Source organism: Cellulomonas sp. P5_E12, from assembly GCF_054049315.1.
This window is the reverse complement of the sequence record NZ_JBFUMP010000004.1, coordinates 172,451-229,328: the sequence shown is the minus strand read 5'-3', so window position 1 is coordinate 229,328 and position 56,878 is coordinate 172,451. Positions and strand designations below refer to the sequence as shown.

The following is a 56,878-nucleotide window of genomic DNA, read 5'->3' as shown; positions in this document are numbered from 1 at the left end:
GGCGTAGGCGGCGTGCTCGTCGGTCCGCTCCTGCAGCTCGACCCGCGGGTCGGCGGGGAGCCCGAGATCCGCCGGTCCCGCCATCCACCACGGCGACCAGCCCCGCTCGAACCCCGCGGCTGCGAGCGGGCTCGCATCGACGTCGAGACCCAGCCAGGCGCCGACGATGCGCGTGCCCGTTGCGCGTGCCCGCTCCACACCCCGTGCGAGCGCCGCCGGGTCGATGACCCGCGGGAACATGAGGTCACCGTTGGCCCAGGTCAGCCCGGTGTCCTCCCAGGACGGCACGCCGAGCACCTCCGAGCGCAGCTGGAACCAGCTGGTCTGGACGCGCTCGCAGTCGGCGACCGTGACCGGCGCGCGGGTCACGTGGGGAGAGGACCGCGTCGGATCCGCTCCAGCAGGCCGTCGGGGGTGACCGTGTCGAAGTCCCAGTTCGAGTCGATCCACCACGTGACCCCGGCGGCCTCGAGGGCCTCGATCTTCTCGCGCGCGGCCGTCGGCTCCGTCGGCAGCACGCCCTCGGCGACGAGCTCGAACGGTTCCCCGTCGCGCTGCTCGGTCACCCAGTCGCTCACCTTGCGCAGCTCGTCCGGCTTCAGAGGGGTGAACCCGTCCTCGCGACGGATCGCGATGACCCCGTCGCGGCCGGCCGCCCGGCGCATCGAGCGCGGCGCGAACCACGACCCGATCACCCAGACCGGGATGGTCCCGCGCAGCGGCCGCGGCTGGAACACCAGGTCGGTGACCTGGTGGAACGTGCCCGCATAGCTGAACGGCTCCCCGGTCCAGGCGAGGTCGAGGATGGCGAGGGAGTCGTCGAGCAGCGCCGCCCGATCCTTTGCGTCGACGTGCTCTCCGGACACCCGGCTGTAGGCGCCGTCGTCGATCGCCCCGAGCCCGACCGGGAGCACGAGCCGCCCGCCCGACAGGTGGTCGACGGTCAGCGCCTGGCGGGCTACCTCCCACGGCTTGCGCCGGGGGAGCGAGAACACCATGGCGCCGAGCGTGAGGCGGGTGGTCTGCACAGCGGCCGCGCCGAGGATCGTCCACGGGTCGAACGTGTCCATGGGCCCGACGCTGATGCCGTCCCAGGCGAAGAACCCGTCCCAGCCCGCCTCCTCGGCGGCGACGGCCATCTCGATCGACTGCGCAGCGGACCCGCAGGACGCCGTGACTCCGAACTTCATGGCACCCGACGCTACGCCCGACCTCCGACAGGCACGGGCGCTCGCGCGGCGAGCATCTCCTCGACGACCTGGTCCCAGGGCGTCGCGACGAAGCCGAGCACCCGCGACGACGCGGCGGAGTCCATGACGTACGGCTGAGAGAAGTGGTCGGCGACGGCAGCCACCTCGCGCAGCAGCGGGACGACCAGCCCGAGGGCGCGCACCACAGGAGCCGGGACCGGCGCGATCCGAGGGTTCGGGGCGAACCGCGCGCCCAGCTCGCGGAACGTCAGCGGCTCGGCGGTGGGCACGTGCCACGCGCGGCCCCACGCGGCGGGGGTGCTGCCGGCGGCGACGAGGGCCCGCGCGAAGTCGGGCAGGTACGTCCAGCTGTGCGGCTGGTCGACGCCGACGATCGGGCGCGCGACCTTTCCGGCCAGCAGCGGGTCGAGGAAGCGCGGCCCGGCGTGCGCCTGGGAGTCCGCGAGCGGGCCGAGGTAGTCGGCGGCGCGCACCTCCGTCGCCCGCAGCTCGCCGGCGCGGTGCCGGCGCTCGGCCTCCCTCCACATCTGCGCGCGGACGGCCCCCTTCGTGTCGGTGGCGTCGAGCGGGGAGTCCTCCGTCATCACGGCGCCGTGCGACGCGTACCCGTAGAGGTTGCCGGCGGTGACGAGCACCGCGCCCGTCGTCGCCGCGGCGTCGAGCATCGCGGTCATCAGCGGCGGCCAGTCCGTGGCCCAGCGGTCGTAGGCGGGGTTCACGCAGTTGTAGAGGACATCGGCGCCGGCGGCGGCGCGTACCAGCGCGGGGACATCGAGGGCGTCGACCGCGGTGTGCGTGATCCGGCCCGACGACACCCCGCCCGACCGGCTGAGCACCAGGACCTCCGAGCCCTGCTCCGCGAGCAGCTGGGCCAGGGTGGAGCCGACGGCTCCCTTTCCGACGACGACGTGGCGCGGCATGATCGATCCCCTCGACAAGTGAGAGCGGTGCTCTCGTCTGCGAGCAATGCTCGCACTATTCGAGACGACGCGCAAGAGCAGTGCTCTCACTTGTGATCGGTGCTCTGGCACACTGTGCTCATGGCCGAGATCAAGACAGCGCGCGAACGTGCCCGCGCCGAGGTGATGTCCGAGCTGCTCGCGGCTGCCCGCGCGCGGCTGGTCAGCGACGGTGCGGCGGACCTGTCGCTGCGGGCCGTCGCCCGGGACCTCGGCGTCGCGTCGTCGGCGGTCTACCGCTACGTGCCGTCGCGCGACGCGCTGCTCACGCTGCTCATCATCGAGTCGTACGACGCCGTCGGCTCCGTGGCCGAGACGGCCGCCGCTGCTGCGCGGGGCCGCGGAGACGACCCCGCCCAGGTGTGGCTCGAGGTGGCGCGGGCCGTCCGGGGCTGGGCGCTCGACCAGCGCTACTCGTTCGAGCTGATCTACGGCACCCCGGTGCGCGGCTACCGCGCGCCGGACGACACGGTCGCGTCAGCCCTGCGGCTGTGGGGCGTCATCGTCGGCCTCCTCATGCAGGCCGCCGGCGACGGGTCCCTACGCCCCACCGGCCCCGACTTCGACCCGCACGGCCTGCTCAGCCCCGAGGTGTTCGCGTTCGCCGGCTGGACCGACCCCGCCGCGGTTCCCGTGGAGATGGTCCGGGCGGCCGCCCGGTCGGCCACGCTGTTCACCTCGCTCGTCGGCGCGATCTCTGTCGAGCTCTTCGGCCACCTGCACCGCGTCGCCGCCGATCCAGGCCTGCTGTTCGACGTCACGATCGCCACCGCCGCGGCGGGGGTCGGGCTGCACGTGGCACTCGACTGACCTGACGGCTGAGCCGGGCGGGTGACGCCTGACGGTGCGGCCACGTCGGGGCTCAATGAGCGCCGGCCACCTGTCGATGCGATCCGCAGGGCGCGGCCGTCGGGGCTGCCCGACCCGAGGAGCGCCGTGAGCAACCAGGACCCGTACCAGACGCCGAGCGGGGCCACGTGGCAGCCCGGTGCCTACGTCGCACCCGCTCCGCAGCCGACCGTCCCCGAGCCGGCATACCCGCCACCGTACGGTGGCGAGACTTACGGCACGCCCGCGCAGAGCTACCCGGCGTACGCGGCATACGGCACGCCCGCCCCCCAGTACGGTGTCCCGGCGCCGCAGGGTGCCGGGTACGGGTACGGGTACGGCTATCCGCCCATGACTCTCGGCGTCGCGCCGACGTATGCCCACTGGGGCCTGCGCGTCGGTGCGATGTTGCTGGACCTGCTCGCGCTGATCCCTTACTGGGTCGGGGCATTCGTCTCCGCCTTCTCGGCGACCCCCGGGTACGACGCGTACGGACAGCCGACGTCGGTGCCCACGACGACCGGAACGGCGCTGTTCGTCGTCGGCGGTCTCGTCTCGTTCGGTCTCTGGGTGTGGAACCGTGGCTTCCGGCAGGCCCGCACCGGTCAGTCGTGGGGCAAGCAGGTGGTGGGTCTCCGGCTCGTGCGCGAGGAGACCGGGGAGAACGTCGGCGTGGGGCGGGCGTTGTTGCGTGACATCACGCACTGGTTCGACTGCTGGATCCTCGGGCTGGGCTTCTGGTTCCCGCTCTGGGACGCGAAGCGGCAGACGTTCGCGGACAAGATCGTGAAGACGGTCTCCGTCAAATGACGATCCCTCCTGGCTGGTACGACGACCGCGCGACCCCCGGCGTGCTGCGCTGGTTCGACGGCGCCGGGTGGACCTCTCACACGGCGCCGCTGCCGCCCGCCCCGGGCATGGTGCTGACAGCCGCCTGGCCGCCGGCGCCTGTGGGTGACACCGCGGGAGCTGGACCCGACAACACCCTGCACTGGCTGTTGCCGGTGGGTCGCTCCTGGCAGTCGGTCGTGGCGGGCTACCTGGGGCTCCTGGCGCTGCTGATCTGGCCCCTCGGGCCGGTGGCGATCGCCCTCGGCGTGATCGCGCTGCGCCGCGCCCGCACAGGCGGGCACGGGTCCGGGCGCGCGTGGTTCGCGATCGTCGGTGGGCTGCTCGGCTCCGTGTTCGGCGTCCTCTACCTACTCAACGCCTTCGCGTAGGCGCACCGCACGACGCCCTCGGCGGCCTTGCCGAACACGCAGTAGTCGTCGTTCGTCGCCGCGGCGCTCTCGTCGTAGAGCCGGGCCGGCCAGTCCCAGAGCAGGAATCCGCCCACCCAGTCGCGCCGCGCGCACGCGGTGAACGCGGCCTCGTACCACTCGACCTGCGCCTGCTCGCTCGGTGCCCCCGCGAGCGCCCAGTCGTTGGGGAGGGCGGGGGAGCCGACGCGGCTCGGGCAGCCGGCCTCCAGGAACACGAACGGCTTGCCGTGCGCCGCGACGACGGGCGCGATGCGGTCGAGCTGGTTCTCCCAGTCGTCGACCGGGTAGTAGCCCGACGACGAGATGACGTCGACCGCGTCCCACCAGGTCACGTGGTCCTCCTGGTACTTGTCGCAGTTGTAGGTGACCAGCCCGTCGTAGACGGCGCGGACCTCCGCGATGAGCGCGCGCCACTCGTCCTCGCGGCGGTCGGACTGGACCATCTCGCAGCCGATGCAGAACATCTCGACGCCCTCCTCCGCCGCGATCCGGGCGTGGTGCACGATGAACTCCGTGTAGGCGGCGAACCATTGCGCCCACGTGGGCTCGGGCGGCACGTCGACGTCGAAGAAGCTGATGTGCGCACGCCAGGTCCCGTTGCGGACGTTGACCACGGGCTTGAGGCACACCTTCAGACCCCGCTGCTTGGCGGCGCGGATCGCCCACCGGACCTCGTCGTCGGTGACCGTCGGCTCGTCGCGGAAGTGGATCTCGGTGGACTGCGCGGTGTCCTGGAGGGCACCGAACGTGATGGCCGTCCAGGTCACGCCGAGCCGCTCGACCATGAGGTCCATCGACCGCTCGGCCTCCGGGTCGCCCCACGTGCCGCGCACGCCGGTCCAGCCCCACGTCATCCCCGCCACGTAGTCCGCCATCCCGGCAGCGTAGGGCTTTTTTCGATGCTTTAACAAAGGGTCTAGTGCATCCACGGGGTGTAGGTGATGCCGACCAGGAGGCCCTCGGGACTCTGCAGCCGGGCGGTCGTCTGCCCCCAGGGCTCCTCGGTCGTGTCCTTGAGCAGCCGGTGGCCCTTGGCGCGCAGCTCGGCGACCCCCGCCGCGACGGCGTCGACGGTCGGGACGTCGAACTCGAGCCACGCCTGCGGCGTCGGCACCTCCGCCGGCCAGTCGGGGGACCCGAACGTCGACTCGGCCGCCTGCGACAGCGGCCAGAGGGCGAAGGCCTTCACGCCCTCGAGGTCGTCCTTGGTGAGGTACCCCGGCACCGGCTCCTCGAGCGTGAGGCCGAGGCCGTCGCCCCAGAACGCCCGAGCCGCGTCGCCGTCCCGGGTGATCGGGCCGAAGCCCGCGACGAACGAGATGTCCATGGCTCAGGCCTGGTAGACGACCGTGGTGTCGACCGTCATCTGGCTGATCGTGCCGCCCAGCCGAGCCTCGAGGCCGAGCTGGTCGCCGGGGAGCAGCCGGTACGCGGTGCGGTCGTCGCGCTCGCGGACGTCCACCACCAGCGCCACCTCGACCGTCACGGCGAAGGCGTACCTCTTCCCGCCCTCGACGAGGAAGCGCGTGCCGAACGTCGAGTCCGAGAGGGTGAGCGGGTGGTACAGGTTCGCCGAGAGGAGCTCACCGTGGTACGGGTCGCTGTAGACGTTCTGGCGCGTGAACTGCGGGAGCTTGTCCCACGCTCCGTTCACCGGGTTGATCTCCCAGCCCTGCAGGAAGATGTCCGCGAACGCGCCGACGTGGGAGTAGCCGATCGTCCGCCCCTTCGACAGGACGGTCACGGTGTCGATCCCCAGCGCCACGATCGAGCCGCCGAACCGCACCTCGGACAGGCGTGCGGTGGGCCGGTAGTCGATGCCGACACCCGCCCACGCCTGGAACGTGCCCTTGGTCGAGGTCGGGCTGATGACCGCGGCGAGGCTGCCGGTCGCCGCGCTGGCGAACGAGCCCGGCGCCGGTCCCGTGGCGCCGGTCCACGCGTAGCGGTAGCGGTTGGCGTCGGGCGGCCCGGTGACCCAGTAGGTGAGGCCGTTGGCCGCGCCCGGGATGTAGAGCCGGGAGGGCCAGGCCAGGGTGTAGATCGGCCGATCGGTGATGCGGTCGGTGTACCGCAGCGTGAAGTCACGGAGCGTCTGGAGGCTCACCTCGTCCGGCTGCAGAGTCTCGGCGTCGAAGACGCGGTCGCTCTGGATCCGGTCGAGGAGTGCCCGGTCGACCACCTCCTGGCGTCCCGTGGGTCCTGCTGATTCCTCGTCCGAGTACGTCGTCGCGCTCATCGTCGAGCCTTCCCCTGGGTTGCTCGCAGCCTAGTGAGCCGGACATATCAGACACCAGGGCGGCGGCCACTCGTCACGCGGCGAGGGCCCGGGCGCGCAGCAGCACCTCGTCCAGCATCTGCGGGGTCAGCCGACCGGTGAAGGTGTTCTGCTGGCTGACGTGGAAGCAGCCGAGGAGCACCACCTGGGCACCGCCCGGTCCACTCAGCACCAGCTCCACGCCGTGGCCGAACCGAGGCCGCGGGCGCGGGACGTGCCAGCCCTGCTCGGCGAGCGTGGTGAGCAGCGCCTGCCAGCCGAACCCGCCCAGCACGACGATCACCGCCGGGCGCACCAACGACAGCTCTCGACCGAGGAACGGGCCGCACGTCCGACGCTCGAGAGGGGTCGGGTCGTTGGCCGGTGGGGCGCAGCGCACGGGCGCGGTGACGCGGATGTCCGTCAGGGTGAGGCCATCGTCGCGGGACACCGACGTCGGCTGGTTGGCGAAGCCCGTGCGGTGCATCGCCGCGAAGAGGAAGTCGCCCGAGCGGTCGCCGGTGAACATGCGGCCCGTGCGGTTGGCGCCGTGGGCCGCCGGGGCGAGGCCGACGACGAGCACCCCGGCGTGCTCGTCGCCGAGGCCCGGGACAGGTCGCGCCCAGTACGTCTCGTCGCGGAAGGCGGCCCGTTTCTCGACGCCGACGAGCTCCCGCCACGCGACCAGCCGAGGGCACGCGCGGCACGTGGGGACGACGGCGTCGAGCGCGGCGAGGTCGGTCGCGGCCGCAGCGGCGCGGGCCACGTCGTCCGCGCTCGTCGGCACGTTCGTCATCGGCACCCCTGCACTTGCCCGCATCGTCGACCTCGTGCCGGAGCCTCGATCTCAGTCATCGCGGGCGCCCAGCGTGTCGACCAGCCGGAGGGCCTCGTCGACGGTGCCCACCGGATGCAGCCCCGGGTCGCCCGGGAGCGACCATCCGCGCAGCGCCACCACAGGCACGCCCGTGCGGACCGCGAGCGCGACCTCGCTCAGCGTGCCCCAGGACCCGCCGACGCTCACGACCACGTCGCTCGCCCGGACGAGCAAGGCGTTGCGCAGCTCGCCGAGCCCGGTCGGGATCGCGACGGTGACGAACGGGTTCGCGGCCGACCGGTCGGTGCCGGGGAGCAGCGCGACGACGACACCGCCGGCCGCGGCGGCCCCCCGCGCGACCGCCTCCATGACCCCGCCGTGACCGCCGCAGAGCACGACGTGCCCGCGCTCGGCGAGTCCGCGCCCGACGGCCTCCGCATCGGCCAAGTCAGCCTCGTCGGCCGCGGACGGCCCGACGACTGCGACGTAGCTGCCCACCGACTCACCCTCCCGCCGACGCCGGTCGTGCGCCAGCGAGCTCGAGATCGTGACGTCGCGTCGAGCTCGCCGGTTGCGACCGGCGAGCTCGACCGGGAGTCACGAGTTCGGCGCCGGCGGAGGTCAGAAGCGGTCCGGGTCGCCGGCGCCCACGCGGACCACCTCCGGGGTGCCGTCGGTCCAGTCGACCACCGTCGTCGGCTCCGTGCCGCAGTCGCCGGCGTCCACCACGGCGTCGAGCACCAGGTCGAGCTCCTCCTTGATCTGCCAGCCCTCGACCATGGGCCACTCGTGGCCGGGCATCAGCAGGGTGCTGGACAGGAGGGGCTCCCCGAGCTCGCGCAGGATGGCCTGGGCCACGGGGTGGTCGGGGATGCGTACGCCGACCGACCGCTTCTTCGCGTGCGCCAGCCGCTTGGGCACCTCCGGCGTGGCCAGCAGGATGAACGTGTACGGGCCGGGCGTGGCCGCCTTGATGGCGCGGAACGCGCTGTTGTCCAGGTGCACCAGCTGGCCCAGCTGCGCGAAGTCGGAGCAGACCAGCGTGAAGTGGTGCCGGTCGTCGAGGTGCCGGATCTTGCGGATGCGGTCGGCGCCGTCGTGGTTGTCGATCCGGGAGCCCAGTGCGTAGCAGGAGTCCGTGGGGTAGGCGATGACCGCGTCCTTGCGGAGCAGCTCGACCACCTGCGCGATCGAGCGCGGCTGGGGGTTCTCGGGGTGGACGTCGAAGTACCGGGCCATGGTGACGAGGCTAGGGCTTGTGCGGCGCGACGCCGCGGACCTCGTCGGCGGCGAACCTGCGGTGGGAGTCGGCCAGCTTCGACCGGGCGGCCTCGCCCAGGTCGACGCCGAGCACGTCGGCCAGGCACACCAGGTAGACGAGGATGTCGGCCATCTCCTCCGACACTCGCGCGTGGCGGTCCGGCGACGAGAAGCGCTCCACGGCCTCGTGCGCGGGCACCCACTGGAACAGCTCCGCGAGCTCCCCGACCTCGCCGACGAGCGCGAGGATCACCGACTTCGGGTCGTGGAACTGCTGCCAGTCGCGCTCGGTGCTGAACTCCCGGACCAGGCGCGTGAGCTCGGCGAGCTCCCGCTCGTCGGTCACGCGGGGACCAGGTGGTCGGGACACACCTCGAACCGGTCGGCCTCGATCGACAGCTCGGCGCGGCCGCCGGTCAGCGAGCGCAGGTCGAGCACGTACCGGGCCAGCTCGGCCTCGGGAACGGACGCCTCGATGAGCACGAGCCCGTCGTCGAGGGACGTCGTCGCGTTGATGTGGCCGCGGCGGGCGGACAGGTCGCTCATCACGTCGCCCTGCGCCGTCGTCGGTACCGTCACGGAGACGTGGCTGACGGGCTCGAGCACGATCGTGCCGGCCGCGTGCAGGGCGTCGCGGACGCCGTTGCCCGCGGCGGTCCGGAACGCCATGTCGGAGGAGTCGACCGAGTGCGACTTCCCGTCGTAGACCTCGACGCGCAGGTCGACCACGGGGTACCCGTGCGGGCCGCCGGAGGCCATCGCCTCGACGACGCCCTTGTGCACGGCCTGCACGTAGGTGCGGGGGATGGCCCCGCCGACGATGGCGTCGACGAACTCGAACCCCGACCCGTGCGGCAGGGGCGAGACCCGCAGCTGGACCACCGCGAACTGCCCGTGGCCGCCGGACTGCTTCTTCACCTTGCCCTCGGCCTCGACGGGCCTGCGGATGGTCTCCCGGTAGCCGACGGGCACCGGCGAGGTGCTCGCGTGCACCCCGAACACGCGGGCCAGGCGCTCCAGCGCGACGGCCAGGTGCGTGTCGCCGAGACCGCGCAGCACGGTGCTGTCGCCGGAGCGGTCGACGCGCAGGGTCGGGTCCTCGGCGACCAGCCGGCCGAGGGCGGCCGAGAGGCGGTCGTCGTCGGACTGCGTGAGGGGTTCCAGCGCCAGCCCGTAGACGGTGTCCCGCTCGCGCGGCGGCCGGGCGGTCATCGACGCGGCCGGCCCTGTCCGCTCGGCCAGCAGGGTCCCGGACGGGGTGCCGGTGAGCTTGGCGACGGCGCCGACCTGCCCCGCCGGGACGGCGTCGACGGGCAGGTGCTCCTTGCCGCGCAGCCGGAACAGCCCGGGGATGCGCTCCTCGGTGCGGGTGGCCGTGTTGAGCAGGCGGTCGCCGTTGCGGACGGTGCCCGACAGGACCCTGAACATGGTGACCTGGCCGACGAACGGGTCCGCGAGCGTCCGGAACGCGTACAGCAGCGTGGGGCCTTTCGGGTCGGCGGCGACCTCGACCTCCGTCTTCCCGGCCTGGACCCGGGCCGTCCGGTCCGCCGGCGACGGCCCGAGCTCGCAGAGCAGGTCCGCCAGCCGGTCGACGCCCACGCCGGTGACGCCCGACGCCAGGAGCACGGGGAAGGCCTCGCCGTCGCGGACCTCGTGCGCGAGCGTCGTCTCCAGCTCCGCCGCGGTCGGCTGCTCCCCCGACAGGTATCGCTCGAGCTGGTCGTCGTCGTGGGCGACGATCTCCTCGGTGACCTCGTCGTGCAGCCGATGCTCCTCGTCGGCGAGCCCGGTCGGCAACGCCTCGGTGTGGTGGCGGCCCTCGCGGTCGTAGGTGAGGCCCTCCTCGGAGAGCACGTCGGCGACGCCCGTGAACGCCGTCTCCTCGCCGAGCGGCAGCTCGAGCGGGACCAGCCCGTCTCCGAACGCCTCCCGCAGGTCCGCCAGCACGTGCCGGAAGTCGGCCCGCGCCTTGTCCTCCTTGGTGACGACGACCATCCGCGGCACCCCGGCCTCCGCCGCGAGTCGCCACGCCGCGTGCGTGCCCGCCTGGACGCCGTCGACCGCGCTCACCACGATCAGCGCCAGGTCCGCGGCCGCCAGCGCCGCGTCGACCGCACCCGCGAAGTCCGCCGAGCCCGGTGCGTCGAGCAGGGTCACGTCGTAGGCGTTGCCGTCCGGTGCGGTCCACGGAAAGGGGGCGACCCCGAGGCCCAGGGAGATGCCGCGCGCGATCTCCTCGGGCTCGTGGTCGGTCACGGTGGTGCCGTCCTCGACCCGACCCGCGCGGGTCAGCACACCGGCGCGGTGCAGGAGCGCCTCGGTGAGCGTGGTCTTGCCCGATCCCGCGGCGCCCACGAGCGCCACCGTACGGATCCTCGGCGTCGCTGCCTGGTCCATCGTCCACTCCCGGGCTCCGGAGTCGTCTGGCTCTCCCCGCCACCCTAGGACGCGACGAGCCCGGGACGCGAGGCGTCCCGGGCTCGTCGTGAAGCGATGCGCGCTAGGACGCGGCCAGGATGTCGACGACGAAGATCAGCGTCGAGTTGGCGGGGATCCCGTTCTGCTCCTTGTCCGCGTACCCGAGCTCCGGCGGGATGATCAGCAGCACCTGGCTGCCGACGGTCTGGCCGGTGAGGCCCTGGGTCCAGCCCGGGATGACGCCGGTCAGCGGGAACGTCGCGGGCTCGCCGCGGTCCCACGAGGAGTCGAACTGCGTGCCGTCCCAGAGCCAGCCCGTGTAGTGCACGGTGAGCGTCTGGTCGGCGGTCACGGGTGCGCCGGCGCCCTTGATCAGGGGCTGGACGACGAGCGTGGTGGGCGCCGCGTCGCTGATCGGCGTGATCGACGGCTTGCCGTCGGCGTCGAGCGTGACGGTCGGCAGGCCGGCGGGCGGCGTGACGGCCTCACCCTCCGCGCGTGCCGGGACCGGCGGGGTGTCCTTCGCGTCGATGACGTCGGCGGCGACGACGTTGGTCCCGCTGTCGGTCGGCACGGCGAAGAGGATCCGCACGCCGACCTTCTGGCCGACCAGCGCGTCGTGCAGCGCCGGCGGCAGCTTGTCGTCGGCGACGACGGACTCCGGACCGCTCTCGTAGTTGTCGCCGAGGACGCTGCCGTCCGTGCCGGACACGGCGACCTCGTTGATCGAGAGGGTCTGCCCCTCGGTGATCTCGGCGCCCGTGCCCTCGTCGACGACGCGCACCGTCACCCCGGTCACCGTGAACGGCTTCGAGGGGAGGGTGATCGTCGGCTTGGTGCCGGGATCACCCTCGACCGTCACCTGGGCGAGCGCGGCGGTGTCTGCGGCGTTCTCGGCCGACGTGGCCGACGCGGACGGCGAGGCCGACGGGTCGGAGCCGCCGTCACCGGAGCAGGCGGCCAGCGACAGGCCGAGGGTCAGGGCGAGTGCTGCGGCGGCGAGGCCGCGGCGGGCGGTGGTCGTGCGGCGCACGAAGGTCCTCCGTCGTCTTGGGTCCCGCCCGGGGAGGCGGCGGACCTCGGCACGGTACGCGAGTTTTCTGGGAGGCCGCTGAGCGGGCCGGTGGATGGGCCGGCCGAAACGGTTCAGATCAGCCGGCGGTCGCCCTCGCGGACGACGCGCAGCCACCGGTAGCCGTAGCCCTCCAGGTCGACCTCCGTCCGACCTCGCGCGTCGATCGTGCACGTGCCGTCCTGGAGGAGGTCGACCAGCTGCACGGTGTCGTCGCAGTCGGCGAACCGCAGGGGCACGGTGACCGCGTCGGGAGACAGGTTGTGCACCGCGATCGTCGACCCGTCGCCCCAGGTGCTGCGGTGCGCGAGGACGGCGGGGTGCGGCTGCGCGAGGATCTCGGCCCGCGGGGTCCAGCCGAGCTCGGGGCTCTCGCGGTACCGGCGGATCAGCAGCTGGACGAAGTTGAGCATCGAGCCCGGGTCCCGACGCTGGTCGGCGACGTTGACGTGCTCGGGGGAGAAGCCGCCCTCGGTGACCGGGCCGGACAGCTTGCCCTTCGACGCCTGCGAGAAGCCGCCGTTCGTCCCGGACGTCCACTGCATCGGCGTGCGGACCGCCATGCGCCCCTCGGCGGCCAGGTTCTCGCCCATGCCGATCTCCTCGCCGTAGAAGAGCACCGGGGTGCCGGGCAGCGAGAACAGCAGGGAGTAGACCATCCGGATGCGGCGGGGGTCACCGTCCAGCATCGTCGGCACACGCCGGCGCAGGCCACGGCCGTACAGCTGCATGTCCGGGTCGGGCCCGAAGGCGTCGAACACCTCCTGCCGCTCCGTGTCGGAGAGCTTGTCGAGCGTGAGCTCGTCGTGGTTGCGCACGAAGGTGGACCACTGGGCGTCGTGCGGGATGTCGGGCCGCTGCGAGAGGGCCTCGGCGATCGGGCGGGCGTCGCGCCGGGCGAGCGCCAGGTACAGGCTCTGCATCCCGATGAAGTCGAACTGCAGCGTGAGCTCGTCGCTGTCGGCCGCCCCGCCGCCGAAGTACAGCCGCTGCTCCGCGTACGGCAGGTTGACCTCGCCCATGAGGATGGCGTCGCCGACCCGGCGGGTCAGGAACGACCTGAGCTCCTTGAGGAAGTCGTGCTTGTCGACGATGTCGTCGCCCGGGGTGTTCGCCGCGTCGGCCAGGAAGAACGGGACGGCGTCGACCCGGAACCCGCTCAGCCCCACCTCCGCCCAGTAGCCGATCACCTTCGCGATGGCGTCCCTGACCTGCGGGTTCGCCGTGTTCAGGTCGGGCTGCTGGTGGTAGAACGTGTGCCGGTACCACTCGCCGGTCGCGTCGTCCTTGGTCCAGATGCCCGTCTCCTTGTCGGGGAAGACGACCTTGTCCTTTGTGGACGGCGGCTTGTCCTTCCGCCAGACGTAGAAGTCGCGGTACGGGTTGTCGACGCTCTTGCGCGCCTCCTGGAACCACCGGTGCTTCCACGACGTGTGGTTGACGACGAGGTCGGCGATCACCCGGATCCCGCGGTCGCGGGCGGTCCGGATCACCTCGACCAGGTCGCCCACGTCGCCCAGGCGCGGATCGACCCCGAGGAAGTCGGAGATGTCGTACCCGTCGTCGTAGTCCTGCGTCGGGTAGAACGGCATGAGCCACAGGCACGTCACACCCAGGTCCGCCAGGTGGTCGATCCGCTGCACGAGTCCCGGCAGGTCGCCGACGCCGTCGTCGTTCCAGTCCATGAACGTCTCGACGTCCAGGCAGTAGATGACGGCGTTCTTCCACCACAGGTCACCGGTGTCGTGAATCCTCATGGGGATCGTTCCTACCCGTTGTGGTGCCGCGCCGCCCGTCGAGAGCCGGACTGCAGCTGGGGGAGGAGGTGCTCGGCGGCCATGTCGACGAACGCCTCGAGAGTCGCGCTGCGCGGGGTGCGGGTCGGTGCTGCGTCGCCGTGCTTCTCGTCGTCCGGGGCGGCGTCCGTGGCGACCTGGTGGAGGTACAGCGCGTCGAAGCCGATCGCGGCCAGCTCGCTCAGGCGGTCCGCCAGTCGTGAGGGGTCGTGGTCGACGAGGACGCTGCGGCGGACGCTCTCGTCGCCGACGTGCTCGCCGATGGTGTCGAAGGCCTCGGGAGTGTCGAGGTCCCACGCGACCGGCGGTCCGAACACCTGGCCGCGCCACTGCTCGCGAGCGGTCGCCAGGGCGGTCTCCTCGTCGGGCGCCCACGACACGTGCACCTGCAGCGCGATCTCGCCCCGGCCACCGGCGTCCCGGTACTCCTGCACCACCTGCCGGAGGATCTCGGGGGTCTGGTTCACCGTGACCAGTCCGTCGGCCCAGGCCGCGTGCGCTCGTGCCGTCGCGGGGGTCACCGCCGGGCCGATGAGGAGCGGCGTCTCGTCGGGAAGCGTCCAGAGCTTGGCGCGGTCCACCGTGACCAGGCCGTCGTGGGTGACCTCCTCGCCGTCGAGCAGGGCGCGGATGACCTCGACACACTCCCGGAGCCGGGCGTCACGCGTGGCCTTCGGCGGCCATCCCGCGCCGGTGATGTGCTCGTTGACGTTCTCTCCGGACCCGAGCGCCACCCAGAACCGGCCCGGGAACATGGCACCCAGCGACGCCACGGCCTGGGCGATGATCGCCGGGTGGTAGCGCTGGCCCGGCGCGTTGACGACGCCGAACGGCAGCTGCGTCGTCGCCATGGCCGCGCCCAGCCACGTCCAGGCGAACCCCGAGTGGCCCTGCCGGACCGACCACGGGGCCCAGTGGTCCGAGCACATCGCGGCGTCGAAGCCGGCCTGCTCGGCGCGCTGGGTGACCGCGAGGAGCGCCGCGGGGTGGACCTGCTCGTGCGAGTTGTGGAAGCCGACGATGGTCATGTCCATCGTTCCTACCGGGTTCGCCCGGCACGTGCGCGCTGAGCGGGCTGGGGGTGAATGCCGACGGGGTGGTGCCTGTGAGGTTCGTGCTCGCATTGTCTGCACGTGACGGTCGTGACAACCTGCTGATGAGCCGCGAATCGGGTGCGGTGCGGGAGGTATGCAGGACGTAGGGCCAGAAGCGGTGTCGGTGCGGGTTCCTACAGTGGAACGATTGCCCCGTCGAACCCGATGCGGCTGACGACTTCGACGGGAGAGCGCGTGGTCGACACCATGGTCCGGCGCGATGCCGTACGCGCCCCGGCCTGGCCGGCGATCGCTGCTCTGGCCGTCGCGGTGGTGTCCGTGGCGGCCGCCCTCGTCTCCGTCCTCGTGCTGGACGCGCCGTCGGTGCCGCTCCTCGTCGCCGGGTACGTGCTCGGTGCGGTCGTCACCACGATCGTGGCCAGCGTGTACCGCGCGATGCGGAGCCGTCGTCGGCCGGACCCGCGGTTCCGGCCGCAGCCGTGGCTGGACCGGCTGGCGACGTCGGCGCTCGTGATCGGTGTCGCCGCGGGACTCGTGAACGCCTTCCTGCTCGCCACGGAGCTGGCCAAGTGAACCGGGTCCGTCGCGCCCTGGCGTCGCTCGCCGCGATCGGTGTCGCGGCGTCCGCGTCCCTGGTCCTCGCACCCTCCGCGACCGCCGCCTCCGACCTCAGCGACGCCGGGGCCTCCGCGTTCGCCGACGTCGCCAGCTGTGCGGCGGACGCGGATCACCTGCTCGCGGCGATCGTGGTGGACGCGTCCGGGTCGTTGCGCCAGACCGACCCCGACGACCAGCGCGTCGGGGCCATCTCCACCGCCCTCGACTCGCTCGCCTCGCTGCGCGCCAGCAGCGAGGGGTCGCTCGACGTCCAGGCCAGCCTGGCGACGTTCGGCGCGGAGTACGAGGAGCTCGTGGCCTGGGGGACGGTCGACGGGAACCAGCTCGCCGCCCTCGAGGACTCGGCGACGAACGACCTGCCCGGGCGCGACCAGGAGAACCTCACGGACTACCGCGCGGCCCTGCGCGGCGCGCAGTCCTCCCTCGACGCACAGGCGGCCTCGCTCGACGGCACCAGCTGCAAGGTCCTCCTGTGGTTCACCGACGGCCGGCTCGACGTCGACGGCACCGGCGGGAGCGAGCCCGCCACCGACGCGGCGCGGACCGAGCTGTGCACGCCGCAGGGTCAGATCGACGGCGTGCGAGGCGACCGGATCGCGATCATCGCGCTCGCGCTCTTCACCGAGGGCTCGGTGACCCAGCAGGACCAGGACCGGCTGCGGGCGATCGCCGAGGGCACCGGGGGCGGGGAGTCCTGCGGGACCGTGCCCATCCCGGCGACGTCGGCTGGCGGGGCGTTCCTGCGCGCCGACGACGCCGGGGCGATGCGCCGCCTGTTCGCGCAGGCCGCGGCGCTCATCGCGGGCGGCACGTCGTGGAAGTCGGTCGACTGCCCGTCGGTGGAGTGCGCGAACGGCACCCTCCCCATCCCGGCGGACCGCGGCATCGGGCGCTTCCGCGTGGTGCTCGAGCGCGACCCGGGCGCGGCTCTGCCGACGTTGCTGGCGCCGGACGGCGAGACCGTCCCGCTCGACGGTTCGGTCGCCGACGTCGGCGGCGCCCAGCTGGTGGTCAGCGATCGCGACGGTCTCATGACGATCGACGTCACCTTCCCGCCCGCCGGCTCCGACGGCGGGGAGTGGACGCTGCAGCTCGGCGACACGGCGACCCTCGTCGACCTCTACTACTTCTGGGGCGTCGAGCTCGCGATCACCGGCCCGGATCGCGGCCTGACCATCGGCGAGACCAGCACCGTCACGGTGACCCCGCAGCACAAGGACGGCAGCGCCGTGCGGCCCGCCGAGCTCTCCGGCCCGCTGGACCTGGCGGTGACGGTGGCGGGCACCGACCAGAGCGCCGACGTCGAGGACAACGGCGACGGCACCTACTCGCTCGACGTGACGATCCCCGCCGACGGGGCTGCGCCGTCGATGGCGATCGAGGCGACCGCGCGCGGGGTGAGCCGGCCCAGCCAGATCCCCCTCGGCCCGGTCACGTCCCACGCCGACCTGCCGACCGCCCTACCGACCTCCTACCCGACCGTGGCGCCGACCCGGTTGCTCCTGCCCAACCTGGTCGGCGACGGCACGGCCGCCGGGAGGCTCACGTTCACCGGGTCGAAGGACGGCGCCACGCGTGCGTGCCTCGGGGACGCCACGTTCACGGCGCCGGAGCCGGCGGGAGAGATCACCCTCACGCCCGACGCCGGCTGCGTGGACATCCCGGCGAACGGCACCGCGCAGATCGCCGTCGAGGTGTCGGCCGAGAACCCCGCTGACGGGCGCGTCGACGGCTCGTTGCCGATCACGCTGACCGCGGCCAACGGCGGGGACGACGTCACGCTGACCGTGCCGGTCGGGACGTCCATGACGCGGCCCGTCGACGAGGCGAAGCGGTGGGGCCTCGTGGCCCTGTTCTCGGTGCTCGCCCTGCTCCTCGCGTGGCTGACTGCGGAGGCGTCTCGGCGGGTCGCTGACCGCTACCGCCTCACCACCGACGCGCGCGTGGCGTCGGTCCCCGTGCTCGTCACCGCCGGTGGGGTGCGACGCGCGACGGCCGACAGTCCCGAGCTGCTCGACCCGGCCTTCGACTTCGAGCCGCTGCGGGTGGGCAAGTCCGGCCGGCTCGGGCGGTTCGACGCTGCCGGGCTCGAGTTCCGGCGCACCTTCCCGTGGTTCCCCCTGCGGCAGGGCACCGGCGTGGTGCGAGCGGCCGGGGACTCGATCGTCGTCACGACGGCCGGGAACGAGCTGACGCGTGCCGACGGTCGGGCGGCCACCGTGGACCTGCCGGGCACCATGGGGTTCGTCCTCGCCGCCGAGCCGCCGCTGCCGGGCGCGACCGAGATCCGTGGTCGGCTGGTCATGGTCGTCGACTCGCGCGAGGGCGTCGCCGCGGTGCTGCCGGAGCGGCTCGACGAGGTCCGCGACGCGCCGTGGGACCGGATCGTCGACGCGGTCGTGGGCGCCGCTGCGGCTCGCACCGCGGGCCCGACGCCGACSGCGCCGCCGGCAGGGACGGGAGCGACGGACGTCCCGCAGCCCCGGGCGGCGTCCTGGGCGGACGACGAGGCCACCCCGGCTGCGCCCGGGCCGGCCACCTCCTCGAGCTGGGCCGACGACCTCGGCCCCAGCACGACCCCGACGCCTGCGCCGACCGGCAAGGGCGGCCGCGGCCGGCGGGGGCGTCCCGCGAAGTCCGCCCCGCCCGCCACACCGCCCMCCGCCGCCGACGACGCACCGCCGAGCTCGGTCAACTTCTGGGACTAGCAGTTCCGCACCTACTCACCCCAAGGACATCTCATGCTTCGTCCGTTCCTCCTCGTCGGTGTCGGCGGTTCCGGCGGCAAGACCCTGCGCGTCGTCCGCGAGGACCTCGAGCGGCGGCTCCAGCAGGCCGGGTGGGTCGGCGACCTGCCGCGCGCGTGGCAGTTCCTGCACATCGACGTGCCCACGGTCGCGGACGGCAACGACCCGGACCTGCCCCCGCAGCTGCCCGACCGGGACTACCAGGGGCTGGTCGCCAGCGGTGTCGACTACCGGACCATCGACGCCGCGATGACCAGCACCGCCAGCGCGCACCTGGCGGACGCGCTGGGCGGGTGGCGGCCGGACCCCAACCGCGTGAACATCCCGGCCAGCAAGGGCGCCGGCCAGTACCGGGCGCTCGGGCGGGTCATCACGGTCGCCGGCCTCGACCGGGTGCGCGAGGCGCTGCAGAGCGCTCGCCGCCAGCTCACGGGCGCCGAGGTGATCGGTGAGCTCCAGCAGGTCACGACCGCACTCGGCGGCGTTCCGTCGTCGGTCGTCCACGAGCCGACCGTCGTCGTCGTCTCCTCGATCGCCGGCGGCAGCGGATCCGGTGCCGTGATCGACGTCTGCGACGCCGTGCGCGCCCTCGGGGACAAGTGGGCGAGCGAGATCGTGGGTGTGCTCTACGCCCCGGACGTCTTCGACTACCTGCCCGAGGAGGCCCGCCGCGGTGTGCGGCCGAACTCGCTGGCGGCGCTCGCCGAGCTGCTGAGCGGCTTCTGGAACGAGGACGGCGCGACCGAAGGGACCACCGACCTCTTCGCCCGGTACGGCGTCCAGCTGGGGACGGCGAAGCGCCTGGGCCCGCGGTACCCGTTCCTCGTCGGCGCCCGCAACGAGCACGTGACGTACCGGACGCAGAACGACATCTACCGCGCCCTCGGGCGCTCGCTCGGCGCCTGGGTGGTCAGCGAGCGGCTGCAGGACTCGCTCTCGACGTACACCCAGGGCAACTGGGCGCCGACCGCCCAGTCGGTGCCCGACAAGCTCGGCCTGCACACGCAGGGCACCGAGACGCCGTTCGCGGCGCTGGGGTCGTCCCGCGTCGGTCTCGGGCGCGACCGGTTCCGCGACTACGCGAGCGAGCACCTGGCCCGCACGGTGGTCGAACGGTTCACGCGCCGGCACGAGGAGCTGCGGCAGCGGGGCGACGACCGGACCGAGAAGCAGCTGGTCCGGGACACGGCCGACGACGTCTTCGGCGGGTTCCTGGCGGCCTCGGGCCTGGACGAGCGCGGCAAGGACCGCAACCAGATCGTCGACGCGCTGCGCCCGCAGAGCCTGCGCGACGACCTCAAGACCGTCTTCGTCGAGATCCAGACCAAGGCCAAGGAGGCGATCCCGGACAAGGGTGCCCGTGCGGAGGACGTGCGCCGGAACATCAGGAACCTGGTCAAGGACCGGCAGTCGCACTTCCAGACCGCGCAGCTGGCGGCCCGGACGGACGCGGCGCGCAGCTGGGTCGACACCATCCAGCGCGATCTGACGGCACTCACCGCCCGATACATCGCCTCCAGCGGCGCCCCCGTCACCGTGGAGCTGCTGCGCCGCCTGTCGACCGAGGTCGGACAGGTCCGCGACGAGCTCCGCAGCGAGGCGAGCGCGAGCCGTCGGTGGGCCGCGGACGTGGACCAGCAGATCCGCGGAGCGCTCGACGACGCCGACACGGCGGTCATCCTGCGCACCACCGACCGGCTCGCCGAAGCGGTCAAGCGGGCCGTCCAGACGTTCGCCGAGGAGCAGGAGGCCGAGATCCGCGACCTCGCGGTCGAGCTGATCCAGGACCTCGTCGACAACGTCCTCGAGCCGCTGGTCCAGTCGGTCGAGCACGGTCTCGAGGCGCTGGCCGAGGCCGGCAGCATCCGCGGTGACGGGCGCCCGTCGGTCATCGCGCTGTGGCCCGAGGGCGACGTCATCCCGATCCGCCTGCGGCCCGCGCCGAACGAGTTCCTGCTGGAGAAGCCGGACGACTACCCCTCCATCCTCTCGTCGCTCGTGTCGCGCACGATCGGGACCGAGCAGCCGCGCGAGGCCCGCAAGGCGGCCGACATCCAGGTGCTCCTCGGGACCGACGAGGTCGAGGGCCGGGTGCAGCACCTCGTCGTCCGGACCGCCGACTGGGTCCCGCGGAACCACCTCCTGCACCGCACGGTGACGGCGGCGCCGAGCCGCGCGTCGTTCGTCGTGCACGCCACCGCCGGCGACCTGCTCGACCGGGCGCGCGGGTGGCTCCACCGCGACGGGACCGCGGTGGGCCGGTACATGGACGAGGGCCTGCGGGACTACCTCGACCCGGCGTCGGTCGGCCCGGCCGATCTCGCCGCGCGCCTGCAGCGCTTCGAGGGACAGCTGATCGCCGCCCTCAACGCGGGCTCGCCGCTGGTGAGCGTCAACCCGTCGGTGCTGGTGCAGGTGCACGGCAAGAACGAGGTCACCTACACGACCCTCTTCAGCGAGGTGCCGTTGCCGGAGAAGTCGCCGGCCCGTGAGCGGTTCCGGACGCTGCTGGAGTCCCGCAGCCAGTGGAACGAGGTCGTGGAGAAGTCGTTCAGCGACGGCAACGGCGCGTTCATCGACATCTTCACCGTCAACCGGGAGCCCTACGAGCCGGTCGTCTTCGACAGCCTCATGCGCCCGATCGCGAGCGAGTGGGGTGCGCGCAGCGCGTCGACGGACCAGCGCGCGGAGTTCTGGCGGTGGCGTCGGTCCCGTCCGCTCTCCGAGGCGCTGCCCTTCTCGCCGGCCGTCCTGCGGTCGCTGGTGCGCGGGTGGTTCGTCGCCGGGTGCCTGGGCCACCTCGACGTCGGCGACACCGGCGCCCGCGTGTTCGTCCCGGCCGATTTGGGCAAGGGCGGTCGGATGGCGGCGTTCCCCTGGCCGACGTTGACCAGCGTGAAGCCGACCGGCCCGGACCTGCTGCCGGCGCTGCTGGAGTCGGTCACCCTCGCGATGCTCGACGTCAACACCACCGAGTCCCTCGAGCCGATGAAGCCGTACGAGCGCCTGCGCGCCCTGGGCAGCAGCGGGGACGACGTGCCCGACGAGCTCTCCGCATGGATCCTCGACGGTCGCAACCCGAACGGCGACACCGGTCCGGCGGCCGACTGGGAGCTGCGGCGCAAGAAGGTCGAGCAGCGGATCGACGCGCTGAGCGCCAAGTTCGACGAGCACTTCTCGCGGGTCGAGGAGGGCAACGACCTGCTCGGGTTCCCGGGTTCCTACGAGCTGCGCGGCGAGATCCGCGCCTCGCTCGGGGATCTGCGGCGCAGCGTCGGCGCCCTGCAGCCCGTGGCCGAGGGCGGGGGCTTCTACTGACATGCGCACCCTGACCGTCTTCGTCGTCGGCAGCGGGGCGCGCGACACTGCGATCCGCGGGCTCGCCGAGTCGTGGACCGGCGCGGGCATCCTGGAGCCGTCGCTGTGGGTCACGTCCGACGACGTGACCGTCCACCCGGCGGGTCCGCCGTCGGTGCGGGCCCGGCTGGTCGACGCGGTCGGCGTCCACACGGTCGACCTGTTCGAGCACATCGGTCGGTTCCGGCTCGATCTCGTGCGCGTCGTCGTCGGGCACGTGCTGCTCCACGACGCCGGGACCGACCTGACGCTCTCCGCGACGGGCTGCGCGGTCGCCGATGCGATCGAGTCGACCCTCCCGCGTCGCGCGGACCTGCACGAGGTCGGCTGCCGGCTGCACCGGTCGGTCGTCGTGCTCCCGGTCAGCGGGGCGTTCGGGGCGAACCCGGCCATCTTCCAGCCGCAGTGGGACGTCAACGTCGTCATCTCCCCCGAGGACCGTCCCGACGTCGACCGCGCGAGCGTCTTCGTGCGCTTCCCGGGCAACCTCGACGGCCACGCCGCGGCCGCGCTGGCCGCCGTGGGCGGGATCCTGCGGGGCGTGCCGGACGGCGTGCTCGACGCCCTGACCACCGACTCGAGCACGCGCGAGGCCGATGCCGTCGTGGCGCGCGTCTCGATCCGTTCGGTCGTCGGCGAGGACATGCTCGACCGGCTCGTCGCCGAGGCCCTGGACACGAGCCGACTCGACCAGACCGGGCCGGCGCCGGTGCTGGCGTGGGCGCGACCGGCCGCTCGCCCGGACATGATCGCCGCCCAGGCGGCGACCGCGATCCTCGAGTCGCCGGAGTGGGCGCCGGCGGAGGAGCGGATCCCGAGCGGTCCGCCGGACCGGTACCGGGGGTTCTGGTCCGCCCTGCGCGCGGCCGCCGGGTTCAATGTGCGCACCGTCGGCGCGGTCGGCAGCTGGGTGGTCGCCCGGGTGCGCGGCCGGGCCGAGGCGCGGGCGACCGACGCGATCATCGGCACCGAGAACGGCATCCTGGTCACGCTCGGCCCCAAGCCGGTCGACGACCTCGCGAACGCGTCGACCCGGCTGCTCGAGCGCGAGCGCGCCCGCATCGACGCCACCACCCGGTTCGAGGCCACCCGCACCATCGCCCCCGTGCCCGCGACCTGGGCGCGGCCGCGGTCGCTGCTCCTCGCGCTGGTGGACGGTGGTGACCTGGACGACTTCCCGGAGCCCCGGCAGGCCGGTCGGCGCGAGCTCCTTCCCCCCAGTGCGGCCGTCGTGCCACCCGGCGCGGAGTGGGTCGGTGTGGATGACGAGGTTGTCGCCGCCGACGACCCGAGGTCGATGCGTGCGTACCGGATCGAGCTTGGCGCCAAGCTGACCCAAGCCAAGGAGGAGGCCGAGGAGGCGGCGGCCGAGCTGGCGGCGGCCCAGGCCGCTCGCGCCGAGTCGGAGAAGGTGCGCGACGCGGCCCGTGCGGCAGCCGCCGCAGCCGCGAAGTCCGCGAAGGCGAAGTCCCGGGCCAAGACGCAGGACCCGGACGCCGAGCCCTCCGCCAAGGAGGCGCTGCCGGCCGTGCTGCCCGACGACGCCACGCTGGCGGGGCTCGCGAGCGAGCTGGACCGCTGCCGGGACGCCGTCGCGGCGCTCACGCTCGAGACCGAGCGGTACGCGGCCTGGTACGCGGAGATGTCCGGCACCGTGCTCTGGAAGGTCGGCGACGACGTCGCCCACCGACGTGCGGACCTTCAGGTCAGGCTGGACAAGATCGCCGCCCGCAAGCCCAGCACGCCGCCCGCCGAGGCGCTGACGCGCGCCAAGCTGGTCGTCACCCGCTGGTGGCTCTGGACCACGCCGATCTGGCTCGTCGCCACCGCCGCGTTCGTGTACCTCCGGTACGGGCCGTGGCCGGATGCCATCGCCGAGTACGACTTCCCGCTGTCCTCGATGCTCGCGTGCTGCGGCATCCTGCTCGCGGCGGCCCTCGTCCTGCTCGCCGCGGCCAACCATCAGTTCTACAAGGCCGTCCTCACGTACGAGTCGGCGGTCGAGCGCGAGCTGACCCGGATCCACCGCGACCACGCTGAGCTGCTCTACGCCGGCACGGAGCTGGCCCGGCTCGACCTGCTCGACACCCTGCTGCGCGACTGGGTCCGCATCCTCGGCGAGGCGATCCACCGCCCCTGGTCCTCGCCGGAACGCCGCTTCGACGACCTGCCCGACGACGTCGTCGACGCACTCCCGGCGGCGATGGGCGTCGCGCGTCAGGCGACCGACCAGGACGCGATCCCGACGACGACCCTCGTCTCCGCCTACCGCGTGCTCTACCCCGTGCGCTGGGCGTCCCGGAACTTCGACATGGCGTACGAGGCGTTCGAGGCGTCGGAGCCGACCGGCCCGAACGAGGGGTACCGCTCGGTCGACCTCGACGCGCTCGACGGTGTCATCAGCCCGCGCAAGCGGCTCCGCGAGTTCTGGTCGTCAGGCGCAGCCCGCGCCGTCCTCACGGAGCACGCGCACCACGACCTGCACCGAGCCGTCCGCGAGGGACAGCTCGAGATCCCGACGAGGGTGGTCGGGCGGATCGGCAGGTACGCCGACGGCGAGACCGGGCCGGAGCCCGAGTTCTTCCGGGCCACGGCGACGGAGAGCACGACGTTCTCGACCGACGCCTTCAGCCCGTCCGGTCGGCAGGCCCGACGGCACTACGTCGAGCGGTCGATCGCGTGGATGCCGACGTCTGCCCACGGTGACGTCCGGGAGGACGGCGTGGTGCAGTGGCACGAGTGCGCGGGCCCCACGGCGGTCCGGGTGGACGTGTCGCGGCGGACGGCCGCGCACGACCTGTCGATGTTCTCGGCCGAGCCCGTCGAGCAAGAGTCCGAGCTCGAGACCCCGGCTCGGGTGAGCGTCGAGACCGACCTCGAGGACATCGCTTGGCACTGAGCTACGGGCTCGGTGCCGGCCCGCAGAGGCCGATGAACGCGCCCAGCTCCGCCAGCTGCTCGGGCCTCGTCGGCAGGTAGTCCGTCAGCCGCCGGGAGCGCACGAGCACGGCGCACCACTGCGCCCGGGACACGGCGACGTTGAGCCGGTTGCGGTTGAGCAGGAACTCCATGCCGCGCGGCACCTCGTCGGCGGACGACGCGCAGGTGGTGACCAGCACGACGGCGGACTCCTGACCCTGGAACTTGTCGACGGTCCCCACCCGGACGCCCGCGATGCCGGCGGCATCGAGCGCGCGGCGGACGGTCCACACCTGCGCGTTGTAGGGGGCCACGACGAGGATGTCCGCCCCGGCCAGTGGCCGGTCGGTGCCGGTGTGCGGGTCGGTCCAGCGCCGACCCAGCAGCTGCCGCACCTCCTCGACCACGACGGCGGCCTCCTCCGGCGACGACACGGCGTTGCCGTCGTGGTCGACCAGCTCGGTCCGGATGCCCGGCGCGACCCCGTCGAGCGAGCGGTCGGCGGTGAGCGGGACGGCGGTCAGCCGGTCGTCGTAGGACAGCCGCGACACCGCAGCGCACAGCGTCGGGTGCATCCGCCACGTCCGGTCGAGGAAGTAGCCGAGCTCGTCCGGCAACGTGTCGTGGCCCTGGGCGAGCCAGCCGAGCGCCGACCGGTCGACGGGCGCCGGGTGGCGGCCCTGGGTGACCTGGGGGAGCTGTTGCGGGTCGCCCAGGAGCAGCAGGTTCCGCGCAGCCGTGGAGACCGCGACCGTGTCCGCCAGCGAGAACTGCCCGGCCTCGTCGACGACCAGCAGGTCGAACCCGCCCTCGGGGATGCGGTCTCGCGTCGTGAAGTCCCACTTGGTGCCGCCGATGACGAAGCCGCCCGCCTGCTGGGCGTGGAACGCGACGGCGTGCTTGCCGGCCGGCAGCGACTGCCACACGGCGTCGTCGGGATGCTCGTCCTGGGCCTTCTTGCCGATGTGCTCCGGGGCGAGACCGGCGGCGTGGACCGCGCGCAGCATGTTCTCGACGACGGCGTGCGACTGCGCGACGACGCCGACCTTCCAGCCCTGCGCGGCGAGCGCCGCGATGACGTGGCCGCCCGTGTAGGTCTTGCCGGTCCCGGGCGGGCCCTGGACCGCGAGGTAGGAGCCGTCGAGGTCGAGGAGGGCGTCGATGATCGCCTCGGTGACGCCCGTGGCCTCGTCGGGTCGGGGGAGGGGCAGACCGCTGCGGGTCCGTGGCGGGATCCGGCGCAGCAGATCGACCACGGGCCGGTCCGGAAGGGTCGGCAGACCGGCGGCGACGCCGGTGACCAGGTCCCGGATGGCCTCGACGATCGACTTCACGCCCGGTCCGGGCGCCGGCGCGAGGGCCATGGGGAGGTCCGGTGCCGGCGTCGCGCCGGTGGCCAGTCGCTCGCTCACGAGCAGCACGTCGCGCGTGCCGGAGGCCGAGTCGACGGCGCCCCGCGCGGTGACGTCGAGGATGTCGACGCTCGCGGTCCACCCGCGGTGGCCCGTGCTGGACGTCTGCGCGTAGGCGGGCGGCGGGTCGTACAGGGCGCATGCCTTGCCGCCGGCGCGCAGGTCGCTGCCGGGCTCGAGCTGCCCCGTGAGCCGGAGGAGTCGGGCGTACGTCCGCTTGCCGGCGCCGATGCTCCAGTCCTCGACGACCTCGGGCGTGCTCTCGACGAGCAACGTGCCGCGGGGGTCCATCCACTCGGCGGGGTCGGACTGCAGGCGGTCGAAGTGCGCCCACCAGAACGGCTTCGCCTCGCGGGAGTGGTAGCCGACGGCGGCGGCGAGCATCTCGACGGCCTGGCGGTCGTGCACGTCGGGCAGCGACTCGGCCCGGGCGAGCAGCTCGACGACCAGAGCGTCCTCCTCGGCTGGTTCCTGCGGCTCGGGCGCGGGGTCGCCGGACGGCGCGACGCCAGCGGTCGCGCCCTGGGCCAGCAACCAGTCACGCAACCGCAGCGTGGAGACGCAGTCGTACCGGTTGTAGTCGGCGATCTGATCGAGGCGCTCCTGCCAGGCGGTGACGTTCCCGGCGTCGCGCAGGTCGCACGCCTCGGCGTACTCGGTGATCGAGTCCGTCGCGGTGGTCACGGCCCCCTCGCGGTGCTCGGACCCCATGTACAGCGGCTCGAGCTTCTTCAGCGAGTACGAGTCGCTGCCCACCCGCAGGCCGCGCCGGACGGTCGCGTACAGGTCGACCAGCACGCCGTCGCGCAGCAGCTGGTCGACGGCGTCCTCGCCGACGCCGTAGCGGCCCGCGAGCCGCAGCAGCGCCGTGCGCTCGTACGGGGCGTAGTGGTAGACGTGCATGCCCGGGTGCGCTGCGCGGCGGTCGGCGACGTACGCCAGGAAGTCGACGAGCGCCTGCTTCTCCTGCGCGCGGTCGTGCGCCCAGAACGGCCGGAACGTCCCCGACGCCTCGACCACGCCGAACAGGTACTCGAGGCCCCAGTCGGCGGGCTGGTCGGCCGGGACGGTGTCGTCGGTCCAGAGCGGGTCGCCCTCGAAGTCGAAGAAGATGTCACCGGGATCGGGCGCGGGCAGGTCCTGGACGGCACCGGCGTCGACGAGCTCGAACACGAGCGGCTCGCTCGCGGTCTCCTGCCGGACCTGGAGCGCGGCCTGCCGGCGCAGGTTGGCCAGCGGGGCCCCGCCGATGCCCTTGATCTCGCCGCTGCTCGAGGCCAGCTGGTCGATGGTGCCGATGCCGGCCGCGGCGAGCCGCGCGCGCTGCGTGGACCGCAGGCCGGCCACCAGGAGCACGTCGCGGTGCGCGGCGACCTCGGCGGCGCACACGTCGCACCGGCCGCACGCGCGGTACCGGACGTCGCCCCAGCCGACCGGGGCCGCGGACGCCCGGTGCTCGTCGAGCATGTCCTCGAGGCGGGCGCGGCGCTCGCGGTACAGCGGGAGCAGGTCCGCGAGGCGGTGGCTGGACCGCGACCGGTCGCCGAGGATCAGGTGCACCTCGGACATCGTCGGGATGCCCGCGGTGATGAGCTGGTCGGCGTAGGCCGCGAGCTGCAGCAGCGCCGTGACCTTCACGCTCCGCGCGAGCTTGGTGTCGAGCACCGACCAACCGTCGGGCTCCCGCACCACGAAGTCGGCCCAGCCGGTGAACCGACCGTCGAAGAACCCGGCCTGGTAGACGACGTCGGTGGTCGAGGACCCCAGCGCGGCGAGCGTCGAGGCGTGCACGCTTTCCAGCGCAGCCCGCTCGGAGGCGGCGTCGTACCGCGGTCGGGCGATCGTGACCACGCGCTGCGATGCCTGGTACGCCTGCAGGACCCGGTTCTCGTGCGCGGTGCCGAGGGCGGAGACCCGCTCGAGCATCGCGTCCGCGGCGATCGGCGCGGGTTCCGCGAGGCCGAGCCGCCCGTCGAGGTTGCGCAGCACGGCGAACTCGCAGGCGGCGGCGTTGGCCAGGTCGCTCGGCGAGAGCACCAGACCGCCGTCGTCGAGAAGGAACATGCCGCGACAGTAGAGCCCACCGGAGACACGTCCCCAACGGCCTGCGATCGAGCTCGCCCAGACGCGCCGTTCGTCCCAGCGGTCAGCTGGGTCCGGGCGCGACGATCTCGTCCGCGTTGTCGACGATCCACTCCATGAGCGGCAGCAGCCGGGCGACCAGCTCGGTGCCCCGCGGCGTCAGGGAGTAGTCGACGCGCGGCGGGATGCTCGGGGTCACCTCGCGGTGCACGATGCCGTCCGCCTCGAGCGTCCGCAGGGTCTGGGCGAGCATCTTCTCGCTGATGCCCTCGACGATCCGGCGCAGCTCGCCCCAGCGCATCGTCCGCTCGGACAGGGCGACCAGCAGCAGGACGCCCCACTTGCTGGTCACGTGGTCGAGGACGATCCGCGACGGGCACGCTGCGGGCAGGATCCCGTCGGTCATCAGTCGGTCCAGGGCGCTGACCTCGTTGCTCACCGTCACGTGCGTACCTTACGCCGAAGTGGGTACCGACGATCGGGAAGGTTCGGGTGTGGGCCCCCGTTGCCGCAGACGACAAGCACGACCGTCTCGAAGAGAGCAGGAACCACTCATGTCCGTCGCCGTCACCGGTGCCACCGGCCACCTCGGCCGTCTGATCGTCACGAACCTGCTCACGGGCGGCCAGCCGGCCGACCAGATCGTCGCGACGGGTCGCCGCACCGAACGGCTCGCGGACCTCGGCGTCCGCACCGCCGCGGCCGACTACGGAGACGCGGCCGCGCTGGCCGCGGCGTTCGAGGGTGCCGAGACCGTCATCCTGGTCTCTGGCAGCGAGCCGGGGGTGCGGGTGGCCCAGCACGGCGCCGTCATCGACGCCGCGAAGGCGGCCGGCGTGCGTCGCCTCGTCTACACCAGTGCCCCCCACGCGGACACGAGCGCCCTCGCCCTCGCGCCCGACCACAAGGCCACCGAGGAGCTGGTGCGGGCCTCCGGGCTGGCGTGGACCATCGTGCGCAACAACTGGTACACGGAGAACTACGTCGCCGCGCTCGAGCAGGCGCGCACCACCGGCGTCCTGCTCTCGAGCACCGGCGACGGCCGCGTGGCCAGCGCGTCGCGCGACGACTACGCGGCGGGCGCGGCGGCCGTGGCGCTCGGCGAGGGCCACGAGGGGCGGGTCTACGAGCTCAGCGGCGACGTCGCATGGTCGTTCGACGAGCTTGCGGACGCCATGGCGACCATCCTCGGGACGCCGGTGGTGAACACGCAGGTCTCGTTCGACGAGCACCGGGCGATCCTGGTGGACGCGGGGCTCGACGAAGGGACCGCGGGATTCGTCGCGACCCTGGACGCCGACATCCGCCGCGGTGACCTGGCGGACGCGACCCCCGACCTGCGGACCCTCATCGGCCGCCCGACGACGCCGCTGGTCGACGGGCTGCGCGCCGCAGCCGGGCAGTAAGACGGGGCGGACCAGCGGCCCGACCGCGTACGGTCGCACCTCCGCCGAGCAAGGAGAATGACCGCATGACCGCCACCGTGCAGGCCAAGGGAGTCGGGGCCGGCTTCGGCGATCGCGAGCTGTTCTCCGGGGTCGACCTCGTCGTCGCGCCCGGCGACGTCATCGGGCTCGTCGGTCCCAACGGCGCCGGGAAGTCGACCCTCCTGCGGATTCTCGGGGGGATCCGACCGCCCGACACCGGCAGCGTCGCCGTCTCGCCGGCCCACGCGCAGCTGGGGTTCCTCGCCCAGGAGATCGAGCGCCTGGACGGGGAGTCGGTGCGCGCCCACCTCGAACGCCGCACGGGCGTCGCGCCCGCGCAGCGGGACATGGATGTCGCGGCGGAGGCCCTGGGCGCGGGGGAGGACGGGGCCGACGACGCCTTCTCCGAGGCGCTCGAGCGGTGGCTCTCGCTCGGCGGCGCCGACCTCGAGGCGCGCCTGGGCACGGTGGCCGACGACCTCGGCCTGGCGGTCGACCTCGACCACCCCATGACGGCGCTGTCGGGCGGTCAGGCCGCGCGCGTCGGCCTGGCGGCGCTGCTGCTGTCGCGCTACGACCTCTACCTGCTCGACGAGCCGACCAACGACCTCGACGCCGCCGGCCTGGACCGGCTCGAGGAGTTCGTCGACCGGTCGGAGGCCGCGATCGTCGTCGTGAGCCACGACCGCGAGTTCCTCAGCCGCACCGTCACGGCCGTCGTCGAGATCGACCGCAGCCTGCAGCGCGTGTCCACCTACGGCGGCAGCTACGACTCCTACCTGGAGGAGCGCTCTATCGCCCGTCGCCGTGCCCGCGAGGCGTACGAGGGGTACTCGTCGAGGCTCGACGCCCTCAACGCGCGCGCCCGGATGCAGCGGGCGTGGATGGAGAAGGGCGTGCGCAATGCTCGGCGCAAGGCGTCGGACAACGACAAGCACGTGAAGCACCACCGCGGCGAGACGTCGGAGAAGCAGGCGGCCAAGGCGCGGCAGACCGACAAGATGATCGCGCGGCTGGACGTCGTCGAGGAGCCCCGCAAGGAGTGGCAGCTCCAGATGACGATCGCCGCCGCCGGGCGCTCGGGCGCGGTCGTCGCGGTGGCCCGGCATGCCGTGGTGACTCGCGGCGGCTTCACCCTCGGGCCCGTCGACCTGCAGCTCGACTGGAGGGACCGCGTCGCGGTCACGGGCCCCAACGGCGCGGGCAAGTCGACGCTGCTGGCGTTGCTGCTCGGTCGGCTGCAGCCCACGACCGGGGCGGTCGACCTGGGCTCCGGCGTGCTCGTCGGCGAGGTCGACCAGGCCCGCCGCGCGTTCGAGGGCGACGAGCCGCTGGGGGACGCGTTCGCCCGCGAGGTCCCCGACTGGCCCACCGCCGACGTTCGCACGCTGCTGGCGAAGTTCGGGCTCGGCGGGCACCACATCCACCGGCCGGCGTCGTCCCAGTCGCCCGGCGAGCGCACCCGCGCGGCCCTGGCTCTCCTGCAGGCGCGCGGCGTCAACCTGCTGGTCCTCGACGAGCCGACGAACCACCTCGACCTGCCCGCGATCGAGCAGCTGGAGTCGGCGCTGGACACGTTCGACGGCACGATCCTGCTGGTCACGCACGACCGCCGGATGCTGGAGACCGTCCGGCTGACCCGCCGCTGGCACGTCGAGGACGGCCAGGTCACCGAGGTCACGGCGGACTAGTCTCGACGCGCACGCATCCCCCGACGACGAGGACAGCGCATGACGCAGCAGGGACCCATCCGGTTCGGCGTGGTCGGCAGCGGGTGGCGGGCGGAGTTCTTCGTCCGGATGGCCCGCCTACTGCCCGACCGGTTCCAGGTGACCGGCGTGGTGACGCGGTCCGCACTGCGCGGCGCGGAGGTCGAGGAGGCGTGGGGCGTCCCGACGGTCCGGACCATCGAGGAGCTGGTCACGGGCGCGGTCCCGGACGGCGGCACCGACCGGCCAGAGTTCGTCGTGGTCTCCGTCCCGTGGCCCGTGACCCCGGAAGTCACCGCCGAGCTGGTGTCGCTGGGGATCCCCGTGCTGGCCGAGACGCCGCCCGCACCCGACGCCGAGGGGCTCCGGGAGCTCTGGGCCGAGGTCGGCTCGTCGGGCCTGGTGCAGGTGGCCGAGCACAGCCCCGCGATGCCGTCCCACGTGGCCCGGATCGCCGCGGTCGAGGACGGGCTGATCGGGACGCCGACGAGCGTACAGATCAGCTCGACGCATCTGTACCACGCCGTCGGGCTCATCCGGCGGCTGCTCGATGCGGGCCGCGGCGAGGTCGTCGTCAGGGCCTCCGTCTTCCACGCGCCGCTCGTCGGCCCCCTCGCCCGCGACGGCTGGACGGGGGCGACCGAGCCCGTCGACGCCTGGAACATCCTCGCGACGCTGGACTTCGGTGGCGGCCGCAGCGCGCTGTACGACTTCACCGACAACCAGTGGCACAACCCGCTGCGCACCAACCGGATCGTCATCCGTGGGACGCACGGCGAGATCGTCGACGACACGGTCACCCGCTGGGTCGACGAGCGCACGGTCGTCAGCTCGCCGATCGTCCGGCGCGTGACCGGGCTGGAGCAGAACCTGGACGGCTTCGACCTGGAGCACCTGAGCCTGGACGGCCGCGTGCTCTACCGGAACCCGTTCCAGGGCGCGCGGCTGGCCGACGACGACATCGCCGTGGCCTCGCTGCTCGACGCGACCGGCGCGTGGGTGCGCGGCGACGGACCGCCGCCGTACCCGCTGGCCGACGGCTGCCAGGACCACCTGCTCGGGCTCGCGATCGAGGAGGCCGGCCGCACCGGCGAGCCCGTGCTCGTCACCCCGGAGGCCTGGGCCGACGCGTAGCGGATGCGAGCGCGCGGCGCCGGTGCGACCGTCGACATGACATCGCGACGAGCGCCAGGAGGACATCGAGATGGCTGTGACCGCATTCGGCGACCTTCCGTTGGCCGACCGTGACCGCGCGTGGGACGGCGACGCCGCCGAGAAGCGCGTGCGCGCCTGGGCGAAGGCCGACGACGAACCCAACGAGAAGTACCGGGACGCGCACGTCTGGTACGACTCCGACGCCAAGGAGAACTTCACCGCGTACAAGCTGCTGATCGCCGACGTCATCGACGGGCACCTGAAAGCCGTCCCGCGCGGCATTTTCGCGGCCGCCGCGGTGATGCAGGGGTCCCGCGGCGGCGTCGACGTCCCGGACAAGGACCGCGACCGCATCAAGAGCCACCTGGCGAAGTACTACGCGAAGCTCGACGAGACCCCGCCCTGGGAGAACTGAGCCGACCAGCTCAGCGGCGGACGAGCCCCGCCTCCACCGCGACCAGCGCGGCCTGCAGGCGGGAGGTGCACCCGAGCTTCGAGAGCACCCGGGTGACGTGCGTCTTCGTCGTCGCCGCGGTGATCGCGAGCGCCGACGAGATGTCGGCGTTCGACATGCCCGCGCCCAGGCACGCCAGCACGTCGCGCTCGCGGGCGGTGAGATCGTCGATCCCCAGGGCCGGTGCCGCGGCGGGCGCGTGCGCGGCGACGAGGTCGGCCAGCAGGCGGCGGGTGACCTCCGGCGCGAGCACTCCGTCGCCGGCGGCGACCCGGCGGACGGCGTCGACCAGGTCGTCGGCTCCGACGGTCTTCAGCAGGAACCCGACGGCGCCGGCTCCCAGCACCCCGCGCACGTAGTCGTCGAGGTCGAACGTCGTCAGGGCGAGGACGTCGGCGAGCCCCTCGGCGACGATGATGCGGGTGGCCTCGATGCCGTCCATGCCGGGCATCCGGATGTCCATGAGAACGACGTCGGGGCGCAGTGCGCGGGCGTTGGCCACGGCGGCGGCACCGTCGGCCGCCTCGCCGACCACGGTGATCCCGTCGGCGTTCTCGAGCATCAGGCGCAGGCCGGACCGGATGGCGCCGTGGTCGTCGGCCACCAGGACGCGGACGTCGGTCACGACGACGCCCCGGGCAGCGACGCGCGCACGACCCAGCGGCCGTCCGTGGGACCGGCGACGAGCGTCCCGCCCAGCGCCTCCGCGCGCTCCCGCATGGTGAGCAGGCCCGTGGCCGTGCTGAGCGGGGGTGTCGACGCCGAGGGTGGTAAGGCGTTTGCCACGACGACCTCGACGCCGTCCGCTCCGCCGACCGTCACCTCGACGGGCGCTCCTGGCGCGTGCCGGGCGGCGTTGGTCAGCGACTCCTGCACGATGCGGAACGCCGCCTGGTCTGCGGCGGACGAGAGGGAGACAGGCGGGGCGCCCACGACGACGACCTGCTGACCCGCCGACCGCGCGGCGGCGACCAGGGCGTCGAGACGCCCGAGGCCGGCAGGAGCCGTGACCGGGTCGGGTCGCCCACGCAGGACGAGGATCATCGAGCGCATCTCGGCCAGCGCGTCCAGCGCACCGGCGCGCACGGTCCGCAGTGCCGCACGGTCCCGGTCGGTGTCGGGCGGGGCGGACAGGGTGGCGGCCGTGTGGATCGCGACAGCCGACAGGTGCCCGGCGACGACGTCGTGCAGGTCCCGGGCCATCCGCGCCCGCTCTTCGCGCACGGCCGACTCGCGGTCCAGCGCGGCGATCCGGACCGCGTCCGCCGCCACCTCCCGGGCCAGGTCCGCGCGCTCTCGCTCGAGGTCGGCGCGGCGGCCCTCGAGGGCGGCCAGCTCGGTCCGCTGCCGCACGTCCGACGCCCACCACAGCGGGGTCCCGTACAGCGCGACAGCCTGCAGGAAGGCGACCACGGCCTCCCGCAGAGGGCTTCCGGTGGCGAGCATCACGACCGGGCCGCCGACGCTCACGACCGCGACGGCCCAGATGATCCGTCGTCGCACTGCGGCCGAGGTGATCAGAGCCGCGGTGTAGAGCGCGTCGAAGAGCACGACGAAGACGACGATGCCGCCGCCCAGGTACCCGTCGAGGGCGGCCAGCATGGCGACGATCGCGAGCGTGGCCACCGGGTGGCGCCGCTTGCCCAGGAGCGCTGCCGCGGCGCAGACCAGGATCAGCAGGTGCCACCAGACGGCGTACTGAGCGATCGCGGTGCCGTCGAGGGCGTCGGCGGGTCGGCCGGCCAGCCCCAGCACAGCGAGCACGACGCCGAGCAGGACGAGCGTCGTGGAGACCACGCGATCGTCCTGCATCCCCGCGCGCAGGACTCGTCCCATCCCGTCATCCCAGCACATCGGCCCGTCGGCGCGGTCGTCCGAAGGATGTAGGCCGCGTGCCCCTAAGGCCCGACGCGCGCGACGCCGGCCCGCGTGCACGGTGGACGCATGATCGACGCCATCGCGCAGAACCCGGTCGCCGCCCTCGTCGTCGCCTGCGAGATCGCGTTCTGGGTGTTCCTCGCCGCCGCCGTCGTCGCCCGGTACGTGCTCCACCGGCGACGCACCTCGACCGTCCTCCTGCTGTGCGAGCCGCTGCTGGAGGTCGTGCTGCTCGTGGCGACGGTCGGTGACCTGCTGCGCGGCGCGGAGGCGACGTGGACCCACGGGCTGGCCGCCCTGTACCTCGGGTTCACGGTGGGTTTCGGCGCGCTGACCGTCCACCGGGTCGACTTCTGGGTGGCCCACCGCTTCGCCGGCGGTCCGGCCCCGGAGCCTCGACCGAAGCACGGCGCCGCGGCGCGGGCTCACGAGTGGCGGCTGTGGGTGCGGGTGCTCGTCGCCTGGCTGGTGGCCTGCAGCGTGCTCGGGATCCTCATGCTCATCGCCACCGAGCCGGACCAGCGGGAGGTGCTGCTGACGTGGGCCGGCCGCGCGACCACCGTCCTCGTCGCCTGGCTGGTGCTCGGGCCGCTCTGGTCCGAGATCGCGTCACGCGGCCGCGCGCCCGAGCTCAGCGGCCGAAGCGGCCCAGCTCGCTGATGTCGTCGTGCCGCAGCTCGAACCAGACGGCCTTGGCGGCGTCGCCCTGCTCCTCGGACGTACCCCAGCTCGACGCCAGCTTGTCGACGAACATCACACCCCGGCCGCCGAGAGCGGTCGGCGGCGGGTTGCGGACCACGGGCACCTCGCGGACGCCGTCGGTGACCTCGACGCGGGTGCGCTCGTCGTCGACGTGCACGCGCAGCACGACGGGCGGGTCGGCGTGCGCGACGGCGTTCGTGACCAGCTCGCTGACCAGCAGGACGAGCAGCTCGAGGCGCCCGTCATCGACCCCCGCCTCGGACAGTCGGTCCCGTGCCCAGTGGCGCGCGGGCGCGATCGCGGAGAGCGCGGGCGCCACGGCCGTCTCGGCATACATCGGGAGCCTCCCGGAGTGTGGAACGGGGACGAAGCCCTCCATGGACATCCGTCGGTTCCCGCCACGGTTCTGCACATCCGATGATTCGGCAACCTGAACACCGACCTGTTGCCCGATTCCCGTCCGCACGGCTGCGACCATGGAGCAGTGCCAACCCCCGCCACCGCACGTCAGAGCCCCTCCAGATCCCAGATCCGGCGCTGGCGCAAGTACCTGGCCGACGAGCGCGCCGAGGCCGCCGTCTACCGCGACATCGCGTCCCGGCGCACGGGCGAGGAGCGCGAGATCCTGCTCGCGCTCGCCGAGGCCGAGGGCCGGCACGAGGAGCACTGGCTCGACCTGCTCGGTGACGACGTCGGCAAGCCCCTGCGCGGCGACTTCCGCACGCGCACCCTCGGCGTGCTGGCCCGACGGTTCGGGTCCGTCTTCGTCCTGGCCCTCGCGCAGCGCGCGGAGGCGCGGTCGGGGTACGACGACGACGAGGACGCCACCCCGGCCATGGCGGCCGACGAGGCCATCCACGAGGAGGTCGTGCGCGGCCTGGCGACCCGCGGGCGCAACCGCATCTCGGGCACGTTCCGGGCTGCGGTGTTCGGCGCCAACGACGGCCTGGTGAGCAACCTCGCCCTGGTGCTCGGCATCGGGGCGAGCGGTGCGTCGACGGCGGCCGTGCTGCTCACGGGCCTGGCGGGACTCCTCGCGGGCGCGCTGTCCATGGGCGCCGGCGAGTACGTGTCGGTGCGGTCGCAGCGCGAGCTGCTCGAGGCGTCCCGGCCCGGGCAGGCCGCCCGCGCCGCGCTGCCGCACCTCGACGTCGACGCCAACGAGCTCGCGCTGGTCTACCGCGCCCGGGGCATGGAGCCCGACGAGGCGCAGGCCCGCGCCGACGAGGTGCTGGCGTCGCTCGACCACGCCGACGGGCTCGCGGACCCCGCGGCCGAGGAGGAGGTCGACGAGCACGAGTCCGTCGGCACCGCGGTCGGCGCCTCGGCGGCGAGCTTCTGCTTCTTCGCGTCCGGCGCGGCCATCCCGGTCCTGCCCTACCTGCTCGGCGCCGAGGGGATCGTCGCCGTCGCCTGGGCGTCGTTCCTGGTCGGGCTCGCGCTCCTGGCGACGGGAGCCACGGTGGGCGTGCTCTCCGGGGCGTCGCCGGCCAAGCGTGCGCTGCGACAGCTGGCCATCGGGTACGGCGCCGCCGCGGCGACCTACCTGCTGGGCCTCGCGTTCGGCGGGGTCGTGTAGCGCACGTTCAGCATCTGGATGAGGTTTGGCAAACCTTACTTAGTGCAGGCTAACCTGCACTCGTGAGCACCCCCGACGCCCTGCGCGGCGACGACCTGACGCTGGCCCACCACGGCACCGTCGTCGTGACGTCGGCTGACCTGCGCCTCCAGCCCGGCCAGGTCACGGCCCTCATCGGCCCCAACGGCTCGGGCAAGTCCACGCTGCTGAGGGCGCTCGCGCGGCTGCACACCCCGGACACCGGCACGGTCAGCCTGCCGGACGTCCCCGACGCGCACGCGGTGTCCGCCAAGGACTTCGCGCGCCGCGTGACCCTGCTGTCCCAGTCGCGGCCGACGCCGTCGGGGGTCAGCGTGCGGGACGTCGTCGGCTACGGGCGGCACCCCTACCGCGGGCGCTGGCGGCAGGACGACGCCGACGGCCCGCGGGCGATCGCGTGGGCGATGGAGGTCACGGGCGTCGGGTCGATGGCCGACCGCGGCGTCGACGAGCTGTCGGGCGGTGAGCTGCAGCGCGTCTGGCTGGCCACGTGCCTCGCGCAGGACACGCGCGTCCTGCTCCTCGACGAGCCGACGACGTACCTCGACCTGCGCTACCAGGTGGAGATCCTCGACCTGGTGCGGGACCTGGCCGACGACCACGGCGTCGCCGTCGGCGTCGTCCTGCACGACCTCGATCATGCGGCGTCCGTCGCCGACCACGTGGTGCTGCTGCGCCGCGGTGTCGTCGTCGGCTCCGGCCGCCCGCACGAGGTGCTCACGGCCGACGCGCTCAGCGAGACGTACGGCATCCGCATCGAGGTGCTGCGCGACGAGCACACCGGCCGCGTGCACACACGGCCCGTCGGCAAGCACACCCACCGCTCGCACCTGACCACCGTCTAGCACCCCGTTCACGCCAACTCTTAAGGACACCCCTGTGCGCAAGATGACCCTGCCTGCCCTCGTCGCGGGCGCGGCCCTGCTGCTCGCCGCCTGCGGCACCACGGAAGACGCAGCCGAGGCGGCCGAGGCGCCTTCTGCCGCCGCCGGCGGCCCGGTCTCGATCACGGACGACCGCGGCACCGTCGAGCTCGACGCGCCCGCCACCAAGGTGGCCTCGCTCGAGTGGGGCCTCACGGAGAACCTGCTGACGCTCGGCGTCACCCCGGTGGGCGCGGCCGACGTCGCGGGCTACAACACCTGGGACACCGTCGTGCCGCTGGACGCGTCGACGCCGGACGTCGGCTTCCGCGGCGAGCCGTCGTTGGACGCGATCGCTGCCCTGGAGCCCGACCTGGTGGTCACCACCACGGACCTGCCCGCCGAGGTCATCGAGCAGATCGAGGCCGAGTACCCCGTGATCGCGCTGCGCGGCTCGGACGCGTCCGACCCGATCGGCAAGATGCGCAGCACGCTCGAGATCCTGGGCGAGGCGACCGGCACCTCCGACAAGGCGGAGGCGGCGCTCGCGGACTTCGACGCCAAGGTCGACGAGGCGAAGGCGACGCTCGACGAGGCCGGCAAGGCCGGTGCGGCCTTCACGTTCGCCGACGGCTGGGTGGCGGACGGGACCGTCTCGATCCGCATGTACACGCCGGGTTCCTACCTGGGCGGCGTCGCGGGCCTGCTCGGCCTCGAGAACGCCTGGACCGGTGAGGGCGACCCCGACTACGGCCTGGCGCAGACCGACGTCGAGGGCCTGACCAGCCTCGGTGACGTCGAGTTCCTGTACGTGGGCAACGACACCGACGGCGGCGACGCCTTCAAGGACGGGCTGACCGGGAACGCGATCTGGGAGCAGCTGCCCTTCGTCGTCGCCGGGAACACGACCCGCCTGCCCGACGGCATCTGGATGTTCGGCGGCCCGCAGTCGGGGGCGGCGTTCATCGACGCCGCCGTGGCCGCGATCACCGCCTGAGACCCATCACCACCTGGAGCCCGCACGCATGAGCGTGGATGCACCGATGACTGCACGGCCCGCCGTCCGCGAGACGGCGGGCCCCGCGGCCGCGCACGCCGGGCCCGGACGCATCGCGGCGGTGTTCGTCGTCGCGACCGCCGTGGTCGTCCTGCTGGCCGCCGTGGACCTCACGCTCGGCACGTCGCGCGTCGGGCTCGGGGACCTGCTGGGGCTGCTCACGGGCTCGAGCGACGACGAGACCCTCGCGGTGCTCGTCGCGTCGCGCGCGCCGCGGGTGCTCGCCGGGCTGCTGGTCGGCGTCGCGCTCGGCATGTCCGGCGGCGCGCTGCAGTCGGTCGCGCGCAACCCGCTGGCCTCGCCCGACACCCTCGCGGTCAACGCCGGCGCGTACTTCACCGTGGTGCTCGCCGCGGTGACCGGGTTCGCGCTGCCGTTCGCGGTCAGCGGTGCGCTGGCTTTCGTCGGCGGCCTTGCGGCGGCCGCGCTGGTGCTGGCCATCGCGCGCGGCGGGGCCGAGGGTCCGACGCGACTCGTGCTCGCCGGGTCGGCGACCATGCTGGCGCTGTCGTCGGTGACGATCCTGCTGATGATCCTGTTCGCGCAGGAGACGCAGGGAATGTTCGCGTGGGGCGAGGGCTCGATCGTCCAGTCCGGCACGACGAAGGTGATGCAAGCGGCGCCCGTGGTGCTGCTCGCCGCGATCGTGCTCGTGGTCTGGTCGCGGCGGCTCGACGTGCTCGCCCTCGGCGATGACACCGCGTCCGTGCTCGGCCTCGACGTCCGGCGCACGCGCGTGGTCACGGTCCTGCTCGCGGTGCTGCTGGCCGCGCTCGCGGTCACCGTGGCCGGGCCGATCGGGTTCGTCGGGCTCAGCGCGCCGGTGATCGCGCGGCTGGTCGCGGGGCGGGTCCCGGGCCTCGCGCACCACCGGCTCCTGCTGCCGCTGGCCGCGCTGACGGGCTGCATCGTGGTGCTGGCCGCCGACGTGCTGCTGCGCCTCGCGGTGCCGGGCGTCGCCGGCGTGGCGATCCCGACCGGCGCCGTCACCACGCTGTTCGGCGCGGCGATCATGGTCTGGCTCGCCCGTCGCCTGCGCGACTCGGGCCCCGCGYGCAGCACGGCGGCCGTCGGGGCGCACCCGGCGTCGCGGCGGCGCGTGGCGCTCGTCGTCGGCACCCTCGTCGTCGCGGTGGTCGCCGCGCTCGTCGCCGGCTTCCTGCTGGGGGACCGCCTGCTGCTCATGGGCGACGTGGCGAACTGGTTCGCGGGCGTCAGCGGGCGCCAGGTGAGCTTCGTGCTCGACCAGCGCACGCCGCGCGTGCTCGCCGCGCTGCTGGCCGGTGCGGCACTCGGGCTCGCGGGCACCACCGTGCAGGCCGTGGCGCGCAACCCGCTCGCCGACCCGGGCCTGCTGGGCATCACGGGCGGCGCAGGCGTGGGTGCGGTGCTGGCGATCGTCCTGTTTCCGGGGTCGACCACCTGGGTCGTCTCCGCCGCCGCGTGCCTGGGCGCACTGGCCACGTTCGCGCTGGTCTACGGGCTGGCCAACCGTCGCGGGTTGAGCTCGGACCGGCTGGTGCTCGTCGGCATCGGCGTCTCGGCCGTCGCGACGTCGCTCATCACCCTGATCGTCGTCCTGACCAGCCCGTACAACACGACCATGGCGCTCACCTGGCTGTCGGGCTCGACCTACGGGCGCACGGCCGCGCAGGTGTGGCCGGTGGCGATCGCGCTGGTGATTCTCACGCCGCTGGTGGTGCGCTGGCGCCGCGACCTCGACGTCCTGGCGGTCGACGACGACGTGGCCCGCGTGCTCGGTGTGCAGCTGGAGCGGACCCGGCTCGGGGTGCTCGTGGTGACCGCGCTGCTCACGGCCGTGGCGGTGTCCGCGATCGGTGTCGTCGGCTTCGTCGGGCTCATGGCGCCGCACCTGGCCCGCTCGCTCGTCGGGTCGTCCCACGCGCGCGTGGTCCCGGTCGCCGCGCTGCTGGGTGCGCTGCTGGTCAGCGTCGCCGACACCCTGGGCCGCACGGTCATCGCCCCCGCGCAGATCCCGGCCGGCCTGCTCACGGCCTTGATCGGCGCCCCGTACTTCATCTCCCTGCTGTGGCGGACCCGAAGGAGCGCACTGTGACAAGGACTGCTGTGACGAACACCGCGGTGAGGACAGCCTCACCTTCCTCTACCCTGGTCGACGTGCCCGTCTCGGTCGAAGCCCCCGCGCTGCCCTTCCGCATGTTCGCGGTGCAGGTGGCCGCCGTCCAGACCATGTGCCCGAGCGTGCTGCGCGTGACGTTCACCGGCGACGACCTGGACCGCTTCGCGGACAACGGGTTCGACCAGCGCATCAAGTTCTTCCTGCCCCTGGCAGACGCCTCCTACGACGAGCTCCTCAGCCTCTCGGGCAGCGACGACTGGTACGGCCGCTGGCGCGCGATGCCCGACGACCGTCGCCACCCGATCCGCACCTACACCGCCCGCGGCGTCCGCCAGGACCGTCGCGAGGTCGACGTCGACATCGTGCTGCACGGTGACCTTGGCCCGGCGTCCCGCTGGGCGCTGTCCGCCGCCCCCGGCGACGACCTGGTGATCCTGGGCCCCAACGCCGAGGCCACCGGACCGCACGGCGGCGTCGACTTCGTGCCCCCGGCCCACACCGACCGCCTGCTCATCGCCGGCGACGAGACCGCGCTGCCCGCCATCGCGGGGATCCTCGAGCGACTTCCCGCCGACGCACGCGGCGAGGCCCTGATCGAGATGCCGCTCTCGGGCGACCGCCTGCCGATGGACGCGCCCGCCGGCGTGACGGTCCGCTGGTACGGCCGCGACGGTCGCGCGCACGGCGAGCTGCTCATCCCCGCCGTGCAGGCCGCGTGCGCTCGGCTGCTGCCCGGCCAGGCGCCCGCGGCCGACGTCGTGCTCGAGGACGTGGACGTCGACTCCGGGATGCTCTGGGAGGTGCCCGTCGACGAGTCGGGGGTCCCGCTGCGAACCGAAGCCGCGCTCTACGCCTGGCTCGCCGGCGAGGCCGCCGTCATCAAGACCCTGCGCCGGCACCTCGTGGCCGAGTGCGGCGTCGACCGCAAGGCCGTCGCGTTCATGGGGTACTGGCGGGCGGGACGCTCCGAGGCGAACTGACGCCCACCCTGCTCGGGAGCCCGGCGAACCGCAAGCGGGCCGTGGTCTCCCCGGGCGCAGCGCCCGGGGAGGCCACGCGCCGCACCCCTACGCCACCGAGCCGGCCTCCGAGGTTGCGGCGAGTCCGAAGCCTTTCCCCGCGAGCCAGTCGAGCACGACCTCGGCGACCTCGGGCCAGCCGGCGTCGATCGTCAGCGAGTGACCCTTGCCCTCGAACTCGTGGTACTCGGTCGACGAGGCCGTGTTGTCCGAGTAGAGGCCGAACACCTGCCGCGTCACCTTGGCCGGGACGGTGTGGTCGACGGACCCCGAGGTGAGCAGCAGGGGGCCGCGGACGGCCGTGTGGGTGTCGATCTCGGCGGGGGAGTGGCGGGAGAAGTTGGCGGCGGCGTCCTCGAACAAAGGCCGGCCGGGGCCGGGGATCGTCCACGCCTCCCACAGCTGGTCCGACTCCTCCTCGCTGAGCGCGTTGCCGAAGCTGTAGCGGAACTCCTTGGCGGTCAGGGCGACCGTGCGCTTCTTGTTGGCCGGGTTGCCCAGCACGGGCAGGCCGGACTTGAGCTGCGAGAACGGCAGGGCCTTGGCGCCCTTGATGGGAGCCGGGTCGATGGCGACGGCCGCGACGGCCAGGTCGTGGGCGAGCAGCTCCTGGGCGATCAGCCCGCCGAAGGAGTGCCCGATCACGATCGGCTTGATGCCCTCCGCCTCGAAGATGCCGGCGTAGTGCTCGCAGATCGCCGTGATGCCGACGTCGTTCTGCGGCTCGGGGTGCTCACGGGTCTCCGCGACCGTGGCGGCCTCGCCCGGCCAGCCCGGGGCGGTGGCCGTGAAGCCGCGGGTGGCGAGCAGGTCGATCCAGGGTGCCCACGCGGAGGCATGGATCCAGAGGCCGTGGATGAGGACGACGGGCGGGTTCTCGGACATGAGGGTGCTCCTTGGGGTGGGACGGGGCTCAGCGGCCGGCGGCGCTGAGGATGACCTGGACGACGGCGTCGGGGCGGCTGAGCATCGGGACGTGCGAGGTGGTCAGCTCGACGGTGGTCGCACCGGCGCGGGCGGCCATCGCACGCTCGGCCTCCGGCGGGATCGCGTGGTCCTTCGTCGCGACGACGTACCAGGACGGGATGCTGCGCCAGGCGGGGACGCCGGAGGGGGTTCCGAGCGCGGAAGCGAGCAGGGGGCGCTGGCCGGCAGCCATCACCTGGGCCTGCGACGCGGGCAGGTCCGCCGCGAAGACGTCCCGGAAGAACGCCGGGTCGACGTAGGCGTCCACGTCACCGGGTGCGGCGCCCGCGGTCGGCCGGACCACGATGTGCTGGCCGAGCAGGGCGGTGCCGCCGCCCAGCGCGTTGGCGGCGCCGACGCTCTCGCCCTCGTCGAGCGCGTACGCCGCGACGTAGACGAGGGCCTGGATGTTGCCGTTCCCGGTGGCGGCGTTGGTGATGACGGCGCCGCCGTAGGAGTGGCCGACGAGCACGACCGGCCCGGGAACGGTCGCCAGGAACGCGCGCAGGTAGTCGGCGTCGGGCGCGATGCCGCGCAGCGGGTTGGCCGGGGCGTACACGGTGTAGCCCTTGCGCTGCAGCCGCTGCGTGACCTCCGACCAGCTCGACGCGTCGGCGAACGCGCCGTGCACGAGGACGATCGTCGGCTTGGGGGCCTCCGGGCGGTGGGCGCTCGCGCTGCCCATGGTGAAGGCGGCGGCCAGGGCGAACAGCATCGTGGCGGCGAGCATGCGGACGACGACGCGGGCGCTGCGGGCGGTCGGTGCGGGCATGGTGGTCTCCTCGGTGGGTGAGCCGGTCACAGCGTGGTGACGAGCCCGCCGTCGATCCGGATGTCGATGCCCGTCGCGTTCCAGGCGCGGCCGCCGGCGAGCAGGACGACGAGGTCGGCGACCTCGTCGGGACGGGTGAACCGGCCGGTCGCGGAGTCGGCGGCGGCGCCGGCGGCGACGTCCGAGGCGCTCCGGCCGCTGCGGGCGGCGATCGTCTCGGCGACGCCGCCCCCGCCCAGCCACAGGTCGGTGGCGACCGGGCCGGGGCTGATCGTGTTGACGCGGACGCCCAGCGGACCGACCTCGCGGGACAGCGACTTGCAGAAGTTGGTCAGCGCCGCCTTCGCGGCGCTGTAGTCGATGACGGCCGGGTCGGCCAGCGCGGCGTTGACCGAGCTGATCGTCACGACGGACGACGGCGCGCTCGCCAGCAGGTGCGGCAGCGCGGCTCGCGTCGCCCGGACCGCGGGCATGAGGTTCGTCGCGAAGGCCCACAGCCAGTCCTCGTCGGTCACGGCTGCGAAGCCGTCGAGGCGCGGGCGGACGCCGCCGATGTTGTTGACCAGCACGTCGAGCCGCCCGTGCGCGGCAACTGCGGCGTCGATCAGCCGGCCGGGTCCGTCGGCCGTGGCGAGGTCGCCGGTGACGATCTGCACCGAGCCGCCGACCGACTCCAGCTCGGCGTTCGACGACCGCACGCCGGCCACCACCTGGGCGCCCTCCGCGGCCAGCGCGCGGACGATCGCGAGACCGATCCCGCGGCTCGCGCCGGTGACGACCGCGACCTTGCCTGCCAGCTCCTGGTCCATGGGTCCACCGGACCATGGCGCCCGGTTTGTCCGCGCCCGGGAAAGACCCCAGTCAGCGCCCCAGCAGGCCGCGCAGCTCCCGCCGCGAGGTGGCCCCCGTCTTGCGCAGGATCTTCGTCATGTGGAACTCGACGGTCGACGGGGTGACGAAGAGGCTCGACGCGATCTCGGAGTTCGTCATGCCGCGGGCGGCGAGGCCCGCGATCCGGGACTCCTGCGGCGTGAGCGTCCCGTCGCCCTGGTCCCGGGCGGGTGCCGAGGTCCGTGCGCCGGTGGCCAGCAGCGCCGAACGGGCGCGCTCGGCGAACGCACCCGCCCCCATCGCGGCGAACATCTCGTGCGCCCGTCGCAGCTGCACCCGGGCGTCCGTGCGACGCCCGGAGCGTCGCAACCACTCCCCGTAGAGCAGGTGGCAGCGCGCGACGTCGGTGGCGACGTTGGTCTCCTGCAGCAGCGCCAAGGCGGTGGTGAACAGGTCCTCGGCCTGGTCGTCCTCGGCGAGCAGCGCCCGCGACCGAGCCAGCAGCCCGGCCGCCACCGGCGTCGAGGCCGCTGCCGCCCGGGCAGTCAACCGGTCCAGGGCGCGCCGCGCGCCCGCGTCGTCGCCCGACCGCACCGCGGCCTCGACCAGGTCGGGCAGGGACGTGGTCGAGAAGCCGGGGGTGTCGTCGTCGAAGATCTCCGTGAGCAGGTCGCGGGCGCCCGCGTAGTCCTGCTGACCGAGCGCCAGGATCGCCAGGCAGTGAGCCCCGAACGACGTCCAGAGCCCGAGGCTCTGCTGCCCGCGCATGAAGCCGGCGAGCTCGCGCGTCTGCGCGTCGCGACCCTGCCACGCGTACAGCAGCACCCACGGGGCTTCGCTACGCAGGCCGTACGCCGCGCTGAGCTCCTGGCTCTCGGCGTACAGGACCGTCGCCTCGGCGAACCGCCCCTCGCGGACCAGCCCCGCGGCACCGGACGAGAGGGTGATCGAGAGGTCGACCAGTGCGCCCTCCCGGCGCAGCCGCCGCTCGAGCCTGCCGAACAGCTCCCTGCGCGCGTCCTCGTCCCACAGCTCGTCGCAGGCCATCATGGCGAGCAGGACCGCGCCGACGGTGTTCCGTCCGAGGTGGCCGGCGTCGAGGGTCAGCGCGTCGAGGGCGGCGCGCATCGGGCGGACCGCAGCCTCGTACCCCGAGCCGATCCGGATGGCGAACGCGTCGAAGAGCTGGTCGAGGGCCTCGAGCTGGGGGCGCCGGCCCGCGGTGGACAGCGTGGCCGCGGCGACCGCGCGGTGCGTCGTGCCGCTGAGGTAGCGACCGGCCAGGACGGCCGACAGCAGCGCCTCGCACAGGCAGCTCCGGATGAAGTCGGTGTCGCCGGGCGCCGCCTCCGCCACCGCCTGCATCAGCGTCGCGGTGGCGCCGGCCGGGCCCGCTCGCGCGATGGCGATCTCGGCCTCGACCAGCAGCCCGCGGGCACGCTGCGGGCCCGTCGACGAGACGGCGCTCTGTTCGACCAGGACGCCGGCGGTCTCGAGGTCCCCGGACAGGACGTACGCGTCGGCCGCGTCCAGGGTCCGGCGCAGCGCGACCGACGGGTCCACGGTGAGCTCGGCGGAGCGGCGCAGGTACGTCGCCTGCGCGGCGTACCCGCCACGCGCGCGGGCGCGCTCGGCGGAGAGCTCCAGCTCGGCGGCGACCGCGTCGTCCGGAGCGCCGGCCGCCTGGGCCAGGTGCCACGCCCGTCGGTCGGGATCGGTCGGGGCGGTCGCCTCGGCGAGGGCCGCGTGGGCCGCCCGGCGGGCGTCCGGCGCCGCGGAGCCGTAGATCGCCGACCGCACCAGCGGGTGGCTGAACCGCACCTCGTCGCGGACCGTGCAGATCTCCGCCACCGTGGCCGGATCGGCGTCCCTCGCGGTGAGGCCTCGCAGGTGCGCGGCGCGCCAGACCGTCTGCGGGTCGTCGGCCGAGGCGCAGGCCGCGACGAGCACGAACTCCTGCGTGGCGGCGGGCAGGGCCGCGACGGCGCGCAGGAAGTAGTCCTGGATCCCGCTGGTCATCGGCAACGGGTCGGGCAGCGCAGCCGTGCCGGCGCGCTGCTGTGCGCTGAGCGACTGCGCGATGGTGAGCACGGCGAGCGGGTTGCCGTTGCTGTGCTCGACGATGCTGTCCACGACGGACGGGTGCATCCGTCCGGTCACGCGCTCCGCGAGCATGCTCGCGGCGGCCGGCGTCGCCAGCCCCGTGAGCTCGCTCCGGTCCAGACCGTCGAGCGCCGCCAGGACGGGGGCCTCGTCCCGCGTGGCCAGCACCAGCGCGACGCGTTCTCGCTCCAGCCGCCGTGCGACGAACGCCAGCGCGTCGAGCGACTCACGGTCCAGCCAGTGCGCGTCGTCGACGACACAGAGCACCGGAGCCGACCGGCCCGCCGCACCCAGGACCGTCAGGGTCGCGAGCCCCACGAGGAACCGGCTCGGTGCCGGGCCGGCCGTCTCACCGAAGGTGACCTCCAGGGCCGACCTCTGCGGTGGCGGGAGGCGCGCGACCTCGTCGGCGAGCGGACGAAGGATCCGGTGCAGGGCGGCGTAGCTCAGCTGCCGTTCCGGCTCGGACCCGGACACCCGCAGCGCGCGAGCGCCCGGCGCTGCGTCGACCAGGTCCTGCAGGAGGTGGCTCTTGCCGATCCCCGCTTCCCCGACGACGACGACCGACCGGCCGACTCCTGCCGTCGCGTCGACAACCATCGAGCGCAGGGCGGACGTCTGCGCCTCTCGGCCGACCATGAGGTCGGCCTCGCGTCCCTCGGCCATCCGTACGCCCTCGCTCTCGGCGACGCGTCCCCGCGGCGGTCGATCCGGACGGTTGCCCCGTACAGCCGTGAACGTACCGCGCCACGCCGACGAGCGGAGCCCGATCGGGCGACGCGTTCGCTACGGCTGGGCGAGCTCGATCCGCTCCGCCCGGGCGACCGCGTCGGGAACGATCAGCCTGGTCACCTCGCCGCCTCGGTCGGTGCGGCGGGCGAGACCGTGCGCCGGGGCAGCGCGAGAGCCGCGACCAGCGCGACCGCGGCGAGGGCCGCCGCGACCCAGAACAGGGCCGACGAGCCCGTCGCGACCGCCGTCCGCGCCGCCGCCTGCACGGCGGTCGGCAGTGCAGTGACGGTCTCGGGCGTCAGCGACGCGGCGTCGACGTCGTCCGGCATCGCGGCGGCGACGGTGCTGGAGAACAGGGCACCCAGCGCGCCCGCACCGACGGCGGCACCGATCATCCGCATGAAGCCCGCCGCGCCCGTGGCCGCCCCGATCTCTCCGCCCGGCACCGAGTTCTGCACGAGCACCATGGGGGTCTGGAACAGCAGCCCGATGCCGAACCCGGCCAGCACCATGTAGGCCGCCGTGAGCAAGCCGGACGTGTCGACGGTCATGGTGGCCAGCAGGACGCTCGCGGCCACGAGCAGCGACGTGCCGAGCACCATGGTCGGGCGGAATCGCGCCGGGTTCGTCGTGAAGCGGCCGGCGAGCACGCCGACCACGATCGCGGGCAGCAGCAGGGGGAGCAGCAGCAGGCCGCTGCTGCTGGCGGAGCGGCCCTGCACCAGCTGCAGGAACACCGGCAGGTAGGTGATGGCGCTCGTCATGACGGCCCCCATGCCCAGGGCGAGCACGACGAACGAGAGCACCACCGAGCGGGTGCGGAACAGGTCGAGCGGGAGGACGGGGTGTGCGGCCCTGCCCTCGACGAGGACCAGCGCACCGATGGCGACGGCGGCGACGAGGAGGGCGCCGAGCACCTGCCACGAGCCCCACCCGTACCGGTGGCCGCCCCACGTCGCCGCGAGCACCAGGCCGGAGCTCGCGAACACGACCGCGACCAGCCCGGCGACGTCCACGCGACCGCCGCGGGGTCGGACGGGCAGGCGGACGAACGCCAGCACGCCGGCGATCGACGCCAGGACGAGCGGGACGTTCAGCAGGAAGATCCAGCGCCAGCCCAGGTGCTCGGTGATGACGCCGCCGGCCCACGGCCCGACGATCATCGACACCGGCGCGATCGCGCCCAGGATGCCCTGGTAGCGGGCCCGGCGGTCGGGCGGCGCGACGTCGGCGACCACCGCGAGCAGGCTGGTGAACGTCATGCCGGCCCCGAGGCCCTGCAGCGTCCGCGCCCCGACGAGGGCGCCCATGCTCGGCGCCAGGCCGGTGAGCACGGAGCCGACGCCGAACGCGACGAGCGCGGCGAGCAGCAGGCGACGCCGGCCGAACATGTCGCCCAGCCGGCCGGCGACGACGGTGCCGATCGCCATCGCCAGCAGGTAGGAGGTGGTGATCCAGGCGAGGCTGTCGAAGCCGCCGAGGTCGCCGGCGATGGTCGGCAGGGCCGTCGCGGCGACGAGGGCGTCGAGCTGGAGGGGGATGAGGGCCAGCACGAGGCTGACCATGATGAGCCCGATCCGCCGGGGGCTCAGTGGGGTCGCTCCGTTCTCCGGCGGGCGTGGCATCGTGGCGGTGGTCATCTCGTCCTCGCTTACTTGTCGACCGGCTAGTAACGCGATCGAGACTAGACCTGGTTACTTGCCGGTCGTCAAGTAGGCTCGCTGAGAGAAGCCACAGGAAGGAGTCGTGCCGATGCCCCGCGACGGGAGCGCCACCCGCGAGCAGATCGTGACGGTGGCCATGCGACGGTTCGTCGAGCACGGGTACGACAAGACGTCTCTGCGCGAGATCGCCGACGAGGTCGGCRTGACCAAGGCCGCGCTGTACTACCACTTCCGCACCAAGGAGGACATCGTCGGCAGCGCGATGTCCGGGTACACCGAGCGCTTCGAGGAGCTGGCGTCGTGGGCCCGGGCGGAGCCGTCGAGCCGCGCGCGCGACGAGCAGCTGGTGGACAGGCTGCTCACCCTGGTGCAGTCCGACGGCGGGATCATCCTGCGGTTCGGGCAGACCAACCCCGCGGTCGTCGAGCGCAGCGAGTTCGGCGGGATGCAGATCGGGGTGCTGCGCACGCTCGTGACGGCCATCGCGGGCGAGGACCCCACGCCCGAGGCCTCGCTGCGCGCGACGCTGCTGTTCGCGGCGCTGGTGCTGGGCGCCGTCGGTGGGGAGTCGCCCCTGCCGATCGGGGGCGACCAGGCGGCCCGCACGGCCGCCGCCCGGGTCGTCGCGCTCGACCTCCTCGCACCGCTGCGAGAGCCGTAGACGTGCCTCCTCGCTCGCCGCTGCCGGCGCGTCACGGCCTGAGCGCCGCGTGGCTGCGCACCCCGGACCGCTCACCGCAGGCCGAGTGGGCGACCATGGGCGACTGGCTCCGCGACCGGCTGCCCGCGCACGTCGACGTCGCGGAGATGCTGGTGGGGGAGCGATTCGTCGACGAGGGCGGCCGCGCGGTCCTCGCGGACGACCCCTACGCCCCGCACCGGTTCGTGTGGTTCCACCGCGACCTGCGTGACGAGCCCGAGGTGACCGCGCCGATCCACGTGGTGCATCGCGACGACCGCCTCGTGGTGGTGGACAAGCCGGCTTTCCTCTCGTCGATCCCGCGCGGTCGGCACGTGCAGCAGAGCGTCGTGGTCCGCCTGCGCGCCCAGCTGGGCCTGCCGGACCTGTCCCCGCTGCACCGCCTGGACCGGGTGACGTCGGGCCTGCTGATGCTGGCGACCGAGCCCCGGTGGCGCGGGCCGTACCAGACCCTGTTCGAGCACCGGGCGGTGCACAAGACGTACTGGGCGATGGCGCCGCTGCGCGTGGACCTGACGTTCCCGCTCGTGGTCCGCAACCACATCCGCAAGGAGCGCGGCGCCTGGCAGGCCGAGGTCGTGCCCGGCGCCCCGGTCAACGCGGAGACCCGCGTCGAGCTCGAGTCGGAGGTGGACGGTCGCGGGGTCTACCGGCTGACGCCCCGCACGGGTCGCACGCACCAGCTCCGCCTGCACCTGCACGGCCTCGGCATCCCGATCGTCGACGACCCGCTGTACCCCGTGGTGCAGGACGTCGCAGTCGACGACTTCAGCAGACCGCTGCAGCTGCTGGCCGGCGAGATCGCGTTCACCGACCCCGTCGACGGCGGCGACCGACGGTTCCGCAGCGTCCGGCACCTCCCGCTGACCGCCGGGCACTGACCGCCTCCTGACGCGCGGTCCCGCCGATCCCTGCCTACGCTCGAACCCTGGGACGAGCAACGGAGGACCGCATGAAGAAGGTCGTGTTTCTCGCGGGCGTGGGCACCGCGTACCTGTTCGGCACCACGTCCGGCCGTCGCCAGCTGGCGAAGTTCAAGGTCTGGGCCACCGATGTGTGGCAGGACCCGCGCGTGCAGGACTACGTGCAGGAGTACGAGAGCAAGGCGACGGAGTTCGCGAAGACGCAGGGCGCCGCACTCTGGGAGAAGGCCGTCGACACGGCCACGGGCGCGATGTCGAGCTCGACCACCAAGTACGACAGTGACGACGTCGTCGTCGAGCCCCTGATGGACGCCGACGACGCCAACCCCGGGCAGCGGTGACGCCGGTCCCGCTGTCGGCCGCACCCGGGCAGGAGTCGGTCTGGGACTACCCGCGGCCGCCGCGCGTCGAGCCCACGACGGAGCGCGTCGTCGTGACGCTCGACGGGCACCCGGTCGCGCTGACGACGGACGCCGTGCGGGTGCTCGAGACGAGCCACCCGCCCGTGTACTACCTGCCCTTCGACGCGTTCGAGGCCGGCGTGCTGGAGGCCGCCGTCGGGTCGTCGGTCTGCGAGTTCAAGGGCGTCGCCGACTACCTCTCCGTGCGCGTCGGCGGTCGTCTGCTGTCCCGGGTGGGGTGGACCTACCCGACGCCCCTGCCGGGCTACGAGGTCCTCGCCGACCGGGTCGCGCTCTACGCCGACGACCTGACCTGCACCGTCGACGGCGAGCAGGTGCAGCCCCAGGCCGGCGGGTTCTACGGCGGCTGGATCACGCCCCGGGTCGTCGGCCCGTTCAAGGGCTCGCCGGGCACGCGCAGCTGGTGACCGTTGACATGTGACTAATTAGTCACCTATCGTCGACGGTATGGACGAGGACCCGGTGTTCAAGGCGCTTGCCGACACCACCCGTCGCCACCTGCTCGACCAGCTCTTCGCGCGTGACGGCCGCACGCTCACGGAGCTCGAGGAGGGCCTCGAGATGACCCGGTTCGGGGTCATGAAGCACCTCAAGGTGCTCGAGGAGGCGGGCCTCGTGGTTACCCGACGATCGGGGCGGGAAAAGCTGCACTTCCTCAACGCCGTCCCGATCCAACAGATCCACGAGCGGTGGATCGACAAGTACGACGTGCTGGGGGCGGAGCGTCTGCACGCCCTCACCGACCTCAAATCCCTGTTGGAGAGCACCATGAGCACGCAGACCGACACGGCCACGACGACCGTCCTCGTCAACCGCATCTGGATCAAGGCCGACACCGCGACAGTGTGGCGCGCGATCACCTCGCCCGAGTGGAACGACCGCTACGGGTACAAGTGCTCCAGCACCTACGACCTGATCCCCGGCGGCGCGTTCAGCACCGAGCCGTCCGCCGCGATGATCGAGTTCGGCGGCGCCACCGCCGGGCAGCCGATCGTCGACGGCGAGGTGGTCGAGGTGGTGCCCGGCAGCAAGCTCGTGCAGACCTGGCGCACGCTCTGGGACGCCGAGGCCAGCGTCGAGGGCTTCACGCGGCTCACCTACGAGCTCGAGGAGCGCGGCACGGGCATCACGCAGCTGACCGTGGTCCACGACGTCACCGGCGCCCCGCGGACGGCGTCGTTGATCTCGGGCGACCTGCCGCAGTTCGGCGGCGGCTGGCCCCAGATCCTGTCCGACCTCAAGACGGTCCTGGAGACGGGCGCGTCGCTGGAGGGCTGACGACGAGCACGACGGGCCGGTCGCTCAGGCGGCCGGTCCGTCGTCGCGAGCTCACGAACTCGCGTCGAGCAGGCGGAGGGCCTCGTCGGCGGTCTGCTCCGGCGTTCCGACGACCGGGACGTCCACGCCGTCCTCGTCGGGACCCAGTGGTTCGAGGGTGGCCAGCTGCGAGGCCAGCAGCGTCGCCGGCATGAAATGGCCCGCGCGGACGGCCAGCCGGCGCGCGAGCTCGTCGGCCGGGACCACCAGGTGCACGAACCGGACGCGTCCCTGCGCGGTCCGCAGGACGTCGCGATAGGAGCGGCGCAGCGACGAGCACGTGACCACCGTCGACCCGCCCGCGGCCGTCATCGCGTCCCGGATCGCGCGCAGCCACGGACCGCGATCGGCGTCGGTCAGCGCCCTGCCCGCGCGCATGGCCTCGACGTTGGCCGCCGGGTGGAGGTCGTCGCCCTCGATCATCGGCCACCCGAGCCTGGCGGCGAGGAGCGCCGCGGTCGTCGACTTCCCGGTCCCCGACACCCCCATGACGACGAGGTGCTCGACAGCGCTGCTCACCGGGCAAGGGTGGCACGCGATCCGCCGCACGCCGCGCGAACTCGTGGGTTTCCGACGAAGTCGTCAGTCGCAACCCGCGACCTCGTCGCGAACCCGCGACCTCGTGACTGCGCGTCGAGCTCGCCGGTTCGGACCGGCGAGATGGGCGGCGAGTCACGAGCTCGGCGCCGGCGCCGGACGCCGGGCGGGCTGCGTCTCTCGGGCAACTAAACTCGCCCGATGCCCTCGTTCGTCGTCGACACGACACCCCTGCGCGCCAGCCCGGCGTTCCGGCGGCTGTGGTGGGGGCTGTCGATCTCGAACCTCGGGGCGCAGCTGACCGTCGTCGCGGTGGGGCTGCAGGTCTACGCGCTCACGCAGTCGACCGCGTCGGTCGGCATCCTCGGGCTCTGCGCGCTGGTGCCGCTGGTGTTCTTCGGCCTGTACGGCGGCGCGATCTCCGACCACTACGACCGCCGCACGGTCGCGCTGATCGCGTCGTTCGTGGCGTGGGGCGCCACGATCGGGCTGGCGGTACAGGCGTGGCTGGGCAACTCGCAGGTGTGGGTGCTGTTCCTTCTGGTCGCCGTGCAGTCGGGGGCGTTCGCGGTGAACGCGCCTGCGCGGTCGGCCATCATCCCGCGGCTGCTCGACCCCACGCTCCTGCCCGCGGCGAACGCCCTGCAGACGCTCGGGTTCAGCGTCGCGTTCACTGTGGGCCCGCTGCTGGGTGCCGCGCTGGTGGCCGCCTTCGACTACGGCGTCGCCTACACGCTCGACGCGGTGCTGTTCACGGCGGCGCTCGCGGCCGTGTTCCGCCTGCCCCCGCAGCCGCCGGAGCACTCCGAGACCCGCCGCGAGCGGGCAGGGCTCGCGTCCGTGGTCGACGGCTTCCGGTACCTGGGCACGCAGCGGAACGTGCGCATGACGTTCGCGGTCGACCTGGTCGCCATGATCACGTCGTCGCCGCGCGTGCTGTTCCCGGCCGTCGGCCTGGTCTACCTGGGCGGCGGCGCGACGACGACCGGCGTCATGGCGGCCTCCGCGGCGGTCGGTGTCGGGCTCGCGGGGCTGTTCTCCGGGGGGCTGACCCGGATCCGCTGGCAGGGCCGGATCATCGCGGTCGCCATCACCGTCTGGGGTCTGGCCATCGCCGGGTTCGGGCTGGTGCTGGTGCTGGCCGGGCAGTCGCACCCGGACCAGGTGCTCTGGCTGGCGCTCGCGATCGCCGTGCTCATGCTGGTGGTCGCCGGGGCCAGCGACGCGATCAGCTCGGTGTTCCGGCAGACGATCCTGCAGACGGCGACGCCCGACGACATGCGCGGCCGCCTGCAGGGCGTGTTCATCGTCRTCGTCGCGGGCGGCCCGCGGCTGGGCGAGGCGCTGCTCGGCGGGGCCGCGGCCAAGATCGGCGAGGGGTGGGCCGCGGTCATCGGCGGCTGCCTCTGCGTGGTGCTGCTGTGGGTGCTCGTCCGCTCGCAGCGCTCGTTCTGGGACTACGACGCGCGCCACCCGGTGCCTTAGGGACGAGGCAGGTTCCGCAGGTTCGAGCGGGCCATCGCCATGACCTCGCCCAGCCCGCCGCCGAGCACCTCCTTGCTCATGGCGGCGGTGAACCCGGAGACCTGGGCGCGCGTGATCTTCGGCGGCAGCGACAGCGCGCGCGGGTCGGTGACCAGGTCGATCAGCGCCGGACCGTCGTGCGAGAACGCCTCCCGCAGGGCGGCCCGGATCGCGGTGGGCTCCTCGACGCGCACCGACGGGATGCCGATGGCCGACGCGATCGCCGCGTAGTCGACCGGCGGGGTGTCCGTCGCGTACGAGGGCAGGCCGTCGACCAGCATCTCGAGCCGCACCATGCCGAGCGTCGCGTTGTCGAAGACGACGATCTTGACCGGCAGATCGAGCACCTTCACGGTGATGAGCTCGCCCAGCAGCATCGAGAGGCCGCCGTCACCGGCCATCGCGACGACGTGCCGGCCGTCGCCAGACAGGGCGGCACCGATCGCGTGGGGCACGGCGTTGGCCATCGACCCGTGCAGGAACGAGCCGATGACCCGACGCCTCCCGTTGGGCGTGATGTAGCGGGCCGCCCAGACGTTGCACATGCCGGTGTCGACCGTGAAGACCGCGTCGTCGGGCGCCTCCTCGTCCAGCAGCACGGCCGCGTACTCGGGGTGGATCGGCTCGGTGTGCTCCACGTCCTTCGTGTACGCGCCGACCACGCCGCTCATCGCGCGCTGGTGCTTCTTGAGCATCTGGTCGAGGAACCGGTGGCTCTTCTTCGGCGTCACCAGGGCCAGGAGCGCCTTCGCCGTCTCGCCGACGTCGCCGTGCACCACGAGGTCGTTGCGCGTCCGCCGGCCGAGCCGGGTCGGCTCGATGTCCACCTGAGCGGTGCGGACGCCGGTCGGCAGGAACTGGTCGTACGGGAAGTCGGTGCCCAGCAGGAGCAGCAGATCGGCGCCCTCCATGGCGGACTGGCACGCGCCGTACCCGAGCAACCCGGACATGCCGACGTCGAACGGGTTGTCGACCTGGATGTGCTCCTTGCCCCGCAGGCTGTGCCCGACCGGGGCGTTGAGCACCCGGGCGAGCGCCAGGACCTCCGTGCGGGCGTGCCGCACGCCGGCCCCGGCGAAGATCGTCACCTTGCCCGCCGCGTCGATCGCCTCGGCGAGGGCCCGCACCGCTCCCTCATCGGGAACCACTCGCGGCGCGGGCGGGGGAGTGAGCACGTCGACGCCGGCATCGGGTGCCTCGAGGTCCGCGACGTCTCCCGGCAGCGTCAGCACGGCGACGCCGGGAGCGCCGTAGGCGTGGTGGATGGCCGACCGGATGACGCGGGGTGCCAGCGCCGCCGTCGAGATCATCTCCGAGAACACCGAGCACTCGAGGAACAGCCGGTCGGGGTGCGTCTCCTGGAAGAACTGCGTCCCGATCTGGGCGCTCGGGATGTGCGACGCGATCGCCAGGACCGGGACGCGCGAGCGGTTGGCGTCGTAGAGGCCGTTGATCAGGTGGAGGTTGCCCGGCCCGCAGGACCCGGCGCAGACCGCCAGCCGACCGGTGAGCTCGGCCTCGGCCGCCGCCGCGAACGCGCCGGCCTCCTCGTGCCGGACGTGCACCCACGCGATGTCGACGCCGTCGTCGCGGGCCCGCCGGACAGCGTCCACGACGGGGTTGAGGCTGTCGCCGACGATCCCGTAGATGTGCCGCGCGCCGGCGGCGACCAGCTGGGCGACGAGCAGGTCGGCGATGGATCGACGTCGTGCCACGGGGGCCTCCGGGGGTGGTGGACGGTCGGCCCATCGTGTGCCCCGGTGGTCACGCCCGCACGCCGACGTCAGGCGTAGACCTTCGCCAGCCAGCCGTCCCAGGCCGCGGTCGTCGCCTCGGCGTCGGCCCCCGGAGCGAAGTCGTGCACGGCGACGCCCACCGGGGCGCCCCAGGCGTTGCGGCCGAAGAAGCGGACCAGCGCCGTCTCGGTGCGCAGGCCGAGGAAGTGCTCGGTGTCGTAGTCGACGACCACCTCGGCCGGGCTGCCGGGCAGGGAGGTGAGGTCCAGCGCGTCCCGCAGTCGCGCGAACCCGTCGGGGGTGTTCGATGCCGCGGGAGCGTCGGTCGACGAGTAGACGACCGGGCGGCGGCTGAAGTGCGCGATGTACTCGGACAGCGTGTGCAGGTAGAAGTCGGTGTGCGCGCCGGCGCCGTCGTACTGGTTGTCCCAGTCGTCGACGAAGACCCCGGAGTGCACGTAGCGCAGATGGGTACGTCCGCCCTCGAGCGGCGTCAGCACCTCCTCGACCTGGTTGAACCAGCCGTCCGGGCCCTCCATGCGTCCCGAGAGGTGGCGCGGCGGGTCCCAAGCGACGACCCTGCCACCGAACGCGG

At 73.4% G+C, this 56,878-nt stretch carries 50 protein-coding genes (2 of these 50 cut by a window edge); 23 read left to right on the top strand and 27 right to left on the bottom strand.

Annotation, left to right across the window (positions count from 1 at the left end; translation table 11 throughout):
• The 3 genes in view from ACXJKA_RS05200 to ACXJKA_RS05190 are tightly spaced (at most 11 nt apart) and all read right to left on the bottom strand, a layout consistent with a single transcriptional unit that may run on beyond the window.
• Positions 1-369, bottom strand: partial view of a GNAT family N-acetyltransferase gene (locus ACXJKA_RS05200; protein ID WP_456824107.1) — the 5' portion only. The gene continues 318 nt to the left of window position 1, outside the view; only the first 369 of its 687 coding nucleotides appear in the window; the start codon lies at positions 367-369; the stop codon falls past the left edge of the window.
• Positions 366-1,190: an LLM class flavin-dependent oxidoreductase gene (locus ACXJKA_RS05195; protein ID WP_456824106.1), complete on the bottom strand. Its 825-nt coding sequence runs from the start codon at positions 1,188-1,190 to the stop codon at positions 366-368. The genes ACXJKA_RS05200 and ACXJKA_RS05195 overlap by 4 nt, the downstream gene beginning before the upstream one ends.
• Positions 1,191-1,201: 11 nt before the next feature.
• Positions 1,202-2,131 carry an NAD-dependent epimerase/dehydratase family protein gene (locus tag ACXJKA_RS05190; protein ID WP_456824105.1) on the bottom strand — a complete coding sequence of 310 codons (930 nt, stop codon included), beginning with the start codon at positions 2,129-2,131 and terminating at the stop codon, positions 1,202-1,204.
• A gap of 120 nt (positions 2,132-2,251) precedes the next feature.
• Between ACXJKA_RS05190 and ACXJKA_RS05185 the strand changes: the two genes are divergently transcribed.
• The 3 genes from ACXJKA_RS05185 to ACXJKA_RS05175 all read left to right on the top strand — a co-directional run bounded on the left by ACXJKA_RS05185 (position 2,252) and on the right by ACXJKA_RS05175 (position 4,218).
• A complete protein-coding gene (locus ACXJKA_RS05185; protein ID WP_456824104.1) occupies positions 2,252-2,980 on the top strand; it encodes a TetR/AcrR family transcriptional regulator in 729 nt (242 codons plus the stop codon).
• A 126-nt stretch (positions 2,981-3,106) separates the two neighbouring features.
• Positions 3,107-3,808 (top strand): RDD family protein, encoded by a 702-nt coding sequence (locus ACXJKA_RS05180; protein WP_456824103.1) that lies wholly within the window; start codon positions 3,107-3,109, stop codon positions 3,806-3,808.
• The gene (locus ACXJKA_RS05175) at positions 3,805-4,218 is read left to right on the top strand and encodes a DUF2510 domain-containing protein (protein ID WP_456824102.1); all 414 of its coding nucleotides are present in this window, start codon (positions 3,805-3,807) and stop codon (positions 4,216-4,218) included. The genes ACXJKA_RS05180 and ACXJKA_RS05175 overlap by 4 nt, the downstream gene beginning before the upstream one ends.
• Here ACXJKA_RS05175 and ACXJKA_RS05170 read toward each other — a convergent pair.
• From ACXJKA_RS05170 to ACXJKA_RS05120, 11 genes are all read right to left on the bottom strand, one after another.
• Positions 4,194-5,135, bottom strand: coding sequence for a glycoside hydrolase family 113 (locus tag ACXJKA_RS05170; protein WP_456824101.1), 942 nt, complete (start codon positions 5,133-5,135; stop codon positions 4,194-4,196). The genes ACXJKA_RS05175 and ACXJKA_RS05170 overlap by 25 nt on opposite strands.
• Positions 5,136-5,176: 41 nt before the next feature.
• Positions 5,177-5,587, bottom strand: coding sequence for a VOC family protein (locus ACXJKA_RS05165; protein WP_456824100.1), 411 nt, complete (start codon positions 5,585-5,587; stop codon positions 5,177-5,179).
• Between the two features lie 3 nt (positions 5,588-5,590).
• Positions 5,591-6,499, bottom strand: a complete 909-nt coding sequence (locus tag ACXJKA_RS05160; RefSeq protein WP_456824099.1) for a hypothetical protein — start codon at positions 6,497-6,499, stop codon at positions 5,591-5,593.
• A gap of 73 nt (positions 6,500-6,572) precedes the next feature.
• A complete protein-coding gene (locus ACXJKA_RS05155) occupies positions 6,573-7,313 on the bottom strand; it encodes a uracil-DNA glycosylase (protein WP_456824098.1) in 741 nt (246 codons plus the stop codon).
• A gap of 51 nt (positions 7,314-7,364) precedes the next feature.
• Positions 7,365-7,832 carry a TIGR00725 family protein gene (locus tag ACXJKA_RS05150; RefSeq protein ID WP_456824097.1) on the bottom strand — a complete coding sequence of 156 codons (468 nt, stop codon included), beginning with the start codon at positions 7,830-7,832 and terminating at the stop codon, positions 7,365-7,367.
• Positions 7,833-7,955: 123 nt separating this feature from the next.
• Positions 7,956-8,573: an L-threonylcarbamoyladenylate synthase gene (locus tag ACXJKA_RS05145; RefSeq protein WP_456824096.1), complete on the bottom strand. Its 618-nt coding sequence runs from the start codon at positions 8,571-8,573 to the stop codon at positions 7,956-7,958.
• 10 nt (positions 8,574-8,583) lie between these two features.
• Positions 8,584-8,940: a nucleotide pyrophosphohydrolase gene (locus ACXJKA_RS05140; protein ID WP_456824095.1), complete on the bottom strand. Its 357-nt coding sequence runs from the start codon at positions 8,938-8,940 to the stop codon at positions 8,584-8,586.
• Positions 8,937-10,994, bottom strand: coding sequence for an elongation factor G (locus ACXJKA_RS05135; protein ID WP_456824094.1), 2,058 nt, complete (start codon positions 10,992-10,994; stop codon positions 8,937-8,939). The genes ACXJKA_RS05140 and ACXJKA_RS05135 overlap by 4 nt, the downstream gene beginning before the upstream one ends.
• A gap of 103 nt (positions 10,995-11,097) precedes the next feature.
• Complete coding sequence (locus ACXJKA_RS05130) at positions 11,098-12,048, bottom strand: FKBP-type peptidyl-prolyl cis-trans isomerase (RefSeq protein WP_456824093.1); 951 nt, start codon at positions 12,046-12,048, stop codon at positions 11,098-11,100.
• A 113-nt stretch (positions 12,049-12,161) separates the two neighbouring features.
• Positions 12,162-13,844 (bottom strand): alpha-amylase family protein, encoded by a 1,683-nt coding sequence (locus tag ACXJKA_RS05125; protein ID WP_456824092.1) that lies wholly within the window; start codon positions 13,842-13,844, stop codon positions 12,162-12,164.
• An 11-nt stretch (positions 13,845-13,855) separates the two neighbouring features.
• On the bottom strand, positions 13,856-14,911 hold the full coding sequence (locus tag ACXJKA_RS05120) for a TIGR03885 family FMN-dependent LLM class oxidoreductase (protein ID WP_456824091.1): 1,056 nt from the start codon (positions 14,909-14,911) through the stop codon (positions 13,856-13,858).
• A 261-nt stretch (positions 14,912-15,172) separates the two neighbouring features.
• Between ACXJKA_RS05120 and ACXJKA_RS05115 the strand changes: the two genes are divergently transcribed.
• The 4 genes from ACXJKA_RS05115 to ACXJKA_RS05100 are packed head-to-tail and all read left to right on the top strand — an operon-like array spanning position 15,173 to position 24,559.
• Entirely contained in the window at positions 15,173-15,511 is a 339-nt protein-coding gene (locus ACXJKA_RS05115) for a hypothetical protein (protein WP_456824090.1), read from the top strand.
• Complete coding sequence (locus tag ACXJKA_RS05110; RefSeq protein ID WP_456824089.1) at positions 15,508-18,264, top strand: VWA domain-containing protein; 2,757 nt, start codon at positions 15,508-15,510, stop codon at positions 18,262-18,264. Before ACXJKA_RS05115 ends, ACXJKA_RS05110 begins: the two co-directional genes overlap by 4 nt.
• Before the next feature lie 33 nt (positions 18,265-18,297).
• Entirely contained in the window at positions 18,298-21,621 is a 3,324-nt protein-coding gene (locus tag ACXJKA_RS05105; protein ID WP_456824088.1) for a tubulin-like doman-containing protein, read from the top strand.
• Between the two features lies 1 nt (position 21,622).
• A complete protein-coding gene (locus ACXJKA_RS05100) occupies positions 21,623-24,559 on the top strand; it encodes a hypothetical protein (protein ID WP_456824087.1) in 2,937 nt (978 codons plus the stop codon).
• 1 nt (position 24,560) lies between these two features.
• On the opposite strand, the gene ACXJKA_RS05095 is transcribed toward ACXJKA_RS05100, so the two are convergent.
• Together ACXJKA_RS05095 and ACXJKA_RS05090 are read right to left on the bottom strand one after the other, a co-directional pair.
• Positions 24,561-28,055 (bottom strand): TM0106 family RecB-like putative nuclease, encoded by a 3,495-nt coding sequence (locus ACXJKA_RS05095; RefSeq protein ID WP_456824086.1) that lies wholly within the window; start codon positions 28,053-28,055, stop codon positions 24,561-24,563.
• 82 nt (positions 28,056-28,137) lie between these two features.
• Complete coding sequence (locus tag ACXJKA_RS05090) at positions 28,138-28,479, bottom strand: winged helix-turn-helix transcriptional regulator (protein WP_456824145.1); 342 nt, start codon at positions 28,477-28,479, stop codon at positions 28,138-28,140.
• A 148-nt stretch (positions 28,480-28,627) separates the two neighbouring features.
• Here ACXJKA_RS05090 and ACXJKA_RS05085 point away from each other — a divergent pair, with 148 nt between their 5' ends.
• From ACXJKA_RS05085 to ACXJKA_RS05070, 4 genes are all read left to right on the top strand, one after another.
• Positions 28,628-29,479 (top strand): NAD(P)H-binding protein, encoded by an 852-nt coding sequence (locus tag ACXJKA_RS05085; protein ID WP_456824085.1) that lies wholly within the window; start codon positions 28,628-28,630, stop codon positions 29,477-29,479.
• Between the two features lie 65 nt (positions 29,480-29,544).
• Positions 29,545-31,191 (top strand): ABC-F family ATP-binding cassette domain-containing protein, encoded by a 1,647-nt coding sequence (locus ACXJKA_RS05080; protein ID WP_456824084.1) that lies wholly within the window; start codon positions 29,545-29,547, stop codon positions 31,189-31,191.
• Between the two features lie 39 nt (positions 31,192-31,230).
• The gene (locus tag ACXJKA_RS05075; protein WP_456824083.1) at positions 31,231-32,343 is read left to right on the top strand and encodes a Gfo/Idh/MocA family protein; all 1,113 of its coding nucleotides are present in this window, start codon (positions 31,231-31,233) and stop codon (positions 32,341-32,343) included.
• 70 nt (positions 32,344-32,413) lie between these two features.
• The gene (locus ACXJKA_RS05070) at positions 32,414-32,779 is read left to right on the top strand and encodes a hypothetical protein (RefSeq protein ID WP_456824082.1); all 366 of its coding nucleotides are present in this window, start codon (positions 32,414-32,416) and stop codon (positions 32,777-32,779) included.
• A 10-nt stretch (positions 32,780-32,789) separates the two neighbouring features.
• On the opposite strand, the gene ACXJKA_RS05065 is transcribed toward ACXJKA_RS05070, so the two are convergent.
• Both ACXJKA_RS05065 and ACXJKA_RS05060 read right to left on the bottom strand, forming a co-directional pair.
• A complete protein-coding gene (locus ACXJKA_RS05065) occupies positions 32,790-33,380 on the bottom strand; it encodes a response regulator (RefSeq protein ID WP_456824144.1) in 591 nt (196 codons plus the stop codon).
• Between the two features lie 59 nt (positions 33,381-33,439).
• The gene (locus ACXJKA_RS05060; protein ID WP_456824081.1) at positions 33,440-34,654 is read right to left on the bottom strand and encodes a histidine kinase; all 1,215 of its coding nucleotides are present in this window, start codon (positions 34,652-34,654) and stop codon (positions 33,440-33,442) included.
• Positions 34,655-34,762: 108 nt separating this feature from the next.
• Between ACXJKA_RS05060 and ACXJKA_RS05055 the strand changes: the two genes are divergently transcribed.
• Positions 34,763-35,356, top strand: coding sequence for a hypothetical protein (locus tag ACXJKA_RS05055; protein WP_456824080.1), 594 nt, complete (start codon positions 34,763-34,765; stop codon positions 35,354-35,356).
• Here ACXJKA_RS05055 and ACXJKA_RS05050 read toward each other — a convergent pair.
• Positions 35,328-35,735 carry an ATP-binding protein gene (locus ACXJKA_RS05050; RefSeq protein WP_456824079.1) on the bottom strand — a complete coding sequence of 136 codons (408 nt, stop codon included), beginning with the start codon at positions 35,733-35,735 and terminating at the stop codon, positions 35,328-35,330. The genes ACXJKA_RS05055 and ACXJKA_RS05050 overlap by 29 nt on opposite strands.
• 147 nt (positions 35,736-35,882) lie before the next feature.
• On the opposite strand from ACXJKA_RS05050, the gene ACXJKA_RS05045 reads away from it, so the two are divergent.
• The 5 genes from ACXJKA_RS05045 to ACXJKA_RS05025 all read left to right on the top strand — a co-directional run bounded on the left by ACXJKA_RS05045 (position 35,883) and on the right by ACXJKA_RS05025 (position 42,017).
• A complete protein-coding gene (locus ACXJKA_RS05045; RefSeq protein ID WP_456824078.1) occupies positions 35,883-36,977 on the top strand; it encodes a VIT1/CCC1 transporter family protein in 1,095 nt (364 codons plus the stop codon).
• Positions 36,978-37,039: 62 nt separating this feature from the next.
• Positions 37,040-37,861 carry an ABC transporter ATP-binding protein gene (locus ACXJKA_RS05040; protein ID WP_456824077.1) on the top strand — a complete coding sequence of 274 codons (822 nt, stop codon included), beginning with the start codon at positions 37,040-37,042 and terminating at the stop codon, positions 37,859-37,861.
• A 43-nt stretch (positions 37,862-37,904) separates the two neighbouring features.
• Positions 37,905-38,876, top strand: coding sequence for an ABC transporter substrate-binding protein (locus tag ACXJKA_RS05035; protein WP_456824143.1), 972 nt, complete (start codon positions 37,905-37,907; stop codon positions 38,874-38,876).
• Between the two features lie 46 nt (positions 38,877-38,922).
• Entirely contained in the window at positions 38,923-41,013 is a 2,091-nt protein-coding gene (locus ACXJKA_RS05030) for an iron ABC transporter permease (protein ID WP_456824076.1), read from the top strand.
• Between the two features lie 101 nt (positions 41,014-41,114).
• Positions 41,115-42,017: a siderophore-interacting protein gene (locus tag ACXJKA_RS05025; RefSeq protein ID WP_456824142.1), complete on the top strand. Its 903-nt coding sequence runs from the start codon at positions 41,115-41,117 to the stop codon at positions 42,015-42,017.
• Between the two features lie 87 nt (positions 42,018-42,104).
• On the opposite strand, the gene ACXJKA_RS05020 is transcribed toward ACXJKA_RS05025, so the two are convergent.
• The 5 genes from ACXJKA_RS05020 to ACXJKA_RS05000 form a co-directional block, all read right to left on the bottom strand.
• Positions 42,105-42,941 carry an alpha/beta fold hydrolase gene (locus ACXJKA_RS05020; protein WP_456824075.1) on the bottom strand — a complete coding sequence of 279 codons (837 nt, stop codon included), beginning with the start codon at positions 42,939-42,941 and terminating at the stop codon, positions 42,105-42,107.
• A gap of 28 nt (positions 42,942-42,969) precedes the next feature.
• Positions 42,970-43,794, bottom strand: a complete 825-nt coding sequence (locus ACXJKA_RS05015) for an alpha/beta fold hydrolase (protein ID WP_456824074.1) — start codon at positions 43,792-43,794, stop codon at positions 42,970-42,972.
• A 26-nt stretch (positions 43,795-43,820) separates the two neighbouring features.
• The gene (locus ACXJKA_RS05010) at positions 43,821-44,603 is read right to left on the bottom strand and encodes an SDR family NAD(P)-dependent oxidoreductase (protein WP_456824073.1); all 783 of its coding nucleotides are present in this window, start codon (positions 44,601-44,603) and stop codon (positions 43,821-43,823) included.
• Between the two features lie 52 nt (positions 44,604-44,655).
• On the bottom strand, positions 44,656-47,394 hold the full coding sequence (locus tag ACXJKA_RS05005) for a helix-turn-helix transcriptional regulator (RefSeq protein ID WP_456824072.1): 2,739 nt from the start codon (positions 47,392-47,394) through the stop codon (positions 44,656-44,658).
• Between the two features lie 182 nt (positions 47,395-47,576).
• Positions 47,577-49,100 (bottom strand): MFS transporter, encoded by a 1,524-nt coding sequence (locus ACXJKA_RS05000; protein WP_456824071.1) that lies wholly within the window; start codon positions 49,098-49,100, stop codon positions 47,577-47,579.
• Positions 49,101-49,212: 112 nt separating this feature from the next.
• On the opposite strand from ACXJKA_RS05000, the gene ACXJKA_RS04995 reads away from it, so the two are divergent.
• From ACXJKA_RS04995 to ACXJKA_RS04975, 5 genes are all read left to right on the top strand, one after another.
• Entirely contained in the window at positions 49,213-49,785 is a 573-nt protein-coding gene (locus tag ACXJKA_RS04995; protein WP_456824070.1) for a TetR/AcrR family transcriptional regulator, read from the top strand.
• A gap of 2 nt (positions 49,786-49,787) precedes the next feature.
• Positions 49,788-50,705, top strand: coding sequence for a pseudouridine synthase (locus tag ACXJKA_RS04990; protein ID WP_456824069.1), 918 nt, complete (start codon positions 49,788-49,790; stop codon positions 50,703-50,705).
• Between the two features lie 71 nt (positions 50,706-50,776).
• Positions 50,777-51,088, top strand: a complete 312-nt coding sequence (locus tag ACXJKA_RS04985; protein ID WP_456824068.1) for a YtxH domain-containing protein — start codon at positions 50,777-50,779, stop codon at positions 51,086-51,088.
• Positions 51,085-51,576, top strand: a complete 492-nt coding sequence (locus ACXJKA_RS04980) for a DUF427 domain-containing protein (protein ID WP_456824067.1) — start codon at positions 51,085-51,087, stop codon at positions 51,574-51,576. The genes ACXJKA_RS04985 and ACXJKA_RS04980 overlap by 4 nt, the downstream gene beginning before the upstream one ends.
• Positions 51,577-51,616: 40 nt before the next feature.
• On the top strand, positions 51,617-52,447 hold the full coding sequence (locus tag ACXJKA_RS04975) for an ArsR/SmtB family transcription factor (protein WP_456824066.1): 831 nt from the start codon (positions 51,617-51,619) through the stop codon (positions 52,445-52,447).
• 51 nt (positions 52,448-52,498) lie between these two features.
• Here ACXJKA_RS04975 and ACXJKA_RS04970 read toward each other — a convergent pair whose 3' ends face one another.
• Positions 52,499-53,005, bottom strand: coding sequence for a gluconokinase (locus ACXJKA_RS04970; RefSeq protein ID WP_456824065.1), 507 nt, complete (start codon positions 53,003-53,005; stop codon positions 52,499-52,501).
• A gap of 219 nt (positions 53,006-53,224) precedes the next feature.
• Between ACXJKA_RS04970 and ACXJKA_RS04965 the strand changes: the two genes are divergently transcribed.
• Positions 53,225-54,508 (top strand): MFS transporter, encoded by a 1,284-nt coding sequence (locus ACXJKA_RS04965; RefSeq protein WP_456824064.1) that lies wholly within the window; start codon positions 53,225-53,227, stop codon positions 54,506-54,508.
• Here the strand turns inward: ACXJKA_RS04965 and ACXJKA_RS04960 are convergent.
• Complete coding sequence (locus ACXJKA_RS04960; RefSeq protein WP_456824063.1) at positions 54,505-56,262, bottom strand: pyruvate dehydrogenase; 1,758 nt, start codon at positions 56,260-56,262, stop codon at positions 54,505-54,507. The two genes, ACXJKA_RS04965 and ACXJKA_RS04960, sit on opposite strands and share 4 nt — an antisense overlap.
• A 68-nt stretch (positions 56,263-56,330) precedes the next feature.
• Positions 56,331-56,878, bottom strand: the 3' portion of a protein-coding gene (locus ACXJKA_RS04955) for an SRPBCC family protein (protein ID WP_456824062.1). The gene runs 133 nt beyond the window's last position; the window shows 548 of its 681 coding nt (coding positions 134-681); its start codon lies beyond the right edge, outside the window — the gene reads right to left on this strand; it ends in the stop codon at positions 56,331-56,333.

Bases quoted from the DNA above. Each gene is read 5' to 3' on its own strand.
- ACXJKA_RS05195 (WP_456824106.1), bottom strand. From the start codon at position 1,190: ATGAAGTTCGGAGTCACGGCGTCCTGCGGGTCCGCTGCGCAGTCGATC.
- ACXJKA_RS05190 (WP_456824105.1), bottom strand. From the start codon at position 2,131: ATGCCGCGCCACGTCGTCGTCGGAAAGGGAGCCGTCGGCTCCACCCTG.
- ACXJKA_RS05185 (WP_456824104.1), top strand. From the start codon at position 2,252: ATGGCCGAGATCAAGACAGCGCGCGAACGTGCCCGCGCCGAGGTGATG.
- ACXJKA_RS05175 (WP_456824102.1), top strand. From the start codon at position 3,805: ATGACGATCCCTCCTGGCTGGTACGACGACCGCGCGACCCCCGGCGTG.
- ACXJKA_RS05170 (WP_456824101.1), bottom strand. From the start codon at position 5,135: ATGGCGGACTACGTGGCGGGGATGACGTGGGGCTGGACCGGCGTGCGC.
- ACXJKA_RS05165 (WP_456824100.1), bottom strand. From the start codon at position 5,587: ATGGACATCTCGTTCGTCGCGGGCTTCGGCCCGATCACCCGGGACGGC.
- ACXJKA_RS05160 (WP_456824099.1), bottom strand. From the start codon at position 6,499: ATGAGCGCGACGACGTACTCGGACGAGGAATCAGCAGGACCCACGGGA.
- ACXJKA_RS05155 (WP_456824098.1), bottom strand. From the start codon at position 7,313: ATGACGAACGTGCCGACGAGCGCGGACGACGTGGCCCGCGCCGCTGCG.
- ACXJKA_RS05145 (WP_456824096.1), bottom strand. From the start codon at position 8,573: ATGGCCCGGTACTTCGACGTCCACCCCGAGAACCCCCAGCCGCGCTCG.
- ACXJKA_RS05135 (WP_456824094.1), bottom strand. From the start codon at position 10,994: ATGGACCAGGCAGCGACGCCGAGGATCCGTACGGTGGCGCTCGTGGGC.
- ACXJKA_RS05125 (WP_456824092.1), bottom strand. From the start codon at position 13,844: ATGAGGATTCACGACACCGGTGACCTGTGGTGGAAGAACGCCGTCATC.
- ACXJKA_RS05120 (WP_456824091.1), bottom strand. From the start codon at position 14,911: ATGACCATCGTCGGCTTCCACAACTCGCACGAGCAGGTCCACCCCGCG.
- ACXJKA_RS05105 (WP_456824088.1), top strand. From the start codon at position 18,298: ATGCTTCGTCCGTTCCTCCTCGTCGGTGTCGGCGGTTCCGGCGGCAAG.
- ACXJKA_RS05100 (WP_456824087.1), top strand. From the start codon at position 21,623: ATGCGCACCCTGACCGTCTTCGTCGTCGGCAGCGGGGCGCGCGACACT.
- ACXJKA_RS05095 (WP_456824086.1), bottom strand. From the start codon at position 28,055: ATGTTCCTTCTCGACGACGGCGGTCTGGTGCTCTCGCCGAGCGACCTG.
- ACXJKA_RS05090 (WP_456824145.1), bottom strand. From the start codon at position 28,479: ATGACCGACGGGATCCTGCCCGCAGCGTGCCCGTCGCGGATCGTCCTC.
- ACXJKA_RS05085 (WP_456824085.1), top strand. From the start codon at position 28,628: ATGTCCGTCGCCGTCACCGGTGCCACCGGCCACCTCGGCCGTCTGATC.
- ACXJKA_RS05080 (WP_456824084.1), top strand. From the start codon at position 29,545: ATGACCGCCACCGTGCAGGCCAAGGGAGTCGGGGCCGGCTTCGGCGAT.
- ACXJKA_RS05075 (WP_456824083.1), top strand. From the start codon at position 31,231: ATGACGCAGCAGGGACCCATCCGGTTCGGCGTGGTCGGCAGCGGGTGG.
- ACXJKA_RS05070 (WP_456824082.1), top strand. From the start codon at position 32,414: ATGGCTGTGACCGCATTCGGCGACCTTCCGTTGGCCGACCGTGACCGC.
- ACXJKA_RS05065 (WP_456824144.1), bottom strand. From the start codon at position 33,380: ATGCTCGAGAACGCCGACGGGATCACCGTGGTCGGCGAGGCGGCCGAC.
- ACXJKA_RS05060 (WP_456824081.1), bottom strand. From the start codon at position 34,654: ATGGGACGAGTCCTGCGCGCGGGGATGCAGGACGATCGCGTGGTCTCC.
- ACXJKA_RS05055 (WP_456824080.1), top strand. From the start codon at position 34,763: ATGATCGACGCCATCGCGCAGAACCCGGTCGCCGCCCTCGTCGTCGCC.
- ACXJKA_RS05050 (WP_456824079.1), bottom strand. From the start codon at position 35,735: ATGTATGCCGAGACGGCCGTGGCGCCCGCGCTCTCCGCGATCGCGCCC.
- ACXJKA_RS05035 (WP_456824143.1), top strand. From the start codon at position 37,905: ATGACCCTGCCTGCCCTCGTCGCGGGCGCGGCCCTGCTGCTCGCCGCC.
- ACXJKA_RS05025 (WP_456824142.1), top strand. From the start codon at position 41,115: ATGTTCGCGGTGCAGGTGGCCGCCGTCCAGACCATGTGCCCGAGCGTG.
- ACXJKA_RS05020 (WP_456824075.1), bottom strand. From the start codon at position 42,941: ATGTCCGAGAACCCGCCCGTCGTCCTCATCCACGGCCTCTGGATCCAT.
- ACXJKA_RS05015 (WP_456824074.1), bottom strand. From the start codon at position 43,794: ATGCCCGCACCGACCGCCCGCAGCGCCCGCGTCGTCGTCCGCATGCTC.
- ACXJKA_RS05010 (WP_456824073.1), bottom strand. From the start codon at position 44,603: ATGGACCAGGAGCTGGCAGGCAAGGTCGCGGTCGTCACCGGCGCGAGC.
- ACXJKA_RS05005 (WP_456824072.1), bottom strand. From the start codon at position 47,394: ATGGCCGAGGGACGCGAGGCCGACCTCATGGTCGGCCGAGAGGCGCAG.
- ACXJKA_RS05000 (WP_456824071.1), bottom strand. From the start codon at position 49,100: ATGACCACCGCCACGATGCCACGCCCGCCGGAGAACGGAGCGACCCCA.
- ACXJKA_RS04985 (WP_456824068.1), top strand. From the start codon at position 50,777: ATGAAGAAGGTCGTGTTTCTCGCGGGCGTGGGCACCGCGTACCTGTTC.
- ACXJKA_RS04975 (WP_456824066.1), top strand. From the start codon at position 51,617: ATGGACGAGGACCCGGTGTTCAAGGCGCTTGCCGACACCACCCGTCGC.